This window comes from Geobacter grbiciae, assembly GCF_018531165.1.
Classification (GTDB): domain Bacteria; phylum Desulfobacterota; class Desulfuromonadia; order Geobacterales; family Geobacteraceae; genus Geobacter; species Geobacter metallireducens.
In genome coordinates, this window is record NZ_JAHDIW010000010.1 from 57468 (window position 1) to 112546 (window position 55079).

A 55079-nucleotide genomic window follows, 5' to 3' on the forward strand; every position below is an offset into this window, starting at 1 on the left:
GCCGCCCCCGCTGCTCGGGGTCGTCGTTGTCGGTCACGAACCCGCGGTACTTGCCGTAGTAGCGGTTGCGGTACTGCCGTGCCAGTTCCAGGAGCAGGTCGTCCATCTATCCCCCCAACACGCCGGCCAGAACGCCGCCGGCGCCGCTTCCCAGGTTGTCGCCGTAGGCGTTGCGCAGCAGGTTGAAGCTCTGCCGGTATCCCTCGGTGCTGAACCGATGATTGACGGTATCCACGAACCAGATGCCGCCGTAGCGGTCCCCCACGCCGTCCACCCCCACCGGCTCCCCCACCCGGAGCACATGGCCGTAGAGGGAGCCGTCCAGCTCCCCCTCCCCCTTCACCCGGAGGGAGAGGTCATTGGCCCGGCGCTGGGCCCGGGCGCGCCACTCGTCTTCGCTCATCTCCCCCTGGCGGCTCATGCGCCAGGCAAAGTCGGGGAGCCCGCTCCCGGCCCCCGTGGCCGCCTCGTTCCCCAGGAGAGGGAGGTCCGGGTCCACCGTCTCGGAGACGGTGCCGCTCCCCGCGGTCTCGGCCCGGTCGAAGGTGACTTGGTCGGCCTGGTGCCCGTCGTCCTTCACCGAGAAGCGGTAGGCGCTGGTCGCCTCGCCGGCGTAGACCATGATGGTCTCCTGGGGTTCCGCGTCGAGGCGCATGGGGCCGAAGTAGACCATCCCCTCACGGAAGATGAGGTCGTAGCCGTTGGCCTCGGCCCGGCTTCGGAGGAACTCGATGTCGGTTGCATCCTGGTTGATGACGAGACCCGTCTGGCCGCTGCCGTTACCCGGGTCCGGGGAAAGACCATACTTGCCGAGGATCGCCGGAACGATCACCATGTCGGTGGTGGGGGCGTCCCCTCCCCAGACCTCCCGCACATGCTCCCGGTCCAAGGCCAGGGAGTCGTCCCGGCACTCCACGATCACCCGGGCGCTCCCGGCGTCCTCCGGGTAGTCGGCCCTGACCTCCCGGATGTACCCCCGCATCACCTCCTCGGTGGCGGAGCCGAAGGCCGCCTCGATGACGATCGGCTCCCAGGGGGCAAGCCTCCCGTCGTCCTGGACAAACCACCGACCCTGCTCGTCGCGGCGGCTCTCGAAGGTGATGGTCGCCACCGTCGGCTCGGCCCGGCCGGCATCCACCGTCACCTCCGTGAGGAAGGGGTAGAGATCGGCAATCTCAAGCCCCGCGCTCCCCACTCGGATGATGCATTCGGCCGGCTCGCGGCGTTTTGATGTCAGAAAATCAAGAATCATGACGAAACCCGAAACCTTTGAAACACAGAGCAACTGAGCAACAGAGATAAATCTTAGAAAACCGAAAAGTCTAAAGGTCTACTTTCTGCCGCTACTGCCCTGATTAACTTGTTTTCTCAGTTGCTCTGTTGCTCTGTGTTATTCAAACCTTTAGTTCAAAACTCTATTCCTTCGCCTTCGGTATCAGGATCACCCTCCCCTCCATCTCTTCCAGCACCATGTCGCCGCCGTAGAGGAAGTCGGGGTTGGCATCGACGATCCGCCACCAGAGGCGGTCGTCGTTGTAGTAGTGGCGCGCCAGGAGGTCCAGGCGGTCGCCGGCCTTCACCACGTGCTCCACCACCCCGGTGGCGGGGCCGATGGGCCGGGGGCGGATCCCCGCGAAGACCGTGGTTCCGTCGGCGGACGGCGCGAACTTCTCGCTTTTCTCGTAGCGGCTCCCCTTCTGGAACATGTCAGAAAATACCTCCGATCACGGTGCGACCCGTGTTAAGGGCGGCACCCACCACCTGCCGCACCTTCTCCACCTGGTAGAAGGGGTTGTTCCCCTCGATGACCTGCATGGTGAGGCTCGCCCGGGCCCGGTAGGGGACCAGGGACGGGAGGTGGGCCTCCTCGGTGACGCGGATGCTGGTGAGGAACAGGGGGAGGATGTGGGTACCCCAGACCAGGAGGAGCACCGACGCGGACTCGCTCCGCTGGAACGCCCGCTGCCCCCCGAGGCCGAGGCTCGCCAGGGTCTGGAGACCGCCTGGCCCCTGGGCCTTGGGCTCCACCATGGTGCGCAGCGTATCCAGCTCCGGTTCGATGCCGAACTGGGTGGCGATGGGGTCACCGTCGTTCATCCGGTCGGTGGCGTCCAGAAGGATCTCGATGGTGAAGCTCTCGGGCTGCACCGTGACCCCCTGGGCCACTCGGGCCGTCTCGGTGGGGAGGGCGAAGTCGTATCCCCCCCGGGTGCCGGGGGCGCTGCCGGTCCGCAGGGTGATGGTGCGGGAGCGGGTCAGGGACTGGGGGTTGAAGTCGAAGGCCAGCACCAACGGCGGGAGCGACAGGGCGTATTCGATGAGCATCCCCTTGACGGTGTTGAGCATGGTGTTACCTCGCTAGATCAAGTCCCCCTTTGAGAAAAGGGGATTTAGGGGGATTTGACTTTCATTGCCGCCGAAAATCCCCCCTGGCCCCCCTTTCTCAAAGGGGGGTAAGTTCTCACATCTTCTTCACCAGTCCAGCCCCCACCGCCACGGCCACAGCCCGGGCCACGTCGCGGTCGGTGGCCTGGGGATGAACCTCCACCGGCGGCACCACCAGCCGGTCGAGATGGAAATCGCTGGCCACGGGAACCGTTGCCAGCTCCTCCGCCACCAACCGGGCGATCTCACCGGCCCGGTCCCGGAAGGCGGGGGGCAATTTAAGGCGCAGGCGATCAATAGTCAGCATGGGGCCTCCCTGGGAAGGAACGGAGCCAGGGGCCCCAGGTCGAGTGGGGAAAGTTCCCGGCCGTCCTTCCCCAACTCCCGCCAGACCGCCAGGGCCACGTGGCCGAGGCCGAGGGGGCTTCCGGCGCCGGCGGCCAGGTAGGCGGCATGGAGGGCGGCGTTGCGGATGCTCCCGCCGGTCAGGTTCACGGCAGCCCCGAGGAAGGCAGGGTCCACCCCAGGCTCCCGGGGCGCCCGGGGGGGGAGGAGCCGCTGCCAGAGCCTCGTTCGGGCCTCGGCGTCAGGGCGGGGGAAGTCCACCACCACCTGGAAGCGGCGGGCAAAGGCCGGGTCCAGGTGTTTGCGGAGGTTGGTGGTGAGGATCACCGGCCCCTGGTGGGACTCGATGCGGGCCAGGAGGTGGCTCACCTCCATGTTGGCGTAGCGGTCCCGGGCCTCCCGCACCTCTCCCCGCTTGCTGAAGAGGCTGTCGGCCTCGTCGAACTGCAGAATCATGGGCTGGCCGTGGGCCGCGTCGAAGAGGCGGTTCAGGTTCTTTTCCGTCTCGCCAATGTACTTGCTCACGAGCCGCCCCAGATCCACCCGGTAGAGGGGCCACTCCAGCTCCGCGGCCAGGACCGCCGCGGCAAAGGTCTTGCCCGTCCCCGACGGCCCGGCGAAGAGTCCCACGGGTCCGCCGCAGTCGCCGCCTCCCCACTCGCCCACCACTGTTGCCTTGTGGGTGATCCAGAGGAGAAACTCCCGGAGCATGGCGACCCGGTCCAGGGGGAGCACCAGGTCGTCCCACCGGGCAGGGGTTTTCACCAGCACTGCACCGGGAAGATCCCCCGTGACAGCGGGGCGCCCCAGAAGCCGCGCCGTAACCCCGGGTGCCGGGCGAACCGGCTGGAACGGGTCCCCCCCCTCCACCTCGATGAGGCCGCCGATGCGCAGAGGGGATGCCTCGGTGAGGGCCCCGTAGAGGAGCGGCGTCTCCTCGGGAGCCATGGCCAGAAGCTCCTGGAGAAGCGCCGGCGTCGGGTACGGGGTCGGCGTGCCGGACTGGAGACTTTGAAAGAGCCACCCCAGCCGGGGTTCAGCCTCGGGAGCCACCACGCAGGCAAGGACGTCTAACTCCAGGGGAGAGAGCCCCGCCGGCGCCACGGCACGCCAGCCCCCCTCCTGCCGGCGGGACGCCTCCACCTGCTGCTGGAGCGTCCGGAGCCGCTCCAACTCACCCAGGGATGCCTCCCGCCCCTGGCGGGACCCGGCCAGGATCTGGGCCAGGAGGCCGATCCGCTCCCACTCGGGGGAGAAGGTATCCTCTGTCATGGTCCGGGCGGCGGCTTCCATCACGCCCCCCCATGGACGGTGACAAGGAGGGGATTGCTCCGCACCGTCACCGTAACGCCATCCGATCCCCGCACCCAGCTCCGCTCGGCGTAGAGAACCGCCTGCCCCCCGTCGGAAACCAGTTCCTCCGGAAGGGCCGCCTCAACGGTCTCCGCATCGCTCGCTGCGTCGGGATCCAGCACAAGGTCCGTGGCCGTGGCAGCCATCGGGTCCGCCACATCCTCCCAGCCGCCGGTGCTCGTCCAGCGCTGCCAGGAAAGGGTCACTGGGGCGGCGGGCTCCCCGGCCACCCAGACCTGGGGAGTGAAATCCGCCAGTTCCTGGCTTCCGTGGACAAAGAGGAGGCTTTGGGCGCACGTTCCACCATCGAGCACGAAGCTGATGACTGGCGACCAGTCGGGGCGCGAGGCATCCACCGTCGTGCGGGGAACCGGCGGCGCGGCGGCAGCGCCCCCGAAGGGGGAGGTGCGGGCGGCGGGAACGGCCCGAACCTCGGTACCGATCCGCCCCACCAGGGGGCTTTCGGGCCGACGCTCCGACGGGAGCACCGGCGCCAGGGCCATCTCGTAGGCGATGGAGGGGCGGTAGCTCACATCCCCCTGGGTTGACCAGATGTGATTCAACTCGTCGGCCCCCAGGGGGTGAAAGACCACCTGGAGCCGGAACGTCTCGTCATCCACCGTCAGGGCCGACTGCACCGGCGTCTCGTGGAAGAGGCACATCACCTCCCCCAGGAGGCGCAGATCGTTCTCGCCGGCGCTTATCTGCTCCTCATCGAGGCCGAAACCGGTGACGAGGCAGTGGAGCCTCACCCACCAAGGGTCGCCGGAGGTGTCGCCGGTGAAGAATCCGGCCGGCTCGACCCGGTAGAAGAAGAGGTTCACCCGGTGATTCGTATCGGCAGTTGCCGGCGCGGCGCTGGCCGGAGAGCCGATCATCACCTGGATCGAGTTGGCGCTGGCGTCGAGCCCCACGCTGACGAAGTCGGCGATGGCCCGGCAGACCTGGGAGAGTGATGAGCGCGGAAGAGCCATGTCAGAAATTCCTCAAGTAGTGGCGGCTGGACAGATCGGGGCGGGAGCGCTCCTCGCTCCGGGACGGGCGCTCCGCCGGCGCCGGGGCCACCACCACGACCTCGATGGTGCCGATCCTCACCTGGGGCTCGGGGGGAGCCACCGGACGTTCGGAATGGCGCGGGAACTGCTCACCGACGGCAGGGACAGGGGGCTGACGGAGCGTCACGGCGGCCGGTACAGCCCCTGAAGATGGAGCGGGATTCGTCTCCTCCATGGATTCCCTTCCCGGCGGGACGGCAGACCGTCCGGTCTCTTCCGACACATCACCTTGCTGTAGCACCTGATCCGCCCGCGTTGCCGACATTGGCGGATTCCCCGGCAACTGGAGGGCCGGTGACACCTCAACGTCGGCCCGGAGAGGTTCGTCCGGCAACCCCAAGGCCGGGTTTTCTACTGTTTCGCTGCCCATTAGTCCGGGAGGGGTGGTGGAGCCCGCACGGGTTTCCCCCGCTTGCTGTCTCCCCTGAGTTTCCACAGACACTTTCACAGCTTGTAACGCCGCATATCCGGACGAAGATTCCCGTACGAATGAATCTTTTGCGCTCACTGATACTACTGGAACGTCAATCGAACCACCGTCGTGAAATGACTCCATCGGTTCAACGCGGAAATCGCCACGTACCGTTCGGTCGCTTTCGCTTCCAGCCTGCTCTCGTTTCACAGGATTGGGAAAAACTGCTTCTCTCTCCGTCACCTCCGGAATTCCCGCAAACGGGGTGTGTTCCGAAAGCGAAGGGCCCACCACCTGGCGGGTGACGGTTCCAGCCTGCGAAAGACTCTGCCCCGCTGTAACCGGCGTACCGCCCCCCTCCTCCCGAAGTCGTATCACCGACGCATCGCTCCCCGTGACTGCGGCGGGCGCAACAGGGGCGCCGTCCGCCACCACCGGCGCATCGGACGGAACCTCCTCGCTGCCACGGGGTACAGGGGCCTCGGGGGCGCGGACTGCCAGCCCCTCCCTGCGACTGTCGCGTATGATGTCGGCGAAAAATCCCATAAAAACCTTTATTGTAAAAAGCATTCAACACAGAGACACAGAGCAAACCTAAAAGAATGAGAAAGAAAACTTTTTGCCTTTCGGTTGTAGGGTTCCCCTTAAAACTCCATGACTTTCTCTGTGACTCTGTGTCTCTGTGGTTAATCCATTTTTTTTGATTCAACTTACCGCGCCATCCCCCGCGCCCGGTCGATCAGCTCCAGGTAGCGCCGGCGCCGTTCCTGGGGAAGGGCCAGGATCTCCGCCTCGTTCCAGTGGTAGGTGGCGGCGAGGATGTGAATTTCCTGCAACAGATCCCAGCCCGAATAGCGAAACAGGGCCCGGTAGGGGTCAACCTCGATGACGTGGGTTGTGCCGCAGGCCGGGCAGGCGGCTTGGACCGACACCGCCACTTCCGGCGCCACTGTCTCCAGGGCAGCCTCGATCCGGGCGAGATCAGCGGGGGTGAAGTCGCCGCCGGCCCCGCATCCGCCGGGACGGGCCACCAGGCACCGCGCTACCAGGAGCCGCAACGCCTCCCCGTCGCCCATCTCAGCAATGGCCTGCTGGTCGGCCCCGGTGGGAACCCGGAAGCGACACGGCCCGAGGCTCGTTTCCACCTCGGCGAAGGGATATCCCTCCCCTGCCTCCTTCACCGGCAGGTCCGAGTGATGTACGGAGAAATCGAACCGTTCACCGCATCGGGCGCAGTCGGCCGAGAGCCAGCTCTCCCCCAGCCCGAGTCCCATGGCGAGCCGCCCCATCAGGACCTGGCGGTCAGCCACCGAAAGCCCCGCCACCGTCGCAGGAAGGGGAGACTCACCCCCCACATGCTCCAGGGTTGCAGCCAGGGCCGCCGTCACCTTGGCCGGCAGGGAGGCGCCGGTCCCGGCCGCCTCGGCCAGGGCCAGCTCCACCACGCCGGTCAGGGGACGGAAGGCGAAGTCCCGGCGCCGGGCGCCGTCGCGCAGGATGCCGCCGGGGAGCCGCATCAGCTCTCAGCCGGCTCGGCGACGCTGGTATCCCGCTCCCATCCCTCGTGCTGCAGGGTGATGGTCTGGATGCCGACGGTGTTCATGTTGCCGGCGTCCAGATCCGGGAGCGCCTGGTAGTCGGAGACCCAGGCCCGGTAGAGCTTGTAGGAGATGGCCACCTTCCCCTGGAGGTTCAGGACGTTGATGATGATGTCCTTGCGGTAGTTCTTCAGGGACATGCCGGCATCCCCCTGGATGTTGTTCACCAGGTTCGCCCAGTTCTCGAAGACCGGGTCGTGGGTGAGCCCCTGCTCCAGGGTCACCGGGTCGTAGCTGGTCCCCCCCGGCATGACCCGCTCGTGGGACGGGTCATTGGAGGCGCGCCACTTCACCGGAGTTGTCTTCTTCTTGAGGGCTCCCATTTTCTTCAGCCCCGCAACCACCTTGCCGTCGATGACGACCTGGAACTTGAAGGTGCGGTAGGGATCGTGCCGATGGGTGTTGACGGGAAAGAGCGGTGCAGCCATCAGAAACCTCCTTTTATTTTGAAAATCTTTTTAAACACAGAGCAACAGAGCAACTGAGAAATCGTGAAAAATATTTCCGCAAATTCACTTGGTCAACTTTCGCGGTGAGAGGGGAAGAGGATTTATTTCAAATCGCCTCTTCCTCTCTGTTGCTCAGTTGCTCTGTGTTATGAAGTTGCTGTTAAATCATCACTGTTCGGCAACCTTCTGCTGGATCCTCACAATGACGAACTCGGCCGGTTTCAGGGGGGCGAAGCCGACGATGACGATCACCTGGCCCCGGTCGATGTCCCCCTGGGTCATGGTGTCACCCAGGCCGCAGCGGACGAAGTAGGCGTCGTTCGCCTTCTCGCCCTGGAAGGCGCCGGCCCGGAAGAGTCCGTCCATGAAGGAGCCGATGTTGGCCCGCAGGGAGGCCCAGAGGTTGTGATTGTTGGGCTCGAAGACCGCCCACTGGATGCCGTTGTAGATGCTCTGCTCAATCATTATGGCGGTACGCCGGATGGGGACGTAGCGCCACTCTGGGTCGGCCTTGGTGGCCAGTGTGCGGCTTCCCCATATGACCGGCCCGAAGCCCGGCATCTTCCGGAGACAGTTGACGCCGAGGGGGTTGAGGGAATCCTGCTCCCCGTCCTCCACCGGGTACTGGAGGCCGGCCACGCCGAGGAGCGATGTCTCGACCCCCGCCGGGGCCTTCCAGACGCCGCGGCGGCCGTCGATCTTGGCCCACATGCCGGCGGCAAAGCCGCTGGGGGCCACGAGGAGGGTGGATGGCACGCCGGGGTTCCTCTCGGCGTTGTAGAAGGGGTTGGCAACCTTGGCCCAGGGATAGTAGACCACCGAGTAGGTCTTGGGCTTGAACCCCAGGTCGTTGACCGCTTTCTCGGTCCTGAGCTCACTTCCCTCGGGGGGATCGATGATGACCATGCGGCTCCTCATCTTCTCGGCGTGGGCCACGGCGGCGTCGATAATCGACTGCTCGGTGGTGGAATCCCAGGCCTGTCCCGGCAGGCTGAGGATGCTGATGTCGCGCACCTTCTCGAAAGCGGCGAAGATATCGTCGTAGGCGGCCTTGTCGGGTTCGCTGCCGTTGGTCCCACCGGCAAGGGAGACCTGGCCGGCGATCCCCGAGAGCATGGCGTCCAGGGACTGCTGGCCGGTCCGCTCGGTGCCGTCGTTGGCAAGCCCCAGCAGGAGTGTGGTGGAGGCGTCGGTGGCGTCGCCCGGCCCAGTCACCACCACCGCGGATGCGGCGAGGCGGGTGCCGGAGGTGAGAACGAGCTGGTTGCCGTCCGCCGCACAGGTAAAGTCCCGCACGGCAGGGTTGGCAACCACCGCGCCCCTCACCAGGGTTTGGATGCTCCCGGCCACGTCGGCAAGGGTGCTAGTGGCGCTGAACTCGGTGGCGCCAAAGGTCACCGCCCGGGCCGTGCCGTCCACGGTAACGGTCATGGTCAGGTCGTTGAGCAAGCTGAAGTCGGCCACGGCCGACAGGTCCTGGCTGATGCTCACCCCCAGGAGGTACTGGCTGATCGCCTGCATCTCCACGCTGATCAGGGTCGAGGCGTCGTTCACCTTGCTCTCGATGTAGTCGGGGGCGTCTTCATCGGCCACGGTCAGGTCATTGAACCGCTCCCGCTCCTTGAACTCGGTTCCGTCCATGACACCGGCCCGCAGGGTGTAGAAGCCGGGGGCATCCGCCTTGGCCTCGAACCTGATCCGCAGATCATTCCCCCATTCACCCGGATTGGCCGCCGCGAAGCGAATTATCTGAGTGGCATCGTCGGGATTCACGAGGAACCCTTCCGCAGTGTCGGCGCTCCCCTCCGTGATGGCCCGCACGATGTAGGCGGCGGTCCCCCCGTTCTGGAAAAAGCTGTAGACCGCGAATCCCATGGGGTCGCCGGTGGCGGATTTTCCCAGATCGCGGATACCGCCGAACTGCTCCTCATAGTCGCTCCACTTGAACAGCAGCGTCGGTTCGGCCACCGGCCCCTTCGTGGTATAGCCGACAAACGCCGCGGTGGACGTCCCGACCCCTTCGATGGGGCGGGAACCGCTCGGGATCTCCTCCACATACACACCCGGGTGAAGATACGTAGGCATCGTCTGAACTCCTTTCGTCAGTGTTTACGTACGGCAATACGGTGTAACTGCTTCTGGCATCATCGTTTTATCGCGGGGAACAGCCTCGGAAGGCGAATCGGAAAAGCCCTGTGATTCCGGATTGTTTTAAACCAAATAACAGAGTTTTATCCCGTGTCAATAAGGCTGTGCTCATTTTCCTTTTCCTCCCCTTTACAGCTTGTCCGCGGCGGCAGACCATGCTACACAACCTACCATGCGACTCCCTACCCCCCTCTACCCCGGCACCCTCGTCCGCCGCTACCAACGCTTCCTGGCCGACGTGCAACTGGCCGACGGCACCACTGTCACCGCCCACTGCCCCAACTCGGGAAGCATGAAAGGGTGCAACCTCCCCGGCAGCCCTGTCTGGCTCTCCAAGAGCGCAAACCCGGCCCGCAAGCTGGCCTACACCTGGGAACTGGTCATGGCCGACGGCTTCTGGGCCGGGATCAACACGGGGCTGCCGAACCGGCTCGTGCGGGAGGCCATCGAGGACGGCACCGTGACGGAGCTTCAGGGATACGGGAGCATCCGGCCCGAGGTGCGCTACGGGGAAGAAAGGAGCCGGATTGACCTCCTCCTGGAAGGTGGGTCGGGGCGCTGCTGGGTGGAGGTAAAGAACGTGACCCTGGTGGAAGGAGGACGGGCCCTCTTCCCCGACGCCGTGACGGAACGGGGGCAGAAGCACCTGCGGGAGCTGATGGAGATGGTGCGGCGGGGTGATCGTGGGGTGATTTTCTACGTGGTGCAGCGGGGGGACGGCGAGGCTGTTTCACCGGCCGACGCCATCGACCCGAAATACGGGCAGCTCCTCCGGCTGGCCGTGGCGAACGGCGTCGAGGCCCTTGCCTACCGGGCACTGGTGACGCCGGAGGAGATCCGGCTTACGGAGCGGCTACCGGTGATTCTGTAGTCAGGGAGCCAGCCAGCGTCCGCCCTAAAACCCTAACCGACTGATTTTAATGTAAAATATTGCACATTGCGTTTTGGCTTTGCGTCGAGCCGCGTTACAATTGAGCTCCAACATACTGGCGGAGGCACCACCAATGAAAAGGGAGATGGCGACCCATCTCCCTTTTTTACCAGCCGGTAGTAGATTAAATTACCCCAGTTGGCGTACCAGGCCGAGAGGAGCGACTGTTCTCCCGTAGACCTCGTTGATGACCTGGGCCAGTCCGGCATATATGGCGGACAGACCGCAGAAAATCCCTTCATAGCCGGCGATGATCTTGATGGCGTGGTTTCCGGTTGCATCACCAGCCGCGAGGAGGAAGAACAATACCGTCAACGAGCCGAACACAACCTGGAGCGCCTTGTTCATCCTCAAGGTTCCCACAAAGAGCACGCCGGTAAAAAGCCCCCACATGACGAGGTAAGCGGTCATGGCAAAGTTGTCGGGAGCATGGATGAAGCCGGTGTTCGGAAGGATGATCAGCGCCACCAGGGTGAGCCAGAAGAGGCCATAGGATGTGAAGGCGGTCGCTCCGAACGTATTGCTTTTTCTCCATTCCATGATGCCGACGATGATTTGCCCCAGGCCGCCATAGAAAATTCCCATGCTCAGTATCATGGCATCCATGGGAAACATCCCGGCATTGTGCAGATTGAGCAGAACGGTCGTCATACCGAAGCCCAGCAGCCCGAGCGGCGCCGGATTGGCCGTCGTATCGTTCAGTTCGAATACGGCAGCCGTGTCTTGTGGATTTGTGGCCATAGGTACTACCTCCTTGTCAGCGTCGCGTGGCTATTCGCACAGGTCGATCTTCATATCCCAGTTTTTGATCTTCATGGTGCCGTTCTGGGCAAGATTCAGCTGCATTTTGAAGGCGCGATCCCACACCTGGGGCTCGTGGCCCACCTTGCGCGCCATGCACTCCTTGGTTGCAATTTCCAGATACGCGAAGAGGATCGGCTTGTAGTCGGGATGGGCGCACTTCTCGATAATACGCCGGGCGCGCTCCTTCGGTGCGAGCCCCCGCAGATCGGCAAGCCCCTGCTCGGTCACCACGCAATCGAGGTCGTGCTCCGTGTGGTCGATGTGGGAACAGTGGGGCACGACGCACGTGATGCCGGTGGGATCGGTTTTAGACGGACGGCTCGACGGGGTGTGCATGATTTTGAGGAAGCCGTTGCGAAGAAAATCGCCGGAGCCGCCAATGCCGTTGATCATCCGTGTACCCCCCACAAGGGTCGAGTTGGCATGGGCGTAGATGTCGATCTCCACCGGGGTGTTCATGGCGATAACGCCGAGCCGCCGGATGGGCTCCGGCGCGTTGGAGATGGAGAGCGGGCGGAGCAGGATTTTGTTCGCATATTTATCCATGTTGGCAAAGAAGCGCGGGAACCCCTCATCCTTGGAGAGTGAGAGCGAACAGGAGGAGGCACAGTTGAGCTTGCCCGAGTCAATCAGGTCGAGCATAGTATCCTGTAGCACCTCGGTGTAGACGCTGAGGTCGCTGAACGGCCCCTTGGCCAGGCCACCGATGACGGCGTTGGCGATGGAGCCGACCCCCGACTGGAGCGGCAGGAGATTTTTCGGCAGACGGCCAGCCTTCACTTCGTGGCTGAAGAAGTCGATGATGTGGTTGGCAATGGCCTCGGATGTCTCGTCCTGTTCGGAAAAGGCCCGGCCGTTGTCCCGATACTCCGACTCAACAACGGCGATGATCTTGGATGGATCGCACGGGACAGCGGTGGTGCCGATCCGGGAATCTGCCTTCGTGATGTTCAGAACCTGCCTGTTCGGCGGGTTGTCGCAGATGATGTTGTCATGCATCCCCTCGAAGGATGGCTGCCCGACATTCACCTCGACGATGACGCGGTCGCACATCATGAGAATTTCGGGGATAACACCGCCGGAAGAGGTCGGCACGAGCCCGCCGTCCTCCGTAATCGCGGACACCTCGATAATCGCCAGATCCAGCTTGCCGCTCGGGGTGTCCTTTGTGTAAAAGCCGTAACCGAGATCCTGGGCAAAGAGGGAGAGATGCTTGTCCCCCATCCGGATGCGCCCCTCATTAATGCCGGCGGCGATGTTCTTGCCGGTCTGGTACGGCCAGCGGCGGTCGATCATATCCAGGGTTGCCCAGCGATCTTCCGTTTCGGCCCCGACCGATGCCCCTGTGAAGATGCTGAAGCGCAGTTTTCCCTGGAGGTTGTTCTTCTCCACATGGTCGGCGAGGGCGATGGGGACTGCTTTGGGATACCCGGCGGGGGTAAAGCCCGACCAGCCGAGGTTCATCCCGTTCTTGAAGAATTGGATGGTTTCTTCCGCCTTCATGACTTTGCCCAGCAATGACGTGCAACGCACGCGCTCCTGCAGGGTTCCATATTTTGCCATAGTAAACTCCTGTTCTTTTTTGATGTATACGGTAAAGCTGCGCATTTGCCGCGAATACTACAGCCGGCCGCCTTTAGCGGCCCACTCCTCAAGCATGGGGATGGTCACCGATTTCGGGCGCTCGATGGCATAACCGAGCCCGCGGTCCCAGGTGATGTTGGCCATGCATCCGAGAGCCCGGCCGACACCGAAGAGGACGGTGTAGAAATCCCACTCCTTGACCCCGTAATGCCACTGGATGACGCCGGACTGTGCATCGACGTTTGGCCAGGGATTCTTGGTCTTGCCGTGCTCGCTGAGGACGCCCGGCGCCACCTCGAAGATCATGGAAACCAGCTTGAAGAGGGGATCCTCCGGGAGATGCTTCTGGCAGAACTCCCGCTGGGAAATGTAGCGGGGATCGGTTTTGCGCAGGACGGCATGGCCATAGCCGGGGATGACCTGACCGGAGTTGAGGGTATCCCACAGCGCTCTGGTGATGAGCTCCTTGGTCGGTTCCTGGTCCTTGCAGTACTTCTCCTGGAATTTTATGGTCCAGTCGAGCACTTCCTGGTTGGCGCGGCCGTGGAGCGGGCCGGCCAGGCCGTTCAAACCGGCGGCATAGGCATAGTAGGGGTCGGACAGGGCGGAATGCACCAGGTGGGTGGTATGGGCGGAGACGTTGCCGGATTCGTGGTCGGAGTGGAGGATAAAGTACATCCGTGCCACGTCCCTGTACGCATCACCCTGCCCGATCATGTGGGCAAAATTGGCCCCCATGTCCAGCGCGGGATCGATGGCGATCTGTCGGTCGCCTTTGTACTTCAGGTTGTAGATGAATGCCGCGATCACCGGAATGCGGGCGACGATGTCGCAGGCGTCCTCATACACGGCTTCCCACGAGGTCAGCTTATTGAACTTGCCTGAATTATAGAGGGCGGCGAACTTCGAGTCCCGCTGCATGGCGGTGATCCCCACCGAGAGCATCGCCATGGGATGGCTGTCACGGGGCAAGGTCCGGATGGTGTCGAAGACATACTGGGGTACTTCCTGGCGGACCTTCCATTCGGTAAGCACGTCATCCACCTGACTCTGGGTGGGAACGTCCCCCGTCAGGAGGAAATACCAGAAGGATTCAACGGTCGGGTAGTCCGAACCCTCAGCCTTGGGGAGGGCGGCAAAGGTTTCAGGAATAGTCTTACCGCGGAACCGGATCCCCTCCTGGGGGTCCAGGTAGGAGATATCGGTCACGAGGCTGCGGATATCGCGGGCGCCGCCGATACACTGCTCGATGGTAACCTCGTCGATCTTGACCTTGCCGAACTCTTTGACCAGCCTGGTGGTGCGGGGGCGAAATTCCTCGATTTTCTGCTTAAGCGTTTCTTTTAATCCCATCGTACTACGCTCCTTTTCGTGGTAATTGCATTGAAATTCAGTAAACGTGAGACAACTTCACAACCTCCTTTCGACGATGATCAGATACGAAACAACTCCATGAACTCATGGACGGGAGTGTTCTCCAGCCGCTGTTGATCCCGGCAGCAGGCAACTATTCGTTGGACCTGTTTTTCGGGGAAACGCAAGGACAGGTTCGCCCGGAATTTCTCCAGCAGGAGCGGGATTCCCTCGGCGCGGCGCCGGCGATGCCCGAGGGGGTATTCCACCTCGACACGCTCGGTGCAGGAGCCGTCACGGAAGAACACCTGGACGGCATTGGCGATGGAGCGTTTATCCGGCTCAAGGTATTCGCGGCTGTAGCGCGGCTCCTCCACCACGTCCATCCGCTCCCGCAGGGGATCGATGCGGGGATCGGCCGCCGTCCTCTCCTCGTAATGGTCGGCGGTCAGGTTCCCGAAAATGAGCCCGATGGCGGTCATATACTGGAGGCAGTGGTCCCGGTCCGCCGGGTTATGGAGTGTGCCGGTCTTGCTGATGATACGGATGGCGGATTCGTGGGTGGTGATGACGACCTTTTCGATGTCCGAGAGTCGCTCCCGCACTTGGGGATGGAGCTTCACTGCGGCTTCAACGGCCGTTTGGGCATGGAATTCCGCAGGAAAGGCGATCTTGAAGAGGACGTTTTCCATGACATAGGAGCCATAGGGACGCTGGAAGCGGAACGGCTCTCCCTTGAATGAGACGTCGTAGAATCCCCACGTGGGGGCGGTGAGCGCGCTTGGATATCCCTTCTCCCCCTGGAGGGTCATTTGGGATAGCCGTACCGCCCGGCTGGCAGCATCCCCCGCGGCCCAGGATTTGCGGCTGCCGGTGTTGGGGGCATGGCGATAGGTGCGGAGGCTCTGGCCGTCGACCCATGCCTGGGACAGGGCATCGATTATCTGCTCTTTCGTCCCTCCGAGCAGTCTCATGACAACGGCGGTCGAGGCGACTTTGACCAGCAGGACGTGGTCGAGCCCCACCCGGTTGAAGCTGTTCTCCAGGGCCAGGCACCCCTGGATTTCATGGGCCATGACCATGCAGGTCAACACCTCGCCCATGGTCACGGGAGCGTTCCCTTCGGCAACGTTGCGCCGGCTCAGGTGGTCGGCAACGGCCAGGATCGCCCCGAGGTTGTCCGACGGGTGCCCCCATTCGGCGGCCAGCCAGGTGTCGTTGAAGTCGAGCCACCGGATGATGCAGCCGATGTCAAAGGCCGCCTTGACCGGGTCAAGCTCGTAACGGGTGCCCGGCACCCGGGCGCCGCGGGGGACGACGGTTCCGGGGACGATCGGCCCCAGGAGCTTGGTACACTCGGGAAACGTCAGGGCCAGCATGCCGCACCCGAGGGCATCTATCAGGGAGTAGCGGGCAGTTTCGCGGGCCTCGTGGCTCGTCACCCGGTAGCCCGTGACGTACTCGGCTATGTCGACCAGCACCTGATCCGGCGATGGGCGGACATTCACCTCGGCAGTCGTGCTCATCGTTTCTCCCTCCCCTCGCCGCTTTCTACGCCGTCACGGGAAGACAGCCGGTCGAGTTTCCGCTCATAGTCGTAATAGTGGAGCAGTTCGTAGAGTTCCTCCCGGGGTTGCATGGCCGCCACAACCGGCTCCTGGGTTCCGGCGCGGAGGATGGTCTCATACACCTCCAGTGCGGCCCTGCTCATGGCCCGGAAGGCGCTCAGGGGATAGAGCACCATGGCGACCCCCTGCGCAGCAAACTGCTCTTTCGTGTAGTAGGGGGTCTTCCCGAATTCGGTCATATTGGCCAGGAGCGGCACATCAACGGCGTCGGCAAACCGCCGGTACATGGCAAGATCGGGCACCCCTTCGGCAAAGATGCTCTCCGCGCCGGCCTCCACATAGCGGGCCGCCCTTTCGACGGCGGCGTCGAGCCCTTCGGCCGCCAGGGCGTCGGTACGGGCCATGATCATGAGATCCCCATCGCTTCGGGCATCCACCGCAGCCTTTATACGGTCCACCATTCTGCCTGTTGAAACAATGGACTTGTTGGGGCGATGGCCGCACCGTTTCGGCTCGACCTGGTCCTCAAGGTGAACCGCCGCCGCCCCTGCGCGAATCATCTCCTTAATCGTGCGGTCAATCCCGAATTCCTCCCCCCATCCCGTATCGATGTCGACCAGGAGCGGCAGGGGGGAAGCGCCGGTAATCCGCCTCACCTCCTCCAGGACGTCACTGCGGGAGGTTATACCGAGGTCGGGAAGACCGAACGAAGCATTCGCAACCCCGGCGCCGGAGAGGTAGATTGCCCGGTGCCCGGCCCTTTCGGCCAGGATTGCACAGTAGGCGTTGATCGTCCCCACAATCTGAAGCGGCTTTTCAGCATCAATGGCCTTGCGGAAAAGCTTTCCGGCGGAAATCTGCTCAGACATTGCCCCTGTCCTTTGCCATGGCTTTTTTGTGCCGTTCCTCGACGCTGATGCGCGCGGTCCGTATATGGCGCCGCATGAGCAGTTCCGCCAACTCTCCATCCCGCTCCTCGATGGCGTCGACGATACGACGGTGCTCCTTGAGCGCCAGCAAGGGCCGGGGACTGTCGGTGCTGAACTGGTACCGGTACATCCGGATCAACTGGTAGAGGCCACCATCCAGAATGGCCAAGAGTCTCTTGTTGCGGCTACCCTGCAAGATCCGGTAATGGAAATCGAATTCTCCTTCCTCCTGGTAATAGGAAAGCCCCTGATCTTCCGCAATGCTCTTCTCATGCTCATCCAGCAGCTTTTTCAACTCTGCGATCTCGCTGTCGGTCATATTCTGGACGGCAAGCCTGCACCCGAGCCCCCCCAGGACTTCGCGAACCTGGTAGGTTTCAATCAGCTCCTCATAGGAAAGCGAGATGACCCGCGCACCATGGTTCGGCGCTCGGATGACGAGATGCCGTTCTTCCAGACGGCTCAAGGCCTCGCGCAATGTCCCCCGGCTCACCCCATACGTTTTGGCAAGCTCTGGTTCTGAAATCTTGCTCCCTGCGGGAATCTCACCCTTGATGATCGAATCCTGAAGGACATCAAAAATCCGGTCCGTCAGGGGAGTCGCGGACTGATTGTTATCATTTACCTGATGCTTCATTTTGTCGACACCTTGTTGAAATTTATTGTGACAAGCGAAGATTATACCCGGAATTTTAGATTTTCAAGCAAAAAGTGTCGACACTTTTATTTTTGATAAAAAAATATATTGTAACTGAATATCAAAAAGAAAAGGTTTCCGTCTCGAAGAAGGTGGTCTTCTTTTTCGAGGAAACGGCGGGATGACCAAGTACGGGCACAAGGCTTTTCTCACCGGCTGCACTTGGGCTGGCATTATTGCTCTCCGCTACCAGCGTTTTGCGCTTGGGCGGAAGCGGTGCCGGTGAAGGGGCCACCTCTACGGGGAAAAAGGAGCCGGATTGACCTCCTCCTGGAAGGTGAACCGGGGCGCTGCCCTCTTCCCCGACGCCGTGACGGAACGGGGGCAGAAGCATTTGCGGGAACTGATGGAGATGGTGCGGCGGGGTGATCGCGGGGTGATTTTCTACGTGGTGCAGGGTGGGGATCAATGTTTCGATTTTTTGTCACCTCCCCACAGGCTAAGAGTCTGGCTTCGCGCACCGTGGAATCGATGATGCCAAGGTCGTGGATTGATCTTGAGAAGTGGTTGCTCTCAGGGGAAAAACCGCCAGGGTTAGCTCGCTATCTCATCCACCACCGTCCCGTCCGGCGCCAGGAGCAACACCTGGAACGGCATTCTGCCGTAGACGTGGGTGGCGCAGGAGAGGCACGGGTCGTAAGCCCGGATGCCGTGCTCGATCCGGTTCAGAATCCCCTCGCTCACTTTCCCCCCCCGGATGTGGGACCTGGCCACCTCCAGGATGGTCCGGTTCATGGCCAGGTTGTTCTGCCCGGTGGCGATCAGGAGATTGAGCCGCCGGATGAGTCCGTCGTCGTCCACCTCGTAGTCGTGGAAGAGGGTTCCCCGGGGGGCCTCGCAGAAGCCGACGCCATGCTGGCGGTTGATTCCCGCCTCGCTCCGGACGTGGCGGTCAAGGATGGCCTGATCGTCCAGTATCTCGCCGATCCGCTCCAAGGCATGGAGGATCTCGATGAGCCGGGCATGGTGGTAGTGGAAGCTGCCGGTGACCACCCCTCCCGCGCCCCGCAGCTGCCGGAATGTCTGCAGTTCACGGTCGGACTCGGGGGTGCCGGCCCGTTCGCAGAGGTTGAGGCGGGCCAGGGGCCCCACCCGGAACATCCCTCCCCCCTCACGCCCGGCATGGTTGCGGTAGAAGGGGAATTTCATGTAGCTCCACGGTTCGCTCCTTTCGCCGATGGCGAGGTCGTAGTGGTCGGGGGGGACCTCCTCCACCACGGCACCGGAGCTGTCGGTAAAGCGGAGCATGCCGTCGTAGTGCTCGAGTCCTCCGTCCTCCCCCACAAGGCCGGCGAACAGGGAGGGGAAATCGCCGTAGGTGCCGACCTCGGCGCCATGGCGCCCGTAGATCTCGTCGAGCAGCTCGAAAGCCGAGCGGATGATGGCAATTCCCTCGGGGAGTAGTTCGACGACCTTCCGGCGACGCTCGGCGTCAAGGGGCTCCCGCACCCCACCGGGGACGGCCCAGGAGGGGTGGACCCTCTCACCCGCAAGGTTGCTCACGATCTGCTGGCCGATCTGCCGCAGCCGGATACCGCGCCGGGCCACGTCGGGGCGACTCTCCAGGAGCCCCCAGAGGCTGCGGCGGGCCGGGTCGTGGTCCATCCCCAGGAGGAGATCGGCGGCACAGAGATGGAAAAAGCTGAGGGCGTGGCTTTGGATGAGGGAGGCCAAGTTGGCGACGCGTCGCAGCTGCTCTGCGGCCGGGGGGATATCCACGCCGAGGATGGCGTCGCCGGCCCGGGCGGAGGCGATGGAGTGGCTGATGGGGCAGATGCCGCAGATGCGGGCCGTGATGCCGGGCATCTCCCAGATGCTTCTCCCGGTGCAAAAGGCCTCGAAGCCCCGGAACTCGGTGACGTGGAGCCGGGCGTCCGCCACGGAGCCGGCATCATCGAGCCGGATGGTGATGGCGGCATGCCCTTCGATGCGGGTGACGGGGTCTATGGTAATGGTGCGTGGCATGGCAATCCTATCCGAAGGTGAGCATATCTGATTCGAGATGAACCGGCTCCCCCAGCAGGAGGCACCCGATGGCGGTCCAGATCCTCTCCGGGTCCGGGGGGCAGCCGGGGATGAAGCCGTCCACCACAATCACCTGATGGAGGGGAAGCGCCCGGGGGAGAAGCTCCGGTACTGCATTGTCGTCCATGGCGGGAACGCTCCCTTCCCCACAGCTCAGGAAGGTTGCCAGGACGTCGGCCACCGGGAGCTGGTTCCGCAGGCTCGTCACGTTGCCGGTCACGGCGCAGTCGCCAAAGCTCACAACAATGCGGCTCCGTTCCCGCAGCATCAGGGCCATGGCCAGGTTGGCCCGATTGGTGACCGCCCCCTCCACGAGGGTCACGTCCACCTTCCGGGGGAATTCCTTCGCATCCATGAAAGGGCCGTAGACCATGTCGGCCAGGCCGGCCAGCTCCACGAGCCGCTCGTCCAGATCGAGAAAGCTCATGTGGCACCCCGAGCAGCCACCGAACCAGACCGTGGCGAACCGGATCCTTCCCTGCCTACCCATTGCAGCCCCCCGTCATTCCTGCCATCCCTTCTTGTCCCGTCCCTCGATAACCCGCGTGAGCATGCCGGCATCCTTCACCATCTCGCCCACCGCTGCCCCTTTGGTGAAGAGGGCGCCGGTGGGGCAGACCTGGACGCACTTGCCGCAACTGGTGCAGGTTTCGCTCCGCCCCCAGGGATGGTTCAGGTCGGCGATGACCCGGCTCCGGACTCCACGGCAGGAGACATCCCAGGTATGTACCCCTTCGACCTCGTCGCAAACCCTCACGCAGCGGGTGCAGAGGATGCAGCGGTTGTGGTCGATGCCGAATCGCTCGTGGGAGAGATCCATGGTGAGCCGGGGGGAGAGGTACTCGTAGCGGACATGATCGACCCCCAGAGTGGCTGCCACCGTCTGGAGCTCGCAGTTTCCGGCGGAGACGCAGACGGCGCAGTAGTGGTTGCGCTCGGCAAAGAGGAGTTCCACGATCATGCGGCGGTAGCGGATGAGCCGGTCGGTGGCGGTCCGGACCACCATCCCCTCCTGGGCGACAGTGCTGCAGGCCGGTACGGGGCGAAGGCTCCCCTCCACCTCCACAATGCAGAGCCGGCACCCTCCCCGCTCGGAAAGCCCCTCCATGTGACAGAGTGTGGGAAGCGCCATGCCGTGCTCGCGGATCACCTGGAGAAGCGTCTCACCGTGCCGGCCACTCACCAGTTCGTCGTCGATGGTCAGGGTCACGACCGACATCACGCCTCCTCCCCGGCACCACCCATGGCGTGCAGCAGCGCCTCCTGCTCGGGGCCGGCGGGCACTTCCGCCATGGAGCAGACGCCGGCCGCGCACCGGTGCCGGCTGATGTGTTCCTCGTACTCGTCCCGGAAGTAGCGGAGCGTACTCAAGACCGGGTTGGGGGCGGTCATGCCGAGACCGCAGAGGCTCGCGGCCCCCACCAGCTCGCAGAGTTCCTCCAGCTTCGCCAGGTCGTCCATGGTGGCGGCCCCCCCGGTAATGCGGCGCAACAGCCGGTGCATCTCCACGGTGCCGACCCGGCAGGGGACGCACTTACCGCAGCTCTCGTCCCGGCAGAAATCCAGAAAAAAAGAGGCCACATCGGGCATGCAGCTCGTCTCGTCCATGATGATGAGCCCCCCCGACCCCATGATGGTGCCGATCCGCTGCATGCTCTCGTAGTCGAGGGGGGTGTCCAGCTCCCCGGCCGGGATGCACCCTCCCGACGGACCCCCCGACTGGGCCGCCTTGAAGCGCTTTCCCCCCGGAATGCCGCCGCCGATGCCGAAGACTACCTCCCGCAGGGTCGTTCCCATGGGAACCTCGATGAGCCCCGCGATTGCCACCTGTCCGGCAAGGGCGTAGACCTTGGTCCCCTTGCTCGCGGCCGAACCGATCCCCGCGTACCACTTCCCTCCCTTCCCTATGATTGCCGGAACAGTGGCAAGGGTCTCCACGTTGTTGATGAGGGTGGGGCATCCCCAGAGCCCCCGCTGGGCCGGATAGGGGGGGCGCTGTCGCGGCTGGCCCCGCCTTCCCATGATGGATGCCATGAGTGACGTTTCCTCGCCGCAGACGAAGGCGCCCGCGCCGGTGCGGATGTCGATCCGGAAATTGAAATTGCTCCCCAGGACCCGACTCCCCAGGAGCCCCGTGCGCTCCGCTGCCCGGATGGCCGCCTCCAGCCGCCTCCCCGCCAGGTAGTACTCGCCCCGCACGTAGATGAACCCCTGCTCGGCGCCGATGGCGTAGCCGGCCAGGGCCATCCCCTCAAGGATCCGGTGAGGATCCGACTCCATGATGGAGCGGTCCATGTAGGCGCCGGGGTCCCCCTCGTCGCCGTTGGCCACCACGTACTTCCGCTCGCCGTTCGCCTTGCGGGCAAGGTTCCACTTGACGCCGGTGGGGTAGCCGGCGCCCCCCCTCCCCCGGAGGCCCGAGACGGACACCTCGCGGCAGACGTCGTCGGGGGTCATCTCGTGAAGGGCATGGGCAAGGGCGCCGTACCCTCCGGCGGCCACGTATTCCTCGACCCTCTCGGGATCGATGGAGCCGCTGTTGGCCAGCACCACCTTCATCTGCCGGGCCAGGAACGGAAAATCGTGCGGCAGGGCCGAAACCGTTGGCGGCCGACGCCCCTTGACGAGGGAAAAGAGGATCTTCCGGGCCAGATCGGGGGTGACCCGCTCGAAAAAGATCTCCTTCTTCCCCTGTTGACGGACCTTGACGAGGGGCCCCCTGCTGCACGGCCCCATGCACCCGCAAGCCACCGCCTCGATCTCGACGGCGAGACGGCTCTCGTCCAGGGCCTCCCGCAGGGAATCGAGAATCGACAGCGCACCGGCAGTCAGGCAGGGGGTGCCGGCACAGACCATGATCCGGCAACGGAGCCGCTCCTGCCGCTCCCGTTCCGCCTCGGCCATATGCCTGAGATCGGCCCTGTTCATGGAATGTCCCCCCCTCCCCGATTGCGCCGCGACTGGCCATCATCGGTGGACGGCACCCGGCCGCTCTCCAGGAGAACCGAAACCGCGGCCGCGGCCGAATCGGGGGTGCATTGCCCCATCGTCTCCCCGTCGAGAACCATGACCGGCGCCTGGCCACAGGTGCCGAGGCACCGGATCGTGGAAAGGGTAAGACTGCCGTCATCGGTGGTCTTGCCGGCCTTCACGTGGAATTCCTGCTCAAGGCGCGTAACGATCTCGGCGGAGCGCTTCACGTAGCAGGCGGTGCCGGTGCAGACGACGCAGGTATGGGCGCCGCGGGGTTCCAGGGAGAAGAAGTGGTAGAAGGTGGCGACCCCGTAGACTTGGCTGAAGGGGATCTTCAGCTGCCGGGCCACATGGGCCATGAGTTCGTCGCTCAGGTAGCCGAAAGCCTCCTGAGCCACGTGGAGCACCTCGATGAGGGCATCGGCCCGGCACTGGAACTGCTTGATGGTCCGCTCCACCGCCTGGAAACGGGGATCGGCGGCCAACTCTGTAGGTATAGAGGGGGGCTGAGAGATGCTCTCGGGGGTGATTTCTGATGATGGGAGGGTAAAGCGGCTGGTGCGTCCCATGGGTCTTACCTCCTCTTCAGAAGTAAACCACGGGCTCCGGCAAAAACAACTCTGTTTACTTTACTTCGTCAGTATCCCCATTCCAGGCTCTCGGTCCGCGCCACGTTGCCATTCTCGAAGATAACCCGGTACATGAACTCGTTCGGTCCGAAGTTGTACGTCCAGTCGTCCACCGCGACTTTCGTGTAGGTGCGGCTGACGCCGGGCTTTACGCTGCCGCCGACTTCCACCTGCTCCCGCTGGGAGGAGAAGGCGGAGGGGCCGCACTTCTGCAGCACCTCGGGGATGGCGTTGCCGATGGAAACGATCCCCCCTCTGCAGATCATGGTTCCTGTCTCGGTGGCAACGGCGTTCCACGGAAGCAGCGCGAAAAGGATACTGCCGATAATCCCTGCTTTCCCAGTCATGAATTAGCTCCTTAAGAGTCCGCCCACCCTTTGGTGACGTCGGCGTACATGTCGGCCAATTGCCCGATCTTCACCCCCTTGTCGCTCCCTCCCCGGGAGCCGGCGGCGTCGGCGTCGCAGACCTCCAGAAGGAGCGGAAAGAGGGGATGCTCCATGAACCGGCGCTGCTTGGGCGAAAGCCGTGCGCCGGGGGTCAGGTTCCAGGAGAAGTGGAAGGTGTGATGCTTGACGAGCCACGTCACGTCGCCGGCAAGGTGCGGGAAGCCGAGCCGCGTCATGATGGCAGACACCTCCCCGGCCCCGGCTTCCGCATGCCCCCAGGAGCGCCACCGCCCCTTGATGAAGGCGGTGGTTTCGGCCTTTCCGATATCGTGGAGGAGCACCCCCCAGAAGACGCGGGGGTCGGCGTCGTCGGGGACGGCATCCATGGCGAGCATGGTGTGGGTCCAGGCGTCCCCCTCGGCATGGTACTGCTCGGGCTGGAGAACGCCGCGCAGTCGGGCCACTTCAGGGAGCCGCGCATCGAAGCTCCCGTCGGCGAGCCACCGCTCGACCAGCTCCCGGCAGTGGCGGGCGGATTCCATCCCCCCACTGCCGTTATGGAACCCCCCGGCGGTCATCAGATCCTGTTCACGAGCGCCGCGAATTTGTCCACCAGTACACCGACCTCGTCGGCGATCCGCCCGTCGGGAGCCCCAACGGCCACGGGACCGTAGTGGCCGGCCGAGGTGAGCCCCTGGACGACGCAACCGTGGATCAGGAATGCCTTGAGGATATCGAGGACCACCGTGTCGCCGCCCCCCCCGATCATCCCCTCGGAGGTGAAGGCGGCCGCCGCCTTGCCGTCGAGCTTCTTGAAGTACTTGACGCTCTCGTCCACGAACTTCTTCACCGGCCACGCCATGGTGCCGAAGTAGTTGGGGGAGCCGACGATGAAGCCGTCGTAGGAAGGGAGCGTGTCGAGCTCCACCTCTTCCACCTTCCTGAGGTCAACGGCTACATCCTTCGTGGCGAGGCCGTCGGCGATCATCCGCGCCATCTTCTCGGTGTTGCCGCTGCGAGAGTAGTAGGTTACGAGAACTTTCTTCATTGTTTCCTCCTGTTGGTTGTGGTGTGTCAGTGGGCGCCCAAAGCCGCTGCCCCCTTCGAGGGGACCGTCGGCGTCTCGAAGAGCCGCGCTGCGGCAGCCAATTGTTCCGGCGTGCCGAGAAGTAGCACGATGTCACCCTCCTGCAGCACCCAGACCGGATCGGGGTTGGGGGTCACTTCGTCACCCCGCTTGATGACCAGGAGTGTTGCCCCCGAGCGGCTCCGCAGCGTGCCCTGGCGGAGGCTCTCACCCTCCAGTGGCGCCCCCTTCTTGACCCGGAAGCTCCCGATCTCGGCGCCGGTCAGGTAGCCGGCGATGCCGACGGCGTGGCTGTGGCGGCGGCTCATGGTGCGGAACATGTCGTAGGAATCCCGCCGGATCTCGGCAACGCAGTGGTCGATCTGGTCGTGGGGGACGAGGAAATTGCGCAGGACCCGGGAGAATATCTCGATGGAGGTCTCGAACTCCTCGGGGATCACCTCGTTGGCCCCTATCCTGTACAGGGGTTCCATCTCGGCAATGTAGCGGGTCCGGACGATGATGTGGATCGTCGGGCTCATCTGCCGCGCCTGGGCCACGACCCGGCGGCTGGCGGCGGCGTCGGAAATGGCGATGACGATGATGCGGGCATGCCCCAGGGCGGCATGGGTCAGGACCTCGGGCCGCGAGGCGTCGCCGAACATAATGCGGGTCCCCTTGCTCTTCTCGGCGGATACCGTAAAGGGGTTGGTCTCGATGATAACATGGCGAATCTTTTGTGCCTTCAGCACCCGGGAGAGGTTCTTGCCGTTGACCCCGAAGCCGACCACGATCACATGGTCCGAAAGGGTGACCTTCTTCTCCTTCCCGCGCAGGACTCCTCTTCCCCGCGTCAGTGGAGCCGGCAGAATCCGCACCAGCCACGCGGCCACCGGGGCGCCGATCTTCAGACAGAGCGGGGTGAGGGCCATGGTGGCTACTGAAGCCGCCAGAAAAATCTGATAGTGCTCCTTGGAGAGCAGGCCGTGCTGCACGCCTGTCTGGCAGAGGATGAAAGAGAATTCGCCGATCTGGGCCAGGGCAAGCCCCGTAACGATGCCGACGCGGGCAGGAACTCCCAGTGCCACGGCAGCCCCGCCTGTGACCAGGAACTTGACCACCAGGATGGTCACAACGAGAGCGCCCACCAGGAGCGGCTGCTTCAGGATAACCGAGGGATCCAGGAGCATCCCGACGGAGATGAAGAAGAGGCTCATGAAGGCGTCGCGGAACGGGATGATGTCCCCCAGGGCCTGGTGGCTGTACTCCGATTCGGAGATGGCGAGGCCGGCGATGAATGCCCCGAGGGCAAGGGAGAGCCCCACCTGTGCCGTGAGCCAGGCAGTGCCGAAGCCGATGAAGATGATGGTCAGGATGAAAAGTTCGCGGCTACGGCTCTTGACCACCTGCTCGAAGAGCCAGGGAACCGCGAACCGGGAGCCGTAGTGGGCGATCACCACCACGGTCACCGCCTTGGCCGACACAAGGAGGATTCCCGTCCAGCCATTGCCGGCCCCAGCCAGGAAGGGGGTGAAGAGCATGAGCGGCACCACGCAGAGATCCTGAAAGATCAGGATGCCCAGGGCCATCTTGCCGTGGGGGGTGTCCATCTCCCCGCTGTCCATGAGGAGCTTCATGAGGATAGCGGTGCTGGAAAGGGCCACCAGGAAGCCGTAGAATGTGGCCTGGGGGAGTGTCGAGCCGAAGGCGACGGCCAGGGCGGCCACGATGAGGATGGTGCCCCCCACCTGCATCCCCCCGCCCCAGAAGACCAGATGCTTGATCCGCATCAGCTCCTTGAGGGAGAACTCGATGCCGATGGTGAAGAGAAGGAGCACCACCCCGATCTCTGCCATCTGCTCCACCTGATGGGTGTCCTCGATGAGCCCGAGGGCGTAGGGGCCGGCCAGGATGCCGGTGGCGAGAAAGCCAATGATGGAGGGGAGCATGAACCGGCGCAGGAGCACCACCGTGAACACGGCCAGGCCGAACAGGATCTCCAGATCTTTGAGGACTTCGTAACTCATCAGAGGCAGCGCCTCAGGCCGCGCCGCTCCAGCTCCTCCACCACTTTCTTCACGTCCTGGGCCCTGTCCTTGGCGCAGACCAGGAGGGCGTCGGGGGTATCGACCACCACGAGATCCCGAACCCCGACCAGTGCCATGAGCTTCTCGCCACGGAGGATGCAGCCGGCGGCATCGGCAATGACCGTTTCCGGCGCGCCGATGACCACGTTGCCGGCCGCGTCGGGCTCCATCACCTCGGGGAGCGCGCTCCAGCTCCCCACGTCGCTCCACCCGAAGGAAGCCGGGATCATGGCCACACTATCGGCCTTCTCCATGACGCCATAGTCGATGGACTCCCCTTTGACCATGGCGTAAACCGCCTCGATCTGGGGGGCCAGGTCGGCCGGTTCCCAGATGTCGGGGGAAAAAGTGATGCCGGCAAAGGCCCGAGAGAGCTCCGGCATGTGGTCTGCCATCTGGCCGAGGATCACGTCGGCACGCCAGAGGAACATGCCGCTGTTCCAGAAGAAGGTGCCGGCGGCAAGGAACTCCAGGGCCCTCTCGCGGTCGGGCTTTTCCACGAACCTCTTTACCGGGTAGGGCCCGTCACCCCGCAGCGACGTCTCGGCCTCAATGTAGCCGTAACCGGTCTCGGGGCGGTCAGGGGCGATTCCCAGGGTGACCAGGTAGCCGTTCAGGGCCGCCTCCCTCCCCTTCTGGATGGTGGAACAGAATGCATCCTCGTCGCGAATGAAATGGTCGGCGGGGAGCACCGCCATCACCGCTTCGGGGTCGTGGCGGGCAATGAGGGTGGCGGCGAGGCAGATGGCGGGTGCCGTGTTGCGCCCCAGGGGCTCCTCGATCACCTCGATCCGGCCGCCCCGCAGATACTCCAGTTGGCGCCGGGTTTCCTCGGCCTGGAGGTGGTTGGTGATCACGAGTATTCGCTTGGGGTTAAGGGGGAGAACCCGTTCCGCGGTTCGCTGGAGCATCGACTTGCCGCCGAAGACCGACATGAGTTGCTTGGGATGGAGTTTGCGGGACAGGGGCCAGAAACGGGTGCCGGAGCCGCCGGCGAGGATGACGACGTACATGGGGAGAACCTCCTGAGTTTAAGAATCCAGGAGTCAGGAGTCAGAATTCAGGATTCAGAAGCCAGGCGGTTTACCCATTCTGAATTCTGACTCCTGGTTTCTGAATTCTTCAAGAAAGTGGCTGGTAGGCGACTTCGAGCACCGTAAAGACCGCTTCCCCGGCCGGCCGGCGGACAGGGACCTCGTCCCCCTCGTTCCGGCCGAGAAGTGCCTTCCCCATGGGGGAGTCGATGCTGATGAATCCTTTTGAGGCGTCAGTCTCGTCGGGGCCGACGACGCGGTAGATCACCTCGTCACCCTCCTCGGTTTCGAGCCTGATCCAGGCGCCGAAAAAGACCTTGCCGGTGGCGGGAGGGGGATCCTCGACCACGGTGAGGTGGTCGAGGCGCTGGGTGAGGAAGCGGATGCGGCGATCGATCTCCCGCAGCCGCTTCTTGCCGTAGATATACTCGGCGTTTTCCGAACGGTCCCCCTCGGCGGCGGCGTCGGAAACGCCCTGGGTGACACGGGGGCGTTCCTCCTTCCAGAGCCAGGCAAGCTCGTCGCGGAGTTTCTTCGCCCCCTCGGGGGTGATGTAGTCGGACTGCTTTGCCACTTACCTCTTCTCTTCGATCTTGGCCTTGAGGAGGTCGCCGAAAGAGCCCATGGATTCCTTCGAGGAGGACGTGGCCTGCTGGCGGAAGGAGGCGACGCTCTTCTCCTCCTCTTCGGCGGCACGGCTCACCTCGGCAAGGGCCAGGGAAAGGCGGCGGGCTTCACGATCGACACCGTCCACCTTCACTTCGACGGTCTCTCCCTCTTTCAGCACGTCGCTGGGGTGGTTGATCCGCTTCCCTTTGCCGAGCTTGGAGATGTGGATCAGCCCGTCGATGCCGGGGGCAAGGGTCACAAAGGCGCCGAAGGCGGCAAGGCGCGCCACGGTGCCGGTGTGGTAGGATCCTTCGGGGAACTGCTCGGCCACGGTGGTCCAGGGATCGGCCAGGGTATCCTTGAGGCTGAGGGAGATCTTGCCGGCTTCCCAGTCGATCTTCTTGATGACGACGCTCACCTGCTCGCCCACGGAAAGGACGTCGCGGACGTGCTTGACACGGGTCCACCCCACTTCGGAAACGGGGATGAGGCCATCGACCCCGCCCAGGTCCACGAAGGCGCCGAAGTCGGCAAGACGAGTCACGGTGCCGGCGACGGTCATTCCCTCCTGGAGAACCTCCTTGAGGGCTTCCCGCCTGACCCGCTGCTCCTCCTCGAGGATCTGGCGGTGGGAAAGGACGATATTGCGGCCCCGCTCGCTATACTCGGTGACCTTGAAGAGGAGGTGCTTTCCCACGAACTCGGCCGGATTCTCGGCGCGGCGGAGCGAGATCTGGGAGAAGGGGCAGAAGGCGCGGGTGGTGCCGCTGAGCCTCACTTCAAATCCACCCTTGATCTCCTTGACGACGAACCCTTCCACGGGAATGCCGGAGCGATGGGCTTCCTCAAGCTGGGCATTGGCCGCGGCGCCGGCCCCCAGTTTGGTGGTGAACCGCATCTCGTTGCGCACGCTCCCCGTGAACCAGGCGGTAATGGTGTCACCCTCGGCAACGGTCAGGTTGCCATCGGCGTCCTGGAGCTCCTTGCGCTCCATGACCCCTTCGCCCTTCTTGCCGATATCGATGAAAACCCACTCGGCGCCTATCTTGAGGATCTTCCCCTCCACCTTCGAGCCTGGGCGCAGACGCTGGGTCTCGCTATTGCTTTTCTCGAAAAGCTCGGCAAAGCTCTCCTCTTCGGTTTCAACTACGTCTTTCTCGTCCATGTCCATGTTCTATGACTCCGTCGTGAAATGGCAACAGTTGGTAAAAAGTTGCGAATAGTACAAATTAATCGAAATAGCGCGTTAAGTCAAGCTTGTGAAGCCTTTTCTCCGCCGTGGCATGAAGAACGTTCCCGCTTACATCGGAACCGGGTAATTCTGCACAAGGAAAGTTTCCCTGCCAAGATTCCACGAAGTGTCCGTGAACACCTCCTGACGGGTGACTTTCAGCCTTGTGAAGAGCCTGTCGCACATGGCGTTATCGGGCTCATGGTGCCATACCCACATGTTCCCGTATCCGAGCCAGTGATAGGTCACGTAAAATCCGTTCGATTTTTTGCCAAAGAGGTTGGTCTCCGTTCCGGCGCGGTATTCAACCCAGTAGTTCCGGTTTTTGCTTTCGTAGGACTGTTTGTCCGCTTCGGTATAGCGGGGGAGAAAGGAGGGACTGTCCGATGACGTCATGTGGTGCCACTTGATCTTCACCAGATCCTTCCATACGGATATTTCCATCAGCCGGCTCGCCTCCCGCCTCAGGTCGCCGTCTTCCTCCGGCCAGCAGCGGGAACCGTCCTCCCGCTCAAGGGCCATTCCCATCTCCGAGAGTTTGCCCCAGTCGGAATAAACGGCGCCCTGCATCTTCTGGATGGAGGTGATGAGTTTGTTGAAGAGGTCAGCGAGACCGTCGCGGGCGTTGACGAGGGCCACTGCCAGGGTGGCAGCGTTCGGCCCCTGGTCCTGCAGCATCCAGCTGAACAGGGCGCCGAGGGCGCCGGATACGACCCCGGAGCCGGGAAACGACAGCGCTCCCACCCCCTTGGCCACCAGGCTGAACATCCCCTGGATGAGGAGGTTGACTCCCTGGTTCTTGTCGAGCTTCACCAGATCGCCGACGGTTTCCACGACGCCGCTGTTGGCGATGAACACGTTCTGCACGAAGTGCGTCAGCGCTTCAAAATGCGACTTGCACAGGAACCGGTAGTGAATCTCAAGCCGCAGCTGATCGCAAACCTGCTGCCAGGCGGATTCGGAAATATCATTGGGTCGGTGCAGCCGATCGAGGGCCGCTTCGTCGAGCCGGTCGCCGTGGGGATCGAACCTGAGTTGCTGGGCGATGACGTCGAAGGCGCGCTTCGCCTCTCCTTCGAACTGGGGAAAACCGACGGTGCTCGATGTCAGCAGGAGCGTCGTCGTGTTCATGTCGATGGCGAAGAAGCGCCGCTTCTCCTCGATGCCCTCCATGAGCTCGCCCGCCATCGCGCGCCCCCTGGCCGACCGCGAGGCGTCATGGAGGGGTGACACGGTAAGTGATCTCATGGCGCGGGCGGTTTCCGCCAGAAGGGTAAGACGAAACCCCATGCACCCGTCATGGGCAACCACGACCGGAAGCTGCACCGCCGGTGCGAGGGGCGCCCCCTTCACTCCGCGAACCGCGCCGGCATGTTCCATGGGCACGGGTTCGGCAAGCATCGGGCACTGCTTTCCCTTTGCCCATTCATCCGGCGCCGCGAAGCGGAACAGATGCCGCACGCGGCTGACGGGAACCGTCACGAACCGTTTCGGTGCACCGTCCTTCCCCACCTCCACATCGAGGTACTCACCGTTGGCAGCCTTCACCAGCCAGGCACCATTGAGCATCAGTTGAGAAACGGGTCGTTTTTCCATTCTCTTCCTCCCTGGCGTTCCACGCCTGAACCAACAGAGCCGATTTACCGCAAACTCGTCACACCAGCGACCACTCGTCGCCCGTCTCATCGTGGCAGATGACGTAGGTTCGCCAGTCGCTCCCCTTCACCCGGAAGCAGCGCCGGCGCCGCTTCGAGAAATGGTTTTCCTCCGTCCAGAGATCGAGGAGCTTCATGACATCCACCTGCACCCCGCCCACCACAAAGGCCCGCGGGCACTCCTCGCCCCGATAGCCCGCATAGGCAATCACCTCGATTCGACCGCTCGCCATGGGATCCCCCTTTGTCAGGAAAAAAGTGAAAACGGCAGATCCAGCGCCTGGGCCAGGGCACGGTGGACCACGGCGCCGCGCCAGGTATTGAGGGCGCCGGCCAGGGCCGGATCGGCCCGAAGCGCATCCTCGATTCCCCGGTCGGCCAGGGCCTTCACGCAGGGGAGCGTGGCATTGGTGAGGGCCAGGGTCGAGGTACGAGGATAGGCGCCGGGCATGTTCGCCACGGTATAGTGGATGACGCCGTCCACAATGTAGACCGGGTCGTCGTGAGTGGTGGGGCGGCTCGTCTCGGCGCACCCCCCCTGGTCGATGGAGACGTCGACAATGACTGACCCGCGCTTCATAGTGCCGAGGGCCGGCCGGTCGATGAGAAGAGGGGTCCGCCCCCCCGGCACGAGCACTGCGCCGACCACCAAGTCTGCCCGCGAAAGTTCCTCCACCAGGGACTCCCGGTTCAGGGCCACGGTCCGGGCCCTTCCGGCCAGAATTTCGTCGAGCCGCTGAAGCCGATCGATCCCCCGGTTCATAACCACCGTTTCCATGCCGAGGCCGGCGCAGACCCTCGCCGCGCCGCTCCCCACCACGCCGGCCCCCAGGATGAGGGCGCGGGCGGCGGGCACCCCCGGCACCCCCGAGGGAAGGACCCCCGTCCCCCCGAGAACCCGCTGGAGATGGTATCCCCCCACCAGCGGCGCCATGCGGCCCGCCACCTCGCTCATGGGGGCCAGAAGCGGCAGCGTCCCTCCCTTCTCGAAGGTCTCGTAACCGATTCCCGTGACCCCCCTCTCCAGGAGCAGCTCCGTGAGGGGACGGTTGGGGGCCAGGTGCAGGTAGGTGAAAAGGGTCTGCCCTTGTCTCAGCAGACCGTACTCTGACGGAAGCGGCTCCTTCACCTTCACGACGAGCTCCGCCAGACCGAAGACCTCTTCCCTGCCGCAGACCCGGGCTCCGGCCCGCAGGTATTCCCCGTCGGCAAAACCGCTCCCCTCTCCGGCTCCGGTTTCCACGAGAACCGTGTGTCCCCCCCGCGCCAGCTCCGCAACGCCGGCCGGCGTCATGCCGACCCGGTACTCGTGGGTCTTGATCTCTCGCGGCACTCCGACGATCATGGTGTTACCCTCCGCGCATGGCATTAGGATTGATGCATTAAATATAAGTATACCCGCCCGGACATCGTCGTCCACCGGGGTACCGCGCGAATTCGGCAAATCCTCGCGACAAGCGGGGCGGTTTCGGGTATAACAACACCTTCAAGCCCAAAGGAGCCCCCATGGACTACCGGATCTTCGAGTACGGCGACGCCGAGAGCTTCCGCAAGGGACTGGAACGGCTGCGGGCCGAATTCGAACGGAACAACGGCAAAAACGGCAAGAAAGGGGAAAGATAGTCATGTTCCTGCTGGCCTACCTGGCCCTCGGTGCCTTTGCCGGCGTCCTGGCGGGGCTTCTCGGCGTGGGGGGAGGGATCGTCATCGTGCCGGCCCTCACCTTCCTCTTCACCGCCCAGGGGCTTCCCGCTCCCTACATCGCCCACCTGGCACTGGGGACCTCCCTGGCCACCATCATCTTCACCTCGGTGTCGAGCCTGCGGGCCCACCATGACCGGGGTGCCGTAGAGTGGCGGGTGGTGCGCCGCATCTCCGCCGGCATCGTCGCCGGCACCCTGGCCGGGAGCTGGGTGGCGGCACAGCTGTCGACCCGCTCCCTCAAGGTCTTCTTCGTGGTATTCCTCTACTACGTGGCAATCCAGATGCTCCTCAACATCCGGCCCAAACCCTCGCGCCAGCTGCCGGGCACGGGAGGGATGCTCGGCGTCGGGGGGGTTATCGGAGCGATTTCCAGCCTCGTGGGGATCGGCGGCGGGAGCCTGTCGGTGCCGTTCATGGTCTGGTGCAACATATCAATGCACAATGCCATCGGCACCTCGGCCGCCATAGGCTTCCCCATAGCCCTGGCCGGAGCTGCCGGCTACATGGCGAACGGCCTAATGGTCACGTCCCTCCCCCCCTGGTCCGTCGGTTTTGTCTACCTCCCGGCCCTGGCCGGCATCGCCCTGGCGAGCGTCATTACTGCCCCCTTCGGCGCACGCCTTGCCCACAACCTTCCCGTATCAGGCCTCAAGAAGATCTTCGCCTTGCTCCTCATCGCCATGGGGACAAAGCTCCTTTCCGGTCTCCTGTAAAAACGTGATGCCCCCTCAATATTGCCCTGAAATATCTCCCACTCCCCCACCTAAGAGAAAAATAATTGTTGCCACCGCACCCGACCATTCTAGAAATAATCGAACATTTCGCCATATAACCATTTTTCAGCCACGACCACGCCAAAACGTGTCACTATCTCTAAGAGATAAAATAGTCGCAACCGTCTATTTTTTCTATTAATTAATCACCCATCCCCTGTGAGTCACACCCCGTCAATGCCGAATTTCGTCAAAAAACCATTTATAACGCCCTCAAATTATTGTTAATTCACAATTCAATATAATAAAATACTCGTACTTTCAACAAGTTGTCTTCGAATCTCCATCCACATCACGCCTGCATCTTTAAGTCAATTGACGGCAATACTTTTGCTCTTTCCCTGGCAAAGACAAAAGTTCCAGAGCACTCTCAGGGAGGACCCAATGGAAACGCTCTATACCGTCATGGCATTCATAACCGTATCCGTGGCAGCCATTCTCATACCTCGCATGATGATCGACTGGCAACGGTGCCGGGAGTTCCTCCGGGACAGCGACGGGGAGGCACTGCGCCGGTTTGTGGCCGAACAAAGGCAATGGATCGTGCGGCACGGCATGTGCGCCGCGGGAGCAATCGGCATGGTCGCCGTCATCACCTGCGCCCCGGGAATGGCCGCATACGAAAGGCTGGCCGGTGTAATGACCGCCTACGGCATGATGACCCTCACCTTCATGTTCATCGAATCGCTTCTGGCCCAACGGGCCGAGAGCCTGCTCCAGGCTCGCCCCGCTTCCGTGGAACAGGCCCGGGAATTCGGCAACTAGCATCCCGAAACAAAAGGCGGAACGTTTCCGTTCCGCCTTTGACAGTTGTTATGCCCTGAATGTGTCGATCTGCCTATCCCTTACCCGCACCTTACCGGTCGCGGATTTTTGTTTGCCGATCATAGGCCTCCCTGAGCCGGCTCACATGGATCTTATCGTCCATCATCAGGGCGTTGAAAAACTTTCTGCACATCTCGTCCTCGAAATCCACCACATACTGCACATGCATCCCTGACAGATCCTCCTCCAGCTTGATTGCCGAATGGAAGGCCTCCTCCAGCGTGGGGCAACTCAGCTTCACTCTGTCGATGGCGAACTGGAGTTCCTTGAGGATGTATTCAACCCGGCAGGGGTCAAGGTTTACCTCCCTTATGACTCCGTCCCTCATCTTCAAGGCAAGCCGGAACTGGTTAGCATGGTCCTCCTCCTCGCGGGCGGCCCGGCGCCACATCCGGGCAACATCCAGATCGTGCGTGAAACAGTCGGCATAGAGATCATACAGTTCCATGCTCTTGAGCTCGATCTCGGCACACTTGTGAAGCACCGTCATCATATCGACCGACATTCTTGCCATGGTTTTCCCCCCCATCCTCTACGACTACAGCCGGCGCGGCCGATACCTCTATCGAATTTTCTGTTCCATGCATTTTATCTGCAAATCCGGTTCCCATCTTTTGAAAATAGGAAAGGGCGGGGATTACCCCGCCCTTTCCATGCCTGAGCCGTGAACAAACGGAAGCTACGGCTTCCCCGCCGCTGCCAGGGCTTCGCGCTTTACCCGCGCTTTTGCATCGACCTCCCGCGCCAGCTCGTCATAGGCCACCAGGTTCTTGATGATCGGCAGGTCCTTGCGGGCGGTCTCCTCGAAGAGAGTGAGCCTGTTGTTGAACGCTCCGGCCTGGCTGGTGAGCCCCTCGATGCTCGAGGCCAGGTAGCTCTTGTCTTTCTTGTAGGCATCGTTACGGGTGATGAAGGCCTTGGTCCTGGCCCAGTATTCGTCACTGCCGCCCACATAGCTGTCAAGGGTTTTCAGGAACGACAGGGTGGAGGCGGAGATGTCGGCGGAGGTCCGCAGCTTGGCCTGGACGTCGGTCATGGCCCGCAGAAGCTCCCCGTCGGCGAAACGGACGGCGGTGGAGACCCGGGCGGGATCGGGGCGTTTCGGGTCGATGGCGCCGACCAGTGCCAGGTATTGGTCGGAGGTTTTCAGGTACGTGGCAATGGAGCCCGAGGCGGCATTGAGGGAGAGGACCCCCTGGGAGACGAACTTGGTCAGCATCGACGCCTGGCCCGCGTAGGGGATGGGAAGGACCCGGGCGAAGCCGGCCACCACGGAGCCAGCCTGGATGTACTTCTCGTAGCCGGAGAGGCTTGAGCTCATCCAGGTGACGAAGGTCCTGAAGTCGGCCATGGTCTGGCGCTGGGCGCGGGTATTGGCCGCCAGGCTCTGGAGCTGGTTGAGGTTTCTCGCCAGGAGCTCATCGCTGGAAACGACCGGGGCGCACTCCATATCCCGGATCTTCTGCTCCAGCCGGGACTGTTCCGCCTTGAGGGCGGCAAGGGCCTCATCCTGGCGCTTGAGCGTCTCTTCGCAGAGGGGAGGAGACGGCTGGGGGAGCACTTCGTCGTCGGCGCGCGACGTTGGTGAACAGACAAGAACCAAAGCCATGCAGGCCAAGGCGATCAGCGGGGTTTTCACGGGGGTGGTTCCTTTCTTCAGGTGATGCGCAACAACGTTGGATAGTACCCCTCCCCCGACCTCTCTGTCCAGCGTTTCATGGCAGCCGGGCGGGTTGAAGCAGGGAGCGCCCGTGGTAGTATGGATAGGTCGGGAATCGCCCCAGTGGGGCCAACAAGGAGCCAAACCATGAGCGAGACGATCAAGAAAGCCAAATCCTTTGCCAAGAGCTTTCGGGTGGAAGAGGGTAAGAAGTTCAGGCTCAAGGACCACGACCCCAACGAGACTCTCGGGCTCAAGCACGAGGAGGGGATCAAGGACCGGTCCGCCGAGCTCCTCCAGCAGGGGGTCGAAATTCTTGCGGAGATGCAGGAGATGCTCTATGCCCAGGACCGGTGGGGACTCCTCCTCATCTTCCAGGCCATGGATGCGGCCGGGAAAGACGGCGCCATCAAGCACGTCATGTCCGGTGTCAACCCCCAGGGATGCCAGGTCTTCAACTTCAAGGCCCCTTCAGCGGAGGAACTGGATCACGACTTCCTATGGCGGAGCGGCAAGTGCCTCCCCGAGCGGGGGCGGATCGGCATTTTCAACCGTTCCTACTACGAAGAGGTCCTGGTCGTGAGGGTTCACCGGGAACTCCTCGAAAAGCAGAAGCTCCCGCCGCAACTGGTGACGAAAGATATCTGGAAGGAGCGTTACGAGGACATCAACGCCTACGAGCGCTACCTGACCCGCAACGGCATTGCCATCCGCAAGTTTTTTCTCAACGTATCGCGGGGGGAGCAGAAGAAGCGCTTCCTGGAGCGGCTCGACAATCCGGACAAGAACTGGAAATTCTCGGTGGCCGATGCCCAGGAGCGCCGGTACTGGGACAAATACATGGACGCCTACGAGGATATGATCCGTCACACCGCCACTGAATACGCCCCCTGGTATGTGGTGCCGGCGGACAACAAGTGGTTCAGCCGCCTGGTGGTGGCGGGAGGCATCATCGAGGCCCTCGACGGGCTGCAACTCGCCTACCCCGAGGTGGACGAGGCGAAACGGAAGGAGTTGGCCGCGGCCCGGGCGATGCTTGAGGGGTGAAACAGGGTATGGCGGGAAAGGGGCATATTCCTCGAAAGACCTTGACAGCCGTATCCGAACTTCCTATCTTTTGAACAATGATGCGCCTCGGCGCCCCACACTGAACGCCATGAAAACCGTTATCCTTTCCCATAGAGTCCTCGCCGCGGCCCTGGTTGTGATCCTGCTGCTCCTCTCCACGTCCGGCTTCGGCCTTGCCCTCTCCCTTCACCTGAAGGATCAGACCCTCTCCAAACACGCGAACTGCGGATGCATCACCGCCGATTCCGACGGGGGAGAGTCGAGCGGCCCCGCATCCGAGGCGTTCCACGGCGATTTCAACCCTTCCTGCATCGCCCCCCTTGTCATGCCGGCCTATGCGCCGCCGGTGGAGAATCTCCATCCTTTCGAGCCGTTCCGGGCGCCGCCCCAGGTCTTCTACGATCTCTTCGTCCCACCTCAAAACCACTGCTGACGAAGGGGTGCGTGCAACGCGCAATAACCGGTGACGGACGATCCCGTCACGTCCATGACGGCTTGGCGCAAACACTGCCGCACCTCCTCTCTGCTGTCACTGAACCCTGAACGGTGATCCGGCCGGAATCACGGCGCCTCTTAGCCGTGACCACGGCCCTCACGGATCCGGCTGCCGCCATCCCATGGCGATAGCAGGACAATTGCCGCGCCCGGTTGCCTGACGTCACGGCGCGCAGGGAGGTGTAACCTTGAAGGTGAATGATTCGTCACAAAGACTCTGGATATTTTCTTTTGATGGTGTACTGACGACAGCGGGGACCGACCGGACCAGGGCCCGCCTGCACCGGCTCACCCGCCAACTTTTGGAGGAACTCGCCGGCACCCCCGGCGAACGGGTTGCGGTCCTCTCCAGCCGTTCCCTTGAGGACCTCGTCTCCCGGGTCGCCATACCGGGAGTTTTTCTCGGGGGGGGATGCGGGACTGAATGGCACATCCCCGGCGGGGACTCCATGACCCTTTCCGGCCGGCCCAAGGATCTCCTCATGGAAAACCGGGACATCCTCCTGCCGGTGCTGCGGGACCTTGCCGAGCTGCCGGGGGTAACCTTCGAAGACCGCCGCTGGTCTGCCGTCTTCCATGTCGCCGGCGCGGCACCAAAGACAAAGCGGACCCTCGACGACCGGCTCCAGGAAGCCTGCCGCGACGGGCGCGGCGCCCTCTATCGGTACCCCGACATGGTGGAAACCCTCTTTCTCCCCGAAATCACCATGGAATTCGGCGTGCGCGCCCTCTGCCACCTTCTCAAGCACGAGGGAGCAATCATATGCGCCGGCAGCGACGCCAACGATGCCACGGCTCTCGGCTGGGTGGTGCGCCAGGGGGGAACGGCCTTCTCCGTCGGCAGACGCCCCCTTGTGTCCGGCTCGACAGCCGTAGTAGACTTGCGGTCGCTGGTGCGCCAAGTCCGTGACCTTGCGGGGACAAGCCCCCCCCTCCCGGCACGATGGCCCGAACGGCGTTACAATAAGGCAGCATAAATTTTGTCGCACCTCAGCCGGCGGTGTCGCCGCGGGGACGGGGCTCCTCCCCTACCCTCCCGGCACCGCCGGCTCTCAGGAACAGGATTGCATGAGAAAACCGATCAATCTACTGAGGGAGTTCTCCGTCCCCCTCATCGCCGGAGTCATAACAGCCCTCGCTTGGGCAAACCTCGATCCCCGGGGGTATGATGCCCTTATCCATCAGCCTTCTTTCGGGGGGGTCAGCCTCCATTTCCTGGTCAATGAACTCTTCATGGTGCTCTTTTTCGGGATCGCAGCCGCCGAGATCACCCAGAGCTGCCTTCCCGGCGGAGACCTGAACCCGCCCCGCAAGGCCGTCAACCCTCTGTTGGCGACCCTCGGCGGCGTCATCGGCCCGGTGATTGTGTACCTGATTCTCAATGCCGCCATCGGTGACCCGACCCTGACCAATGGGTGGGGAATCCCCACCGCAACCGACATTGCCCTGGCCTGGCTCGTGGCGCGGCTGGTCTTCGGCGCCGGCCACCCGGCAGTATCGTTCCTCCTGCTCCTGGCCGTGGCTGACGACGCCATCGGGCTTGCCATCATCGCCGTCTTCTACCCCGATCCAGTCCACCCCACCGAGCCGATGTGGCTTTTCCTGACGGTGGCCGGCATCGTGGCCGCCTACATCCTGCGGGGCGCCAGGGTGAAGAGCTACTGGCCCTATGTACTTGTGGGGGGAGGGCTCTCCTGGACCGGCCTGTTCAAGGCCCACCTCCACCCTGCCCTGGCCCTCGTCTTCATCATCCCCTTCCTCCCCCATCCTCCGCGGGAATCGGCGCACCTGTTCGAGGAAAATCCCCGCGACACCTCCCCCCTCGCCCGTTTCGAGCACGACTGGAAGATCGTCGTCGACTTCGGCCTCTTCCTCTTCGGCCTCGCCAACGCGGGAGTCCGCTTCTCCTCCGTGGGAACGGCCACCTGGCTCGTGCTGACAGCGCTCCTGGTCGGCAAGACGGCAGGCATCTTCACCATGGGCTCACTGGGAAAGGCCCTCGGCTTCCCCCTCCCGGACAGGGTTGGGTTCAAGGAACTGGCGTTGACGGGGCTGGTGGCCGGCATGGGGCTCACCGTAGCCCTCTTCGTGGCGGGGGTAGCCTTTGTGGATCCCGACATCGAGGGTGCGGCCAAGATGGGGGCGCTTCTCTCGGGGGGAGTGCTCCCGGTGGCCGTGGCGCTCGGCAGAATCCTGAAGGTACGGAGAATCCCCTGAACAGGAGAGACGTGTACCTTGACATACAGAATTGCTTCATTATACTCGCCTAAAACATCCCCATCAAAAGAGCGGAGGGAGCACCATGCATGACAGATCCATTGTGACGAAACTGAAGGGTTCGGGACACAGGAGCATCATCGTTGTCGCTATCCTTGCCGGCTGTCTGGCAGCCGCCGGCTGCAAGCAGCAGGAAAAGCCCGTCCAGGCCCCGGCCGAAAAACCGGCCACGGGAGCGGTCCCCCAGACAACCATGGGAGGCCCCATGAGTGACCAGCAGACGCAGGCCATGGGGAAAGCCATCTTCAAGAAACAGTGCGCCGGTTGCCACGGCGAAGAGGGTAAAGGGATGAGCGCCCCCTCTCTCCAGAAGGCCGACTTCAAGTACGGCCGCACTCCCGAGGCGATCAAGGAGACCATCACCAAGGGACGCCCCGGCGGCATGCCCGCCTTCGGCAACCTCCAGGGAATCGAGGTGGAAACTCTCGTTGCCTACGTGATGAGTCTCAAAAAATAAGAATAGCCTGGCACAGAAATGAAAAAGGGAGCTCCCTCACGGGGCTCCCTTTTTAGTCTCAACGGAGGATCACTCTATTTTTCTTTGTAGGTGATCGTGTAGCGGAAGCCCTGCGGATCATAAAAATCGACCGCCTTCCCCCCTACCTCGGCATAGGGATAGCCGAAGGTGTTCAGGGGCGGCCCAGCCTGGGGCGGATTGAGGACCACGTCGCGCCCAACGGCCAGCGCGATGCGGTAGGGGTCGATTCCCCCCCAGAAGTACTCCTGGTACTCTTTAGTCTTTGCATTGTCCAGCTTCAGGTTTTCCACCAGCATCGCCTTGCGGACATCGGCCGGGTCCACCGGCACCCACCCGTAACCGGGAAGGAAGAACTCAGCCCAGCAATGCTGCCAAGTGGTTATATCCTCTTCCGCCTTCTTGCCGAGGCGGATGCCGAAGACCTCACGGGCCGGCACGCCGGCCGCCCGGGAAAGGGCGATAAATACCGAGGAGATGTCGGTGCATTTCCCACCAGGCTTCTCCAGCAGGGCACAGACGTCACCCTTGCCGCACCCCCTGGTATTGGGGTCTCGATAGGTGTTCTCGCAGGTCCAGTCATAGACGGCCCGGGCTTTCTCCAATACCGTCTTCTTCCCTTTGGTTATGGAATCGGCCAGCTTCTTCACCTCGCCGCTGGTGGGGCCGAGGCTTGTGGGGGCCAGGTACTGCCGGTAGTCGGCCGGATCCCAGGCCGCCTCTTTATCCGGGAACGCACGTCGGACAACCTCCTGCCGCTCGGCGGCAAAGGTAAAGGAGAGCTTGCGGCTGGTGGCGTCGCCCTTCCACCGGGCATGGAGCATGGGCGATCCATTGGCCCGGTCGGTGTAAACGCCGGACTCGGCGTAGTCTCCCGTGACGCTGATGCCGGTGATTGACTGGTTGGCGTCGCTGACCGGATAGGGGAGCCATAGTTTCACCTCTTTCCCCTTTTCCTGGGCCGACAGGTCCACATCAACGGTCACGACCCCGGCCCGGCTCGCCGCGCCGAAGGCGGTTGCGGCAGTGACGATGGTCAGCATCGCCGCCATAAACAGCTTCTTCATTAATCCTCCCCTGTCATCGTACGGAGCCGTAGCTCCGCTGAATAGTATTACCGGCCAGTGGCGCAGAACTTCGGCCAGGGCCACCCCTCGCTCCCCTTTTCCAGGATGAAGAGCCGTTTCTCGTCGACACCTTTTGACTTCAGGTAGTCGTACGTATTCTTGGCGCCGCCCCCTCCACGGGGACAGACGATCGCCACGTCATCCTTCGTGACGCCGATCTTCTTCAGGGTGGCGTCGAGCCGCTTCTTCTCCTCGGCGCTCTTCACGGGGAAGGCGTTGGTTTCCAGCGCACCCTTGAAGTGCGCCTTGGCAAAGCCTTGCGGCGCCTGGATGTCCACGATGATCATGGGGTGGCCACTCTCCAGCCACCCTTTGAAGGTGTCCTGCTTCACGTACCGGTAGTTGGCGGCCATGGCCGCAACGGCAACCAAAAGAACAGAGACCGTCAGTAAGGTGATCCATTGTTTCATGCTCTCTCCATTTCGGTGAAATGTGCTTAGTGTGCGTTACGCCGCGTCCGATTCAGGATTTTCAGGAACGCCTCGATCCGCACTTTCAGCTGCTCGGTGTCCGATTCGGAGTAGTCAGTCTCGATCTGGAAGAAGGGAATAGCAGTACGCTCCTGGAGGTATTTCTTGAGACTGTAGGACTCGATGTTGTAGGTGTGGCACCCCTGCCAGGTGAGGTCGATGACCCCGTCAGCCTGAAACTCGAGCGCAAGGCGCTCCACCAACTCGAAGCGCCCCTGGTTGGGGGACATGCACGAGCATCCCAAGTGTTCCGATGATTAAAGCCTGACCACCGACCCTGCCCCCAAGAGGCTCTCGGCAATGGTGAACATGTTGGTGACCAATCCGGCCACGAGCTTCTCCTTGCGGTGGAAAAAGTCGAGGCAGACACCGCAGGAGAGGACCTCAACCCCACGATTGCCAAGGCTTTGCAGGGCCTCCAGAACCTCGGACCCTTCCGTGGAGAGAAGAACCCCGGTGTTGACGAAGAGCATCCGGTCAGGAAGCTCCTTAAGGTCAAGGAGGGTGATGATGAAGTTCTTCATGAGGAGCCGCCCCAGCTCCTCGGGGCCGTCCCCGAGCCGGTCGGAGGCCACGAGCATTACGGTCTTGCCCCCCTTCCCTGCCACGGTCCGGACCGGCTCGACCGGAGCACTCCCCGGCGAGGTGATGGTGAGAGTGAAACCGTTATCAGCCTCGGCTTCACTGACGGCAAAACCGCGGTTTTCGGCAAAGCGGGTCACGTTCTCCCGGGGGGCTCCAGGGTCCACCAGGACCTGCACCGTCTCGCCACCCGCCTCCTCCAGTGCCCGCTTGGTGGTAACCACCGGCGCGGGACAGGCCATATTCCTGCAGTCGATTATTTTCATCCAAAACCCCTTCATCCGAAGTTCATCAGGCGTCATAGCGAATTCTGGTAAAGTATTGCGTATTTGACAGAACAAGGTCAAATTGATAATTTTGATAAACTAAATAGTTAATATCGTAAATACCGATAACAGGAGAACCCCCATGAACCTCAAGCAGCTGGAAGTTTTCCTTGCCGTGGCCGAAAGCGGCAGCTTCTCCCGGGGAGCCGAGGCAACGTTCATTACCCAATCGACGGTGAGCCAGCATATCGCGGCCCTGGAACATGAACTGGGGGTAAAACTCCTGGACCGCACGGGGCGTGGGGCGCTTCTGACCGAGGGGGGAAAGCTCCTGCTGGAGCACGCCCGGAAGGTGGTGGCGGGCGCCAGGGAAATCGAGCCGGCCATGCGGCGCTTCCGGGGGGTGGAAGAGGCAGAGCTTCGCGTGGGGGGAAGCAACATTCCGGGCGACCACATGATCCCGGAGGTCCTGCCCCTCTTCCTTGCGCGGCATCCCGGTGTCCGCCTGACGCTTCTCCAGGGGGACAGCCGGGAGATTCTGGACAAGGTGGCGCGGGAAGAGGTGGAGATCGGCATCATCGGGAGCAGCTTCGACGACGAGGGGTTCGCCTTCACCCCCCTGGGGCGAGACGAAATCAGGCTCATCGCCGGCAGCGCCCACCCCCTGGCCGGCAGAGGACCCGTCGGTATCGACGTCCTGGCCCGCCAGGAGTTCATCATGCGCGAACCGGGCTCCGGCACGGCCCGGACCATCGCGCACGCCCTGGCCGGCGCCGGCGTCGCACCGGCCACCCTTGCCGTGCGGGCGAGCCTTGGGAGCAACGAGGCGGTCAAGCATGCCGTGGCCAGCGGATTGGGAGTGTCGTTTCTGTCGGAAATCTCGGTGAGAAAGGAACTGGGACGCGGCGAGCTCGTGGAGGTTCCGGTCGAGGGGCTGAAGATTTCCCGCACGTTCTACCTTGTGCAGCGGGATGGGCGGGAGCTTTCCCCGGCGGCCCGCGCCTTTGCCGACCTGATGAGGGACCAGTACCGCTAAGCGGCCGACGCTGGCACCCGTTCCACAACAACGGCGACGAGCTCCCCTTGGGCGGGATGCCGCGCCGACTCTTCGGCTGGCTGGAGTCGCAGGGGAACAGGGCCTTCAGGGTGTGAAGCAGATCAATATTCCCCAACGATCAGTTCGTCGAGATCCTTCCTATCGCCCGTGCGGGCGAATTCCGCCGGCCTCCCCACTGCGACCACCGCCATAAGCTCCAGGCTCTCCGGCAATGCCAACAGTTCCCGCACCTTGTCCGCGCTCTTCAGAATCTCCCCGAGCCACACGGCCCCAAGCCCCAGGGCATGGGCCGCCAGAAGCATGTTCTGGAGGCACGCCCCGACAGACTGGTGATCCTTTGTATCGTTGTACATGGCGGCCCGGTCGCAGAAGACCGCAATGGAAACCGGCGCCCCTTCCAGAATGTGCCGGTACTTCGTAAGCCCCGCCAGCGCCCGGCGCTTTTCGTCGTCGGACACAATGGCAAACCGCCACGGCTGATTGTTGAGCCCCGACGGCGCCCAGGAACCTGCCCGGACGATCTCCAGAACTGCCTCCCGCGTCACCGGCTCGCCGGTATACTGCCGCACGCTGCGGCGTCCGTAGATTGCCTCCAGAACCTCCATCTCCGTCCTCCTCGCCAGCTGGCTAACTACACGTAAAATAAATTAAAGTTTTGCCGTTACACACCGATTAACTAAGAAAAATGTTATGAGGTCATTCCCATGCTGGTCAAAGCCATTGCCGTCGTTTCGGTGCTCATGTTTTTCGTTGCCCTCTGTTGTGTCTGCATTGGGGGAATCATCTTCCGGTAGCCCGTAACCTCACCCCTCTGTCGCTTCGCCCGCCTACGTAGGCGGGCGCTCCCCCCCGGGCACTTCAGATGCTCCTGGGTCACAGCAGCATGTTTCAATCCTCGCCCGCCTGCGTAGGCGGGCGCTACTTGGAGCAGACGTTGCTGCCATGCCCATTTTGCGGTTTCAATCCTCGCCCGCCTGCGTAGGCGGGCGCTACGCAAACATACGGGGTAACGCTCGGCAACACACAGTTTCAATCCTCGCCCGCCTGCGTAGGCGGGCGCTACCACTCATAAGGAGCACCCTTGAAACGCACTCTCCCCCCAGTTTCAATCCTCGCCCGCCTGCGTAGGCGGGCGCTACGACGTACACGGACCACCTGCAAGGGGAGTCGGACGTTTCAATCCTCGCCCGCCTGCGTAGGCGGGCGCTACAAGATGCTCGCCGACCTGGAAGGCCAAGGGCACGTGTTTCAATCCTCGCCCGCCTGCGTAGGCGGGCGCTACTGTCACATCTTTTTAGTGACAGTTTTCAAACAGTTGCATGCCCATTTTCGCGAATCCGGCGAAAAAAGGCCGCTAAGGTATTCCCTAAAATCTCTCACCCTCCTTATCTCTCGAAATGTCACAGTGTTACCCGTCCGCGAACATCCCGTGTTTCTGAAGGGACACCAGGTTCGCGGCTCAAACGATCAGCGGCTCATCGTCAAAGAAGATCGTTCGCGTGAGTCCATGGGTTTCCACATGGTTCTCCCGGGGCTCTGTCAGGCGATAGAAGCGGAGGTTGTCCTGTTCCTTGTTGATTTCCCGAAGCAGTTTTCGCCGCAGATCCTCAAACTTCATCTCATTGACCTGACATTCAAACACCGACTTCTGGACCCGCTGGCCATAGTTCTTGCACGCCTGGGCCACCCGTCGCAGTCGCCGGCGTCCCTCTCTGGTTTCGGTGTTCACGTCATAGCAGACAACTACCCACATCAAATCCCCCTCTATCCCCCTTTCATAAAGGGGGACTCGCAATTCATCCCCGCCCCGCCTGTAACTCCCCCCTTTGCGAAAGGGGGGCCGGGGGGAATTTCTATGAATAGAGCACCGGCGTGTACTGCTCCAGGTCCCCCCGCAGATGCCGGGCCAGCAGCCGGGCTTGAACGTGGGGTAGGAGTCCGAAGGGAACTTTCTGGTCGAGGACCGGATGGTGAAATTCATCCTGTTTCCGCTTCTGGTAGGCCATGATGACTTCCTTCCGACCCGCATCGTCCAGATAGGTGGCCCCGCCGGGCCGCACCTCGAAATGTTTTTCAGTGATCTGCTTCCGGTTGATGAGGGTAAGGGCCAGCCGGTCCGCCAGCACCGCTCGGAATTCTTCCATGATGTCGAGCCCGAGGGAAGGTCGCCCCGGACGTAGGACATGAAGAAAGCCCATCTGGGAATCAAGCCCCACTCCTTCAACGGCGCTGATGCAGTCGTTGAGAAGCAGCGTATAGAGGAAGGAGAGAAGTGCGTTCATGGGATCGAGCGGAGGCCGACGGTTGCGGCCGTTCATCCTGAAGGCCGGGCGCTCCTCTTCCTTCACCATCCGGTCGAACACCTGGAAATAGGCGTTGGCCGCCTCCCCCTCCAGTCCGCGCACATGGTCGATATCCGTCGCGTCCTTGAGATGGAAGAGCGCATCGGCCAGGGTGTCTCCCGCCTTGCGCAGGACGGCGCTTTCATCGGCATCGGTGGTTTCGCGCGCTCCCCGCATGAGGATCTGGCGGGCATTCTTAACCTTCCCCGCCACCATGTTCCGGGCGATTGCCGCGGAGCGCTCCTTATCCCGCACCGCCTCGTACTGGGTCTGGCGCAGGAGCACGTTGCCGCTGGTCTTGCCGACGACACGGCACTTGAATTTGCCGTTACGGTCGAGGATCACCACGGCCCGACCGTCCTCGGCGCAGCGGGCCATGATGAAGGGACTCATCATGACGTTCCCCATGGTGACGATGGCCCCCAGATGGTGAAGCGGCACCTGCATCTGGAGTTCGCCTTTCACCTCCACCTTCACCGTTTCGTGGTCGAGGCAGACATAGGCCCCCTGAGTCATAACATAGAGTGTGTTGAGGATCTGTTTCATTTTCCTTTCCCCCCTTTGCGAAAGGGGGGCCGGGGGGGATTTCCCAGCCGCTTGCGACTTTCTGGTTCCACCAGGAAATTTTCTGACGTCACCACCCGTTCGCCGGTTTCCACCTCCAGCTTTTCCCGTGCCTCGCCGGCAATCCGCCCCCCCTTGTGGGCCGCCACCTTGTTTTCGGGAAAGCCTTGAGCATCCTGCTTGCGGGCTATCTCCGTCGTGGCTGCCTCACCCAACATCGAGAAGATCAACTCCAGATCGGTCATGTGGTCCCGCAGGCTTTCCCGCGTCAGTCCCTTGAACTGCTTGTACTCGCCGGGAGTCATGCCGAAGGCGGCTTTGGAGATTTCGGCGGTCAGAATGGCGTACTCCGGTTCGCCCTTCACGCCCCGGTTCTTCCATTCCTCCGTCAACTCCGCCCGGATGGCAATACCGCGCATCCGCTTCTCGATCCAAGCGTCGGAGTATCCCTTGGCCTTGTACAACTCGCGGGTGCGCTTCGTGGCCAGTTCGGGGTCTTCGATCTCCTGGACCCGCTCGTAGCCAACCTTAGCCAGCCAGCGTTTGAAGGGCTCGGCCTTGGGAGACGGGATGGACTGGATGATGCGGAAAAGGCCTTCGGTGCTGGCCATCTCCGTCAGATATTTTTTCCCATCCGAAGACTCCAGTTTCAGTTGTCGACAAAATGTCGACAACTCAACTCCGCTGGAATCAATCTCCCGTTTTTTCATGCGGTACCAGTAGTCGCGGGGCTTGTCGCTGTCCGTCAAAGCAGCAATCACGTCAACCACGGCAAAGAACCAGGCATTATCCACCAGCAGGCGCCTGATCTCCTTGCTCTGAAAAACCACCAGCTTCGTTTCCATCCATCCCTCCTCAGATCACAAACAATTCCCGCGCCGCCCTGCGGCTTCTGTCCTTCTCGGCAACGACGGCAGGAAGGCATGATTCCTTCAGCGAACAATGGGTGCAGCGTTTGTCATTCACCGGTGGCGGGACAGCGGATTGCGCCAGCAGTGCATGGACACCTGCGGCCGCTTTCGCCACATGCCCCCGCATTGCGTCGGTAAGAACAACTTCACACCGCTCCCGCGAGCCATGCCAGAAGAGCGCTCCCTTCTCCACCGCAACCCCGAACATCTCTTCGAGACAGATGGCCTGGGCACAGAGTTGCAGCGCCTCATGGCGGCCGTCCCGGTGCCTGCCCGATTTGTACTCCACCGGATAGGGAGTTCCACCGTGAAACTCCACCAGATCGGCCTTGCCAATAAGGTTAAGCCGTTTCGACCAGAGGGGGAGCGCCCGCTCGTAGCGGATGCCCGCAACGTCATGGGACGACTCCATATCCACGTTCTCATGCACGTCGCGGCCGCGCATGGTGTAGAGGTTTTCGCCCCACACCTGCTCCACGTGGATGAGGGCGCACTGGCGGGGGCAGTAGCTGTAGTGCTCCAGGGCGGAGATCATGATGGGGTCGGGGGTATCCATGATGTGTTCCTCTGTAGGGGCAATTCATGAATTGCCCAATCATCGCGTCATCATTTGGGCAATTCATGAATTGCCCCTACGGGAGGACATCACAACTTCTCAATGACCGTTACACCTACCGGCATATTTTCCTGAGTAGGCACACAGATATCATAATGATCGAAGCTGCGGACCGGCGTCTCCGATGCCTCGGCAGAGACTAGGTCAAAGAGATGGTGTGCCGGAGCGTTCCCCATCTTTGAGTCATGCTTGAAGACGATCAACTTGCGGGCTGACATCTGGCCACGGGCAGCCGAGCGGTCGTGCTCGAACATGTTCACCAATGACTGCCAAAAAAGTTCGAGGTCTTCCTCGCTGAAGCCGGTCTGGGCGGCGAGCGGTGCGGAGACAAAGCCGTGGCAGCGGTAGAGAGCATAAGGGACCGTGAATTTGCGCCCCATGGTGCGGTTATCCCCCTGTTGCTTTTCGGCTTCCGCCTCGGTAGCCACTGCCATGCGGGTGATGCTGTGCTCCAGCGGCACGATCTGGTCAACGCTACGGGCGAAGGTCAACTGGACCGGACCGCGCACCTGGCCGGCATTCTTGCCGGTGGACATTACCGCACCAAAAGTCCGAACGTCGAAGTATTTGCCACACATGAACTGCCGAGCGGCCTCGGTTTTTTCACCCTTTTCCTTTGCCTTTACGTTTTCCTGTTCGTGGGCCTCATCAATCAGGTTGTTGAGAATCGCCTTCTCTTTGACAAAGATGTCATACCCCTGCGACAGCTCCTTATCCAATTGAACGTAGTTCCGCACCTTCCGCTTCAAACAGACGTCCGTCACCAGCCCATGGCCGGTTTCCGGATCAATGCGGGGAAGGTTGCCGGCGTCAGGGTCGCCGTTGGGGTTGCCGTCCTTCACGTCGAAAAACAGTACAAAGTCATAGCGGTTCTGAATGGTCATGGTCATCTCCTCCTATGGATTCACGTTGGTTGTGGTTTCGTTCTTTTTGAAAAAATCCTGGCGCTGATGATAGTAGCCAACCGCAAAGCGCCCCTGGTCCTGGAGACTCAGGTGAGTCGGAAAATCATCAAGACCATCCATGATTTCGCCGACGATCTTTTCCAGATTGACCGCCCGGCCCCGGTTTTCGAGCTTTGCCAGATGGTGGTTCTTCAGCTTCATCAGGTGCGGGAATGCTGCCACCGGCGTTCCCGAAGCCGCGCCGTAGAAGCGGTCACGGATGGTGGCATTGATGCCGGGGCTTGCCTCTTCCTGGATCTTCTCCAGTACGGCGAAAAGCCGCCCGAGCCGATAGCCCGGATTGGTATTGGTTACATCGAGTGCCATGCCGACCTCCTGTTCGTTTGATGTGTAGTATCTTGTTCCCCGCGCCAATACGGCCTTTATGACAGACACGCGGGGGTAGGTGATTTCGCGCTCGGCACGACAGCGCCGAATCGCCGCCGAAAGCAAAGACTGGGGATAGGGCGTTCCTGCCAGAATCGATTTCATGAGGTCGCCGGCCAGATTCGGTGGGATGTTCTCTGACTTCCCCTGCATTGCCGTGGAAACCAGCAACCGGAAAAGGGAAAGGTATTCCGGCTGATTGGGCCCGTGAACGACGGCGCAGTCATCGAAGTGCTGTCGAATATGGCGGGCGGTTTCGCCGACCGTTCCGGCGTGCCAGAAACGGACGGCAATGCGGGCCGCGTTGGGGGCAAGGCCGAGGACAAAGAACGGGGTGAGATCGTGGTCGAGGGGCGGCGTGCCAGCTTGTGGAGCGGCATAGAGGGACCGGATCGCCTGGGTTGATTGATCGGGGTTTTCCTTGGCCGGTTCGCCGAAAAGATCGGCGAAAAGATCTTCAACACAGTGCTTTTCGCCAGCCCAGAAAACCATGGTGTCGCTGCCAAGCATCAGTTTCTGTCTTGATTCCTTGGCCAGCAGATGGTTAAGGGCGGTGGTGTAGGCAAAGGCCGCGCCCTTGCTGGTCGGCGCGTTGTAGCTTTGCTGCCGGCCATAGGAGTCGAACCCCATGTTTTTCTGAAAGGAGACAATTTTCGCGTTGCTCTTCGCCCCAATGATCGGCGTTCGCGGATGCAATCGAGCCACGGTGGCACTTTCGCCGGTTACGAGGCATATCCCGTCCACGTCCCCCGTTGTCGAGTCATCTTCATCGTCGTCCTGTGCGGACGATTCCGCGACGAATTCCCTGACGTTATCGCTTTCGCAGACAAGGCTCAACTCATCGGACAACCTGAAACTCAGATTGCAGCCTGGAATTTTCCGGCATTCCTCCCACGCAGGATGTTCAAGTAACTTTTTCCTCTCGTCGGAGGTCAAAAAGCGCATGACCGCCTGAACGCCTTTATCTTGAGGATACGCAGCGGCAAGCTCCCCAACCCTCTCGACAAATGTTCCGTGCTGCTTCCGCGCCATCTCCTTGTCGGCGTCCGAATCCGATTTGGGCCAGCAAAGGACATAGCCGTAATGATCCCAGAGCAGGTTGGCACTCTGCCATGCGTTTTTCCCCGATCTGCCGCTGTCCTTGGGCACCCTGAACTGACGCGCGATCAGTTTCTTTCCCGACCTGTTCCTCGTATCCTGAAAGTCGCAGAAGGTTCCGTCACTATTGAGGACAATCAGAAAAGGGATTTCCTTTTGCTCGAATCCTTCCGGCGGCAGTTCATCCTGTTTCCGAACATAAAGGCCATGCAACGCCTGCAGTATCATCGCCGCACCTCCTCGCTGTCACGGGCTGGGACCATCATTCTGCCATCCTTCAGCGACGCACGGAAAAACGAAGGGCGGCAACCGTCGGTGCAGGTATGGACGTGCCCCTCATCCTTGCTGGTGTCGTGGCAGAGATCGTAGAGCATGAAACCGAGGTCGCGCGTCTCGGTAATTGGCTCCGGCAGAGGTTGGTCATGGGGAATTAGCTCAAAGCCGGCAGAGAACTCCCGTGTCCCCAGGTACGGTTGGTTGAAGCATTTTCCCTTGGATGCACGGCAGATGAACATTTCTTGGAACTTGATGACGTTGTTCCGCTCGTCGGGCGGCACGGTCATCTCGAACCAACCGTGGATGGTATAAGCGACATCCCGCAGAAACAGGCCGGCCCGCTGCTGGCGCTGCTCCTCAATGAACAGCCCATTAGTTCGTGGAGACATGACGCTCCCCACTTCGTTCCGCCGCACCGACTCCCAGCGGATCGGCTTCAGCACGTCGATCCGGTCCACCTGCCAGCGGATGGCCGGTTTCCAGAGAATCGCCTCCAGAACACCCCTCGCCGCCGATGGGGTCATGACATCATAGGAGACCCGCTCCACCTTCATTTCGGGCCGAGTGAAGCAGGCGTTGGCGCCCCAGACCTTGAGGCGCAGCATCCGGCTTTTGGTGGATGACATATCCATACATTCCCCTCCTTTCCAGGAATTCAATACATCAGTTCGTCAGGCTCGTACACGATCGACTTATCCGGACAGAAACCCAGATCAGGGTGATACAGGGCGCCATGCGCCTGCACGAAGATACCGGGATACCTTTCCCGGATTGCCCCTTCGGCCAGCAGACGATTGTGCAGGTAGCGCGGCAGGTTGACCACCGAACGCTGAAGTTTTCGCAGCAGCCAGCGCTCCGGCCCCTGGCGTTCCAGCAGAGACAGCAGTTCGTCATTCTCGAATTGGACGATCACCGGCGCCTGGGCACTCTCGTCAATAAGCTGAAACTTTCTGGCCGCGGTGCGGAAGCTGAATCGTAGTTCCGAGTCGTTCCGCAACAGGCCGATGATATTTTCACGGTCAAGGCGGTCGCCGCGCATCCAGTAGAACTCTTTGAAGAAGGCCTCAAATCGCTCCATGGACAACGGGTCACTTTCTGATCCGGCCAGAAGCCGCATGCCGATCCCCGCCGCCTGCCGAAGATGGCCCGCAGGGATTTTTGACGGCGGAGTAAAGACGAAGACATCCCCCCATTCCAGCAGCCCCTCCCGATTGCACCGCCCGGCTGCCTGAGCGATTGAGTCGAGGCCGGCCGCGGCCCGATAAACAATCGGGAAATCCACGTCCACCCCCGCTTCCACCAGCTGGGTACTGATGACCCGGGTCGGTTCCTTGCCACTGAGTCGAGTCTTGATTTCGGTGATCTTTTGTGCCCGATGGGCTCCGCACATGAGCGCGGAGAGATGAATCGTCCCCTTCGTCATCTTTTCCCACAGCGTGCGGGCATCGTCGCGGCGGTTGACGATGCAGAGAGCTGAATCCTGCCGCTCAAGCTCCTCGGCAAGCTCATCCCATGAAACCGGGGCAAGGTCACGCAGTTTATGGATACGAGTCCTCTTGAGCTTCACATGGAGCTTCGCCGGATCGTCCATAATTTCCGTTATCTCGGGAATCCCCTTGAAGTCGAAGCTCGCCGATTGATGCGGGCCAAGGGCCGGCTGGGTAGCCGTACAAATGACTACCGTGGTCCCGTAGTTCTTCTGCAACTCCTTGAGGGCTTCGAGAATCGGATTAAGGAAATCCGGAGGGAGTAGTTGGGCCTCGTCGAGGATCACCACACTGTTGACGATGTTGTGCAGCTTGCGGCACCGGCTGGTGCGGCTGGCAAAGAGCGATTCGAAGAACTGAACAGAGGTGGTGACGATGACCGGTGCATCCCAGTTTTCAGACGCCAGACGCAGGCGCTGCCCTTCCTCGTCACTGTCCTGACGGGCCACGTTGCTGTGGTGTTCCACGACCGAATCACCGAATACCTGCCGGAACTGGTCGGCGGTCTGTTCGATAATGCTGGTATAGGGGATGACGTAAATGATGCGGCGCTTACCGTGGGCGCGGGCATGGTTGAGGGCGAACGCCATTGACGAGAGGGTCTTGCCGCCACCGGTTGGAACGGTGAGGGAGAAAAACCCCGGTGAGTGAAAAGCCTTACCAACGGATTGGCGAAGGATTTCAGTGCGCAGCCTGTTGACGGGAGTATCACAGGCGGTGGCCTGTTTGCCGGCCATATAGGCATCGAACAGGGGAAGCAGTTCTTCGATTGCCGGGAAACTGCTACGTTGGCCGGCCGGTGCAGGATTGAAAAACGCTTCGGTATCGAGAAAATCGCCATCCACAAGACAGGAAAACAGCATTCGCAGCCAGAGTGAAGCTGTCAGGTCGGTGGCTGGCGGTTTCGGGCGTTCGGCTGGAATTTGCTGTTCAAGCAGATTGGGAGGGATTTCCGAGAGGACCACACGGTCTAACAAATCGGTTGAGGTAAGACGTCGTTCCAGATTAGAGCCGGTATTGTCAGCCCAGTCAAGGAGACCGGCATGATGACCGGCCACAAGGTAGGCTATGACTCTCCCGAGTTTCCCAAGCCGCTGGACGGCATACAACGCCCCAGCAGATGAATGATCGGTTCGTAGCCCATCGTCCAGTATGTAGCGTTGGAATTCATGAGAATATTTCCCGAGGTCATGCCAGATTCCGGCAAGCCTCCCCCACCCTGCACACCCAAACTCTCCGGCAAAAGCTGCGGCAAAATCCGCCGTCCCGCACAGATGCTCCTCAAGCCTATGAACCCGCCCATCTTCCGCCAGATGGGCCACCGGTCGTTCTCTCATCTTCCCCTCCAGAAACACCGCCGGACACTCAAATCAAAAACAGTGAACCCATCCTAACCTACAATTGCGACAAAACAAGTCACAAAATATTCTCCTGCTGATAAGTGATGGTTTGGACGGGGAAAGGGGACTAAAGGGTAAGATTGACGCTAATCAGCAATACACATAAAAAAACCCGCCTCCTCTATCGGGGGCGGGTTTTCGCTCGTCTGGGGGATCGAGTGCGGGTCAGGCGGCACCCTCCTCCTTATCCTTGGCCGCGATCTGCTCCGGCTCTTCCAGCGTTGCCTTTTTGAAGTTCCTGATGCCGGCTCCCAGTGACTGTCCCAACTGGGGGAGCTTGGCAGGGCCAAAGACAACAAGGGCAATGACGAGGACGATTATCATTTCTGGCATTCCGAATCCGAACATGGTGAATCTCCTTTAGTGGCAAATCAGAGTATCGACGCAGAGTGTTGTATCACCCCGCGATGCGGTCGGCGCCGAGAGCGGCGTCGAGTTCGTCCCGCTCGCCATCCCGAAGCCGGTAATAGTCCACGGGGGTATTGATGTTGCTGAAGGTGGCGTAGTCCGGATCGAAGAGGGCCACCTGCTCGGCGTTGACCCGGTTGACGTTGGTCCGGCCGAAGAACGAAACAATCCGCCGTTCGCCCGACAGGAGCGTTGTCTCGATGGCGGCAAGGCACCCTTTGCCGTAGACCGCATGGAGCGGTTCCAGCCCCGCCGGGCTTTCGGGAATGAGGACCCCGCCCGGGTCGGCCAGGGTGGCCAGATGCCGGATCAGGTCGCTGTTCAGGTACGGCATGTCGCAGGCGACCATGAAGGCGGCAGGGTTGGCGGCGTGGTGCAGCCCCGCATGGATGCCGGCCAGTGCCCCCATCCCCGGGTGGATGTCGGCCACTTTCCGGCAGGGGAGAAAATCATACTGCTCCGGGTTGTTGGTGACGAGGAGCACCTCGTCGAAGATCTCGGCCAGCTGCCGATGGATGGCCTCGATGAAGCGCCCCCCCTTGTAGGGAAGGAGCGCCT

General features: G+C 62.0%; 58 protein-coding genes, 1 pseudogene and 1 CRISPR repeat array (2 of these 60 cut by a window edge). Of the genes and pseudogenes, 10 read left to right on the forward strand and 49 right to left on the reverse strand.

The annotated features are described in order from the left end of the window. From KJB29_RS12620 to KJB29_RS12670, 11 genes are all read right to left on the reverse strand, one after another. Positions 1-106 carry the beginning of a phage baseplate assembly protein V gene (locus tag KJB29_RS12620; protein ID WP_215734851.1) on the reverse strand. It extends 707 nt beyond the left edge of the window, so 106 of the gene's 813 nt are visible here — the first part of the coding sequence; the start codon lies at positions 104-106; its stop codon lies off the left edge, out of view. Further along, positions 107-1252, reverse strand: a complete 1146-nt coding sequence (locus tag KJB29_RS12625; RefSeq protein WP_215734852.1) for a phage late control D family protein — start codon at positions 1250-1252, stop codon at positions 107-109. It abuts the gene before it with no gap. A 163-nt stretch (positions 1253-1415) separates the two neighbouring features. Further along, positions 1416-1706, reverse strand: a complete 291-nt coding sequence (locus KJB29_RS12630; protein ID WP_215734853.1) for a LysM peptidoglycan-binding domain-containing protein — start codon at positions 1704-1706, stop codon at positions 1416-1418. Position 1707: 1 nt separating this feature from the next. Continuing rightward, positions 1708-2346, reverse strand: coding sequence for a hypothetical protein (locus tag KJB29_RS12635; RefSeq protein WP_215734854.1), 639 nt, complete (start codon positions 2344-2346; stop codon positions 1708-1710). A 115-nt stretch (positions 2347-2461) separates the two neighbouring features. Next, positions 2462-2692, reverse strand: coding sequence for a hypothetical protein (locus KJB29_RS12640; RefSeq protein WP_215734855.1), 231 nt, complete (start codon positions 2690-2692; stop codon positions 2462-2464). Then, a complete protein-coding gene (locus KJB29_RS12645) occupies positions 2686-4023 on the reverse strand; it encodes an ATP-binding protein (protein WP_215734856.1) in 1338 nt (445 codons plus the stop codon). Before KJB29_RS12645 ends, KJB29_RS12640 begins: the two co-directional genes overlap by 7 nt. Then, a complete protein-coding gene (locus KJB29_RS12650) occupies positions 4023-5057 on the reverse strand; it encodes a Pvc16 family protein (RefSeq protein WP_215734857.1) in 1035 nt (344 codons plus the stop codon). Before KJB29_RS12650 ends, KJB29_RS12645 begins: the two co-directional genes overlap by 1 nt. A 1-nt stretch (position 5058) precedes the next feature. Further along, positions 5059-6096 carry a hypothetical protein gene (locus KJB29_RS12655; protein ID WP_215734858.1) on the reverse strand — a complete coding sequence of 346 codons (1038 nt, stop codon included), beginning with the start codon at positions 6094-6096 and terminating at the stop codon, positions 5059-5061. A gap of 164 nt (positions 6097-6260) precedes the next feature. After that, on the reverse strand, positions 6261-7067 hold the full coding sequence (locus KJB29_RS12660) for a hypothetical protein (RefSeq protein WP_215734859.1): 807 nt from the start codon (positions 7065-7067) through the stop codon (positions 6261-6263). Next, the gene (locus tag KJB29_RS12665) at positions 7067-7576 is read right to left on the reverse strand and encodes a phage tail protein (protein WP_215734860.1); all 510 of its coding nucleotides are present in this window, start codon (positions 7574-7576) and stop codon (positions 7067-7069) included. The genes KJB29_RS12660 and KJB29_RS12665 overlap by 1 nt, the downstream gene beginning before the upstream one ends. Positions 7577-7765: 189 nt before the next feature. Beyond that, positions 7766-9682: a phage tail sheath C-terminal domain-containing protein gene (locus KJB29_RS12670; RefSeq protein WP_215734861.1), complete on the reverse strand. Its 1917-nt coding sequence runs from the start codon at positions 9680-9682 to the stop codon at positions 7766-7768. A 235-nt stretch (positions 9683-9917) separates the two neighbouring features. On the opposite strand from KJB29_RS12670, the gene sfsA reads away from it, so the two are divergent. Next, positions 9918-10616 (forward strand): DNA/RNA nuclease SfsA, encoded by a 699-nt coding sequence (sfsA, locus tag KJB29_RS12675; protein WP_215734862.1) that lies wholly within the window; start codon positions 9918-9920, stop codon positions 10614-10616. A 189-nt stretch (positions 10617-10805) separates the two neighbouring features. On the opposite strand, the gene KJB29_RS12680 is transcribed toward sfsA, so the two are convergent. From KJB29_RS12680 to KJB29_RS12705, 6 genes are all read right to left on the reverse strand, one after another. Next, on the reverse strand, positions 10806-11417 hold the full coding sequence (locus KJB29_RS12680) for an acetate uptake transporter (protein WP_215734863.1): 612 nt from the start codon (positions 11415-11417) through the stop codon (positions 10806-10808). A gap of 30 nt (positions 11418-11447) precedes the next feature. Continuing rightward, positions 11448-13043: a succinyl-CoA:acetate CoA-transferase ScpC gene (gene scpC / locus KJB29_RS12685; protein ID WP_215734864.1), complete on the reverse strand. Its 1596-nt coding sequence runs from the start codon at positions 13041-13043 to the stop codon at positions 11448-11450. Positions 13044-13100: 57 nt separating this feature from the next. Then, positions 13101-14417, reverse strand: coding sequence for a citrate (Si)-synthase (locus KJB29_RS12690; protein ID WP_215734865.1), 1317 nt, complete (start codon positions 14415-14417; stop codon positions 13101-13103). An 80-nt stretch (positions 14418-14497) separates the two neighbouring features. Beyond that, on the reverse strand, positions 14498-15943 hold the full coding sequence (locus tag KJB29_RS12695) for a bifunctional 2-methylcitrate dehydratase/aconitate hydratase (RefSeq protein WP_215734866.1): 1446 nt from the start codon (positions 15941-15943) through the stop codon (positions 14498-14500). After that, positions 15940-16854 carry a methylisocitrate lyase gene (gene prpB, locus KJB29_RS12700; RefSeq protein WP_215734867.1) on the reverse strand — a complete coding sequence of 305 codons (915 nt, stop codon included), beginning with the start codon at positions 16852-16854 and terminating at the stop codon, positions 15940-15942. Before prpB ends, KJB29_RS12695 begins: the two co-directional genes overlap by 4 nt. Beyond that, a complete protein-coding gene (locus tag KJB29_RS12705; RefSeq protein ID WP_215734868.1) occupies positions 16847-17551 on the reverse strand; it encodes a GntR family transcriptional regulator in 705 nt (234 codons plus the stop codon). Before KJB29_RS12705 ends, prpB begins: the two co-directional genes overlap by 8 nt. A gap of 306 nt (positions 17552-17857) precedes the next feature. Between KJB29_RS12705 and KJB29_RS12710 the strand changes: the two are divergent. Continuing rightward, positions 17858-18017, forward strand: a pseudogene (locus KJB29_RS12710) (DNA/RNA nuclease SfsA); the annotation flags it as partial. Between the two features lie 128 nt (positions 18018-18145). Here the strand turns inward: KJB29_RS12710 and KJB29_RS12715 are convergent. The 15 genes from KJB29_RS12715 to ald all read right to left on the reverse strand — a co-directional run bounded on the left by KJB29_RS12715 (position 18146) and on the right by ald (position 32654). After that, a complete protein-coding gene (locus KJB29_RS12715) occupies positions 18146-19576 on the reverse strand; it encodes a Ni/Fe hydrogenase subunit alpha (protein ID WP_215734869.1) in 1431 nt (476 codons plus the stop codon). A 7-nt stretch (positions 19577-19583) separates the two neighbouring features. Next, positions 19584-20126 carry an NADH-quinone oxidoreductase subunit B family protein gene (locus KJB29_RS12720; protein ID WP_215734870.1) on the reverse strand — a complete coding sequence of 181 codons (543 nt, stop codon included), beginning with the start codon at positions 20124-20126 and terminating at the stop codon, positions 19584-19586. 12 nt (positions 20127-20138) lie between these two features. Next, positions 20139-20855 (reverse strand): bidirectional hydrogenase complex protein HoxU, encoded by a 717-nt coding sequence (hoxU, locus tag KJB29_RS12725; RefSeq protein WP_215734871.1) that lies wholly within the window; start codon positions 20853-20855, stop codon positions 20139-20141. After that, positions 20855-22564 (reverse strand): NuoF family protein, encoded by a 1710-nt coding sequence (locus tag KJB29_RS12730; protein WP_215734872.1) that lies wholly within the window; start codon positions 22562-22564, stop codon positions 20855-20857. Before KJB29_RS12730 ends, hoxU begins: the two co-directional genes overlap by 1 nt. After that, complete coding sequence (gene hoxE / locus KJB29_RS12735) at positions 22561-23178, reverse strand: bidirectional hydrogenase complex protein HoxE (RefSeq protein ID WP_215734873.1); 618 nt, start codon at positions 23176-23178, stop codon at positions 22561-22563. The genes KJB29_RS12730 and hoxE overlap by 4 nt, the downstream gene beginning before the upstream one ends. Before the next feature lie 68 nt (positions 23179-23246). Beyond that, positions 23247-23585 (reverse strand): DUF2845 domain-containing protein, encoded by a 339-nt coding sequence (locus KJB29_RS12740; RefSeq protein WP_215734874.1) that lies wholly within the window; start codon positions 23583-23585, stop codon positions 23247-23249. 11 nt (positions 23586-23596) lie between these two features. Further along, positions 23597-24205: an HD domain-containing protein gene (locus tag KJB29_RS12745; protein WP_215734875.1), complete on the reverse strand. Its 609-nt coding sequence runs from the start codon at positions 24203-24205 to the stop codon at positions 23597-23599. Further along, on the reverse strand, positions 24205-24675 hold the full coding sequence (locus KJB29_RS12750) for a flavodoxin family protein (RefSeq protein ID WP_215734876.1): 471 nt from the start codon (positions 24673-24675) through the stop codon (positions 24205-24207). The genes KJB29_RS12745 and KJB29_RS12750 overlap by 1 nt, the downstream gene beginning before the upstream one ends. A 26-nt stretch (positions 24676-24701) precedes the next feature. Further along, positions 24702-26720, reverse strand: a complete 2019-nt coding sequence (locus KJB29_RS12755) for a monovalent cation:proton antiporter family protein (RefSeq protein WP_215734877.1) — start codon at positions 26718-26720, stop codon at positions 24702-24704. After that, positions 26720-27793, reverse strand: coding sequence for a mannose-1-phosphate guanylyltransferase (locus KJB29_RS12760; protein ID WP_215734878.1), 1074 nt, complete (start codon positions 27791-27793; stop codon positions 26720-26722). The genes KJB29_RS12755 and KJB29_RS12760 overlap by 1 nt, the downstream gene beginning before the upstream one ends. 109 nt (positions 27794-27902) lie before the next feature. Further along, positions 27903-28388: a transcription elongation factor GreB gene (gene greB, locus KJB29_RS12765; RefSeq protein ID WP_004513759.1), complete on the reverse strand. Its 486-nt coding sequence runs from the start codon at positions 28386-28388 to the stop codon at positions 27903-27905. Continuing rightward, positions 28389-29594, reverse strand: coding sequence for a 30S ribosomal protein S1 (gene rpsA, locus KJB29_RS12770; RefSeq protein WP_215734879.1), 1206 nt, complete (start codon positions 29592-29594; stop codon positions 28389-28391). Between the two features lie 129 nt (positions 29595-29723). Then, positions 29724-31250, reverse strand: a complete 1527-nt coding sequence (locus KJB29_RS12775) for a hypothetical protein (protein ID WP_215734880.1) — start codon at positions 31248-31250, stop codon at positions 29724-29726. Between the two features lie 58 nt (positions 31251-31308). Then, positions 31309-31542: a hypothetical protein gene (locus KJB29_RS12780; RefSeq protein WP_004513756.1), complete on the reverse strand. Its 234-nt coding sequence runs from the start codon at positions 31540-31542 to the stop codon at positions 31309-31311. 14 nt (positions 31543-31556) lie between these two features. Then, positions 31557-32654: an alanine dehydrogenase gene (ald, locus tag KJB29_RS12785; RefSeq protein WP_215734881.1), complete on the reverse strand. Its 1098-nt coding sequence runs from the start codon at positions 32652-32654 to the stop codon at positions 31557-31559. A 280-nt stretch (positions 32655-32934) separates the two neighbouring features. Between ald and KJB29_RS12790 the strand changes: the two genes are divergently transcribed. Both KJB29_RS12790 and KJB29_RS12795 read left to right on the forward strand, forming a co-directional pair. Next, positions 32935-33726 carry a sulfite exporter TauE/SafE family protein gene (locus tag KJB29_RS12790; RefSeq protein WP_215734882.1) on the forward strand — a complete coding sequence of 264 codons (792 nt, stop codon included), beginning with the start codon at positions 32935-32937 and terminating at the stop codon, positions 33724-33726. Between the two features lie 444 nt (positions 33727-34170). Beyond that, positions 34171-34551 carry a hypothetical protein gene (locus KJB29_RS12795; RefSeq protein ID WP_215734883.1) on the forward strand — a complete coding sequence of 127 codons (381 nt, stop codon included), beginning with the start codon at positions 34171-34173 and terminating at the stop codon, positions 34549-34551. A gap of 91 nt (positions 34552-34642) precedes the next feature. Here KJB29_RS12795 and KJB29_RS12800 read toward each other — a convergent pair whose 3' ends face one another. Both KJB29_RS12800 and KJB29_RS12805 read right to left on the reverse strand, forming a co-directional pair. Then, entirely contained in the window at positions 34643-35125 is a 483-nt protein-coding gene (locus KJB29_RS12800) for a ferritin family protein (protein ID WP_215734884.1), read from the reverse strand. A gap of 165 nt (positions 35126-35290) precedes the next feature. Then, complete coding sequence (locus tag KJB29_RS12805) at positions 35291-36250, reverse strand: hypothetical protein (RefSeq protein ID WP_215734885.1); 960 nt, start codon at positions 36248-36250, stop codon at positions 35291-35293. A 168-nt stretch (positions 36251-36418) separates the two neighbouring features. On the opposite strand from KJB29_RS12805, the gene KJB29_RS12810 reads away from it, so the two are divergent. The 5 genes from KJB29_RS12810 to KJB29_RS12830 all read left to right on the forward strand — a co-directional run bounded on the left by KJB29_RS12810 (position 36419) and on the right by KJB29_RS12830 (position 40568). Then, a complete protein-coding gene (locus KJB29_RS12810; protein ID WP_215734886.1) occupies positions 36419-37318 on the forward strand; it encodes a polyphosphate kinase 2 family protein in 900 nt (299 codons plus the stop codon). 109 nt (positions 37319-37427) lie between these two features. After that, on the forward strand, positions 37428-37772 hold the full coding sequence (locus tag KJB29_RS12815) for a hypothetical protein (protein ID WP_246561312.1): 345 nt from the start codon (positions 37428-37430) through the stop codon (positions 37770-37772). Between the two features lie 256 nt (positions 37773-38028). Continuing rightward, entirely contained in the window at positions 38029-38811 is a 783-nt protein-coding gene (locus KJB29_RS12820) for a trehalose-phosphatase (RefSeq protein WP_343213567.1), read from the forward strand. A gap of 91 nt (positions 38812-38902) precedes the next feature. Then, positions 38903-40051: a Na+/H+ antiporter NhaA gene (locus KJB29_RS12825; protein WP_215734888.1), complete on the forward strand. Its 1149-nt coding sequence runs from the start codon at positions 38903-38905 to the stop codon at positions 40049-40051. 85 nt (positions 40052-40136) lie between these two features. Beyond that, a complete protein-coding gene (locus KJB29_RS12830; protein WP_215734889.1) occupies positions 40137-40568 on the forward strand; it encodes a c-type cytochrome in 432 nt (143 codons plus the stop codon). Between the two features lie 74 nt (positions 40569-40642). On the opposite strand, the gene KJB29_RS12835 is transcribed toward KJB29_RS12830, so the two are convergent. From KJB29_RS12835 to yedF, 4 genes are read right to left on the reverse strand one after another with little or no spacing between them, the layout of a single operon-like run. Then, positions 40643-41653 carry a transglutaminase family protein gene (locus KJB29_RS12835; RefSeq protein ID WP_215734890.1) on the reverse strand — a complete coding sequence of 337 codons (1011 nt, stop codon included), beginning with the start codon at positions 41651-41653 and terminating at the stop codon, positions 40643-40645. A gap of 47 nt (positions 41654-41700) precedes the next feature. After that, positions 41701-42123: a rhodanese-like domain-containing protein gene (locus KJB29_RS12840; RefSeq protein WP_215734891.1), complete on the reverse strand. Its 423-nt coding sequence runs from the start codon at positions 42121-42123 to the stop codon at positions 41701-41703. 26 nt (positions 42124-42149) lie between these two features. Beyond that, on the reverse strand, positions 42150-42428 hold the full coding sequence (locus KJB29_RS12845; RefSeq protein WP_343213566.1) for a 2-hydroxyacyl-CoA dehydratase: 279 nt from the start codon (positions 42426-42428) through the stop codon (positions 42150-42152). Between the two features lie 12 nt (positions 42429-42440). Continuing rightward, a complete protein-coding gene (yedF, locus tag KJB29_RS12850) occupies positions 42441-43031 on the reverse strand; it encodes a sulfurtransferase-like selenium metabolism protein YedF (protein ID WP_215734893.1) in 591 nt (196 codons plus the stop codon). A 142-nt stretch (positions 43032-43173) separates the two neighbouring features. Here yedF and KJB29_RS12855 point away from each other — a divergent pair, with 142 nt between their 5' ends. Beyond that, on the forward strand, positions 43174-44067 hold the full coding sequence (locus KJB29_RS12855) for a selenium metabolism-associated LysR family transcriptional regulator (protein WP_215734894.1): 894 nt from the start codon (positions 43174-43176) through the stop codon (positions 44065-44067). 122 nt (positions 44068-44189) lie between these two features. Here KJB29_RS12855 and KJB29_RS12860 read toward each other — a convergent pair whose 3' ends face one another. The 11 genes from KJB29_RS12860 to fdhD form a co-directional block, all read right to left on the reverse strand. Further along, positions 44190-44693, reverse strand: a complete 504-nt coding sequence (locus tag KJB29_RS12860; protein WP_215734895.1) for a nitroreductase family protein — start codon at positions 44691-44693, stop codon at positions 44190-44192. 280 nt (positions 44694-44973) lie between these two features. Next, positions 44974-45370: a CRISPR direct-repeat array (repeat unit 37 nt; unit sequence GTTTCAATCCTCGCCCGCCTGCGTAGGCGGGCGCTAC). A gap of 177 nt (positions 45371-45547) precedes the next feature. Further along, positions 45548-45841, reverse strand: a complete 294-nt coding sequence (gene cas2, locus KJB29_RS12865; protein ID WP_004513729.1) for a CRISPR-associated endonuclease Cas2 — start codon at positions 45839-45841, stop codon at positions 45548-45550. A 100-nt stretch (positions 45842-45941) separates the two neighbouring features. Continuing rightward, a complete protein-coding gene (gene cas1c / locus KJB29_RS12870; RefSeq protein WP_215734896.1) occupies positions 45942-46976 on the reverse strand; it encodes a type I-C CRISPR-associated endonuclease Cas1c in 1035 nt (344 codons plus the stop codon). Beyond that, complete coding sequence (locus tag KJB29_RS12875; RefSeq protein ID WP_215734897.1) at positions 46973-47839, reverse strand: BRO-N domain-containing protein; 867 nt, start codon at positions 47837-47839, stop codon at positions 46973-46975. The genes cas1c and KJB29_RS12875 overlap by 4 nt, the downstream gene beginning before the upstream one ends. Before the next feature lie 10 nt (positions 47840-47849). Continuing rightward, on the reverse strand, positions 47850-48461 hold the full coding sequence (gene cas4 / locus KJB29_RS12880) for a CRISPR-associated protein Cas4 (protein WP_215734898.1): 612 nt from the start codon (positions 48459-48461) through the stop codon (positions 47850-47852). An 89-nt stretch (positions 48462-48550) separates the two neighbouring features. Then, entirely contained in the window at positions 48551-49405 is an 855-nt protein-coding gene (gene cas7c, locus KJB29_RS12885; RefSeq protein WP_215734899.1) for a type I-C CRISPR-associated protein Cas7/Csd2, read from the reverse strand. A 12-nt stretch (positions 49406-49417) separates the two neighbouring features. Further along, positions 49418-51178, reverse strand: coding sequence for a type I-C CRISPR-associated protein Cas8c/Csd1 (cas8c, locus tag KJB29_RS12890; RefSeq protein ID WP_215734900.1), 1761 nt, complete (start codon positions 51176-51178; stop codon positions 49418-49420). Beyond that, positions 51175-51858, reverse strand: coding sequence for a type I-C CRISPR-associated protein Cas5c (gene cas5c, locus KJB29_RS12895; protein ID WP_215734901.1), 684 nt, complete (start codon positions 51856-51858; stop codon positions 51175-51177). Before cas5c ends, cas8c begins: the two co-directional genes overlap by 4 nt. Positions 51859-51881: 23 nt before the next feature. Next, entirely contained in the window at positions 51882-54050 is a 2169-nt protein-coding gene (gene cas3, locus KJB29_RS12900) for a CRISPR-associated helicase Cas3' (RefSeq protein ID WP_215734902.1), read from the reverse strand. Between the two features lie 228 nt (positions 54051-54278). Beyond that, positions 54279-54461 (reverse strand): twin-arginine translocase TatA/TatE family subunit, encoded by a 183-nt coding sequence (locus KJB29_RS12905; protein ID WP_215734903.1) that lies wholly within the window; start codon positions 54459-54461, stop codon positions 54279-54281. 49 nt (positions 54462-54510) lie between these two features. Continuing rightward, positions 54511-55079, reverse strand: partial view of a formate dehydrogenase accessory sulfurtransferase FdhD gene (gene fdhD / locus KJB29_RS12910; RefSeq protein WP_215734904.1) — the end only. 874 nt of this gene lie beyond the right edge of the window; only the last 569 of its 1443 coding nucleotides appear in the window; its start codon lies beyond the right edge, outside the window; the stop codon is at positions 54511-54513.

Bases quoted from the DNA above. Each gene is read 5' to 3' on its own strand.
- KJB29_RS12625 (WP_215734852.1), bottom strand. From the start codon at position 1,252: ATGATTCTTGATTTTCTGACATCAAAACGCCGCGAGCCGGCCGAATGC.
- KJB29_RS12630 (WP_215734853.1), bottom strand. From the start codon at position 1,706: ATGTTCCAGAAGGGGAGCCGCTACGAGAAAAGCGAGAAGTTCGCGCCG.
- KJB29_RS12635 (WP_215734854.1), bottom strand. From the start codon at position 2,346: ATGCTCAACACCGTCAAGGGGATGCTCATCGAATACGCCCTGTCGCTC.
- KJB29_RS12640 (WP_215734855.1), bottom strand. From the start codon at position 2,692: ATGCTGACTATTGATCGCCTGCGCCTTAAATTGCCCCCCGCCTTCCGG.
- KJB29_RS12645 (WP_215734856.1), bottom strand. From the start codon at position 4,023: ATGGAAGCCGCCGCCCGGACCATGACAGAGGATACCTTCTCCCCCGAG.
- KJB29_RS12650 (WP_215734857.1), bottom strand. From the start codon at position 5,057: ATGGCTCTTCCGCGCTCATCACTCTCCCAGGTCTGCCGGGCCATCGCC.
- KJB29_RS12655 (WP_215734858.1), bottom strand. From the start codon at position 6,096: ATGGGATTTTTCGCCGACATCATACGCGACAGTCGCAGGGAGGGGCTG.
- KJB29_RS12660 (WP_215734859.1), bottom strand. From the start codon at position 7,067: ATGCGGCTCCCCGGCGGCATCCTGCGCGACGGCGCCCGGCGCCGGGAC.
- KJB29_RS12665 (WP_215734860.1), bottom strand. From the start codon at position 7,576: ATGGCTGCACCGCTCTTTCCCGTCAACACCCATCGGCACGATCCCTAC.
- KJB29_RS12670 (WP_215734861.1), bottom strand. From the start codon at position 9,682: ATGCCTACGTATCTTCACCCGGGTGTGTATGTGGAGGAGATCCCGAGC.
- sfsA (WP_215734862.1), top strand. From the start codon at position 9,918: ATGCGACTCCCTACCCCCCTCTACCCCGGCACCCTCGTCCGCCGCTAC.
- KJB29_RS12680 (WP_215734863.1), bottom strand. From the start codon at position 11,417: ATGGCCACAAATCCACAAGACACGGCTGCCGTATTCGAACTGAACGAT.
- scpC (WP_215734864.1), bottom strand. From the start codon at position 13,043: ATGGCAAAATATGGAACCCTGCAGGAGCGCGTGCGTTGCACGTCATTG.
- KJB29_RS12690 (WP_215734865.1), bottom strand. From the start codon at position 14,417: ATGGGATTAAAAGAAACGCTTAAGCAGAAAATCGAGGAATTTCGCCCC.
- KJB29_RS12695 (WP_215734866.1), bottom strand. From the start codon at position 15,943: ATGAGCACGACTGCCGAGGTGAATGTCCGCCCATCGCCGGATCAGGTG.
- prpB (WP_215734867.1), bottom strand. From the start codon at position 16,854: ATGTCTGAGCAGATTTCCGCCGGAAAGCTTTTCCGCAAGGCCATTGAT.
- KJB29_RS12705 (WP_215734868.1), bottom strand. From the start codon at position 17,551: ATGAAGCATCAGGTAAATGATAACAATCAGTCCGCGACTCCCCTGACG.
- KJB29_RS12715 (WP_215734869.1), bottom strand. From the start codon at position 19,576: ATGCCACGCACCATTACCATAGACCCCGTCACCCGCATCGAAGGGCAT.
- KJB29_RS12720 (WP_215734870.1), bottom strand. From the start codon at position 20,126: ATGGGTAGGCAGGGAAGGATCCGGTTCGCCACGGTCTGGTTCGGTGGC.
- hoxU (WP_215734871.1), bottom strand. From the start codon at position 20,855: ATGTCGGTCGTGACCCTGACCATCGACGACGAACTGGTGAGTGGCCGG.
- KJB29_RS12730 (WP_215734872.1), bottom strand. From the start codon at position 22,564: ATGAACAGGGCCGATCTCAGGCATATGGCCGAGGCGGAACGGGAGCGG.
- hoxE (WP_215734873.1), bottom strand. From the start codon at position 23,178: ATGGGACGCACCAGCCGCTTTACCCTCCCATCATCAGAAATCACCCCC.
- KJB29_RS12740 (WP_215734874.1), bottom strand. From the start codon at position 23,585: ATGACTGGGAAAGCAGGGATTATCGGCAGTATCCTTTTCGCGCTGCTT.
- KJB29_RS12745 (WP_215734875.1), bottom strand. From the start codon at position 24,205: ATGACCGCCGGGGGGTTCCATAACGGCAGTGGGGGGATGGAATCCGCC.
- KJB29_RS12750 (WP_215734876.1), bottom strand. From the start codon at position 24,675: ATGAAGAAAGTTCTCGTAACCTACTACTCTCGCAGCGGCAACACCGAG.
- KJB29_RS12755 (WP_215734877.1), bottom strand. From the start codon at position 26,720: ATGAGTTACGAAGTCCTCAAAGATCTGGAGATCCTGTTCGGCCTGGCC.
- KJB29_RS12760 (WP_215734878.1), bottom strand. From the start codon at position 27,793: ATGTACGTCGTCATCCTCGCCGGCGGCTCCGGCACCCGTTTCTGGCCC.
- rpsA (WP_215734879.1), bottom strand. From the start codon at position 29,594: ATGGACATGGACGAGAAAGACGTAGTTGAAACCGAAGAGGAGAGCTTT.
- KJB29_RS12775 (WP_215734880.1), bottom strand. From the start codon at position 31,250: ATGGAAAAACGACCCGTTTCTCAACTGATGCTCAATGGTGCCTGGCTG.
- KJB29_RS12780 (WP_004513756.1), bottom strand. From the start codon at position 31,542: ATGGCGAGCGGTCGAATCGAGGTGATTGCCTATGCGGGCTATCGGGGC.
- ald (WP_215734881.1), bottom strand. From the start codon at position 32,654: ATGATCGTCGGAGTGCCGCGAGAGATCAAGACCCACGAGTACCGGGTC.
- KJB29_RS12790 (WP_215734882.1), top strand. From the start codon at position 32,935: ATGTTCCTGCTGGCCTACCTGGCCCTCGGTGCCTTTGCCGGCGTCCTG.
- KJB29_RS12795 (WP_215734883.1), top strand. From the start codon at position 34,171: ATGGAAACGCTCTATACCGTCATGGCATTCATAACCGTATCCGTGGCA.
- KJB29_RS12800 (WP_215734884.1), bottom strand. From the start codon at position 35,125: ATGGCAAGAATGTCGGTCGATATGATGACGGTGCTTCACAAGTGTGCC.
- KJB29_RS12810 (WP_215734886.1), top strand. From the start codon at position 36,419: ATGAGCGAGACGATCAAGAAAGCCAAATCCTTTGCCAAGAGCTTTCGG.
- KJB29_RS12815 (WP_246561312.1), top strand. From the start codon at position 37,428: ATGAAAACCGTTATCCTTTCCCATAGAGTCCTCGCCGCGGCCCTGGTT.
- KJB29_RS12825 (WP_215734888.1), top strand. From the start codon at position 38,903: ATGAGAAAACCGATCAATCTACTGAGGGAGTTCTCCGTCCCCCTCATC.
- KJB29_RS12830 (WP_215734889.1), top strand. From the start codon at position 40,137: ATGCATGACAGATCCATTGTGACGAAACTGAAGGGTTCGGGACACAGG.
- KJB29_RS12835 (WP_215734890.1), bottom strand. From the start codon at position 41,653: ATGAAGAAGCTGTTTATGGCGGCGATGCTGACCATCGTCACTGCCGCA.
- KJB29_RS12840 (WP_215734891.1), bottom strand. From the start codon at position 42,123: ATGAAACAATGGATCACCTTACTGACGGTCTCTGTTCTTTTGGTTGCC.
- yedF (WP_215734893.1), bottom strand. From the start codon at position 43,031: ATGAAAATAATCGACTGCAGGAATATGGCCTGTCCCGCGCCGGTGGTT.
- KJB29_RS12855 (WP_215734894.1), top strand. From the start codon at position 43,174: ATGAACCTCAAGCAGCTGGAAGTTTTCCTTGCCGTGGCCGAAAGCGGC.
- KJB29_RS12860 (WP_215734895.1), bottom strand. From the start codon at position 44,693: ATGGAGGTTCTGGAGGCAATCTACGGACGCCGCAGCGTGCGGCAGTAT.
- cas2 (WP_004513729.1), bottom strand. From the start codon at position 45,841: ATGTGGGTAGTTGTCTGCTATGACGTGAACACCGAAACCAGAGAGGGA.
- cas1c (WP_215734896.1), bottom strand. From the start codon at position 46,976: ATGAAACAGATCCTCAACACACTCTATGTTATGACTCAGGGGGCCTAT.
- KJB29_RS12875 (WP_215734897.1), bottom strand. From the start codon at position 47,839: ATGGAAACGAAGCTGGTGGTTTTTCAGAGCAAGGAGATCAGGCGCCTG.
- cas4 (WP_215734898.1), bottom strand. From the start codon at position 48,461: ATGGATACCCCCGACCCCATCATGATCTCCGCCCTGGAGCACTACAGC.
- cas7c (WP_215734899.1), bottom strand. From the start codon at position 49,405: ATGACCATTCAGAACCGCTATGACTTTGTACTGTTTTTCGACGTGAAG.
- cas8c (WP_215734900.1), bottom strand. From the start codon at position 51,178: ATGATACTGCAGGCGTTGCATGGCCTTTATGTTCGGAAACAGGATGAA.
- cas5c (WP_215734901.1), bottom strand. From the start codon at position 51,858: ATGGATATGTCATCCACCAAAAGCCGGATGCTGCGCCTCAAGGTCTGG.
- cas3 (WP_215734902.1), bottom strand. From the start codon at position 54,050: ATGAGAGAACGACCGGTGGCCCATCTGGCGGAAGATGGGCGGGTTCAT.
- KJB29_RS12905 (WP_215734903.1), bottom strand. From the start codon at position 54,461: ATGTTCGGATTCGGAATGCCAGAAATGATAATCGTCCTCGTCATTGCC.